This is a genomic window from Nocardia sp. NPDC049707, assembly GCF_040674855.1.
Lineage (GTDB): Bacteria > Actinomycetota > Actinomycetes > Mycobacteriales > Mycobacteriaceae > Nocardia.
On sequence record NZ_JBFANN010000027.1, the window covers coordinates 57,672 to 106,507 of the forward strand.

The following is a 48,836-nucleotide window of genomic DNA, read 5'->3' on the forward strand; positions in this document are numbered from 1 at the left end:
GGCGCGTTCGATGATCGGATTGGCCCAGGATGCCAGTGCGCCCACCGCTCCAGCCGCGGCGGCCTTCGCCAGGAACTGCCTACGGTTGAGACCGCTGAACGGACTCGCTGCGCACATGCGTACTGTTCCCTTTCATCGTGGCCTGGCTCACCGGACTCGGTCGGGCCGGGTGCCACCTATTCGCCTGCACCCTACCGCGTAGTCGATCAGGCTTCCGAGTGAAGTTGGTCAACCGTCCGACTTGTCACTATCCGACCGTCGGTAGCCGAAAGACGATGCGCGGCGCAGCCCGGCTCGTCGAGTTGTGGCTCGCCGCTACCGCGGCAGGTGTGCACAACGAAGGCATCGGGCGGCACCAAACCGCTTGCCATCGCCAGCACACTACCCGGCTGCCGCAACACAAAGGCCCCGGTCCGATCGGACCGGGGCCCTCGCTAGTTCGCTACGAGTTAGGCGTTGCCAGAGAGCTTCTCGCGCAGGGCCGCGAGCTGGGCGTCGCTGGCGAGCGAACCGCCGGCGGGCTCGGCCTGGGAGGCGGCCTGCGAACCACTCTCGGAGGAGTAGTTGCCCGACGCGCCGCCGCCATTCGCGGCCTCGGCCGCGGCGTCAGCCGCCATCTTCTCCATCTGCGCGGTGTGCATCTTGTGCCGGCGCTCCGCCTCGGCGTAACGGCCTTCCCACTCTTCGCGCTGCTTGTCGAAGCCCTCGAGCCACTCGTTGGTGTCGGGGTCGAAGCCCTCAGGGAAGATGTAGTTGCCCTGGTCGTCGTAGCTGTCGGCCATGCCGTACTTCGACGGGTCGAACTCGGCGTGGTAGTCCTCGTTCGCCTGCTTCAGCGACAGCGAGATCCGGCGACGCTCCAGGTCGATGTCGATGACCTTGACCATCGCGTCGTCGCCGACCGCGACGACCTGGTCCGGGACCTCCACGTGGCGTTCGGCCAGCTCGGAGATGTGCACCAGGCCCTCGATGCCCTCTTCGACGCGCACGAACGCACCGAACGGAACCAGCTTGGTGACCTTGCCCGGCACGATCTGGCCGATCGCGTGGGTGCGGGCGAACTGACGCCACGGGTCTTCCTGAGTCGCCTTGAGCGACAGCGAAACCCGCTCGCGGTCCAGATCGACGTCGAGGACCTCGACGGTGACCTCGTTGCCGACCTCGACAACCTCGGACGGGTGATCGATGTGCTTCCAGGACAACTCCGAGACGTGCACCAGACCGTCGACGCCGCCGAGATCGACGAACGCGCCGAAGTTGACGATCGAGGAGACCACACCCTTGCGGACCTGGCCCTTCTGCAGCTGGTGCAGGAACTCGCTGCGGACCTCGGATTGGGTCTGCTCGAGCCAGGCGCGGCGGGACAGGACCACATTGTTGCGGTTCTTGTCCAGCTCGATGATCTTGGCCTCGATCTCCTTGCCGACGTACGGCTGGAGGTCGCGGACCCGGCGCATCTCGACCAGAGAGGCCGGGAGGAAGCCGCGCAGACCGATGTCGAGGATCAGGCCGCCCTTGACGACCTCGATGACGGTGCCCTTGACGGCCTCGTCCTTCTCCTTGAGCTCCTCGATGGTGCCCCACGCCCGCTCGTACTGCGCCCGCTTCTTCGACAGGATCAGGCGGCCTTCCTTGTCCTCCTTGGTGAGAACAAGAGCCTCGACCTCATCGCCCACGGAAACGACCTCGTTGGGGTCGACATCGTGCTTGATGGAGAGTTCGCGAGAGGGGATGACGCCTTCGGTCTTGTAACCGATGTCGAGCAGGACCTCGTCACGATCGACCTTGACGATGGTTCCTTCGACGATATCGCCGTCGTTGAAGTACTTGATCGTGGCGTCGATGGCGGCGAGGAAGTCCTCGGCGGAGCCGATATCGTTGACGGCTACCTGCGGCGAGGTGACGGTGGTGGGCATATGTCGGTTTGCTCCGGACGGATTGTGGTCGGTTGCGGACATTGGAACTTTCGGTACGCTGCGATCTCACCGCGATGACGCGACGTGACGGACATGATGAACGTACCGCACGCAAACGCTTGTGAAACTCAGCACGGGCATCCTGTTACTTCAGTACAGTTGCCGTCGCAGACTGTTACTGCAACGACACCGGTACGGCAGTACCCAAGACACTCGCGCGTTCAGCGTACGCGACCTTGGTCCAGCCGGGCAAACCGGTCCCGACGCCACGCCGGGATAGTCTGACGGCGTGTCGGAAGATCGCCATGCGCAAGCAAACGCACTGCTCGGGACCACCGCGACCGCGCGCACCAGAATCGGCTCGGCCGCCAGTCAGCGGGCCAGCCAGCGCTGGTGGGACGCCGATGCCGAGGAGTATCACCAGACCCACGCCGAATTTCTCGGCGTCGACTCCCCCGAAGGGGAGTTCATCTGGTGCCCGGAGGGCTTGCACGAGGGCGATATGCATTTCCTCGGCGAGGTCGCGGGTAAGCGGATCCTGGAGATCGGATGCGGATCCGCACCGTGTTCGCGCTGGCTGGCCGGCCAGGGGGCGCAGCCGATCGGGCTCGACCTGTCCATGCGAATGCTCGGGCGCGGACTCGCGGCGATGGCGCGCGGCGGGCCGCAGGTGCCATTGGTGCAGGCGGGGGCGGAGGCATTGCCGTTCACCGATGAGTCCTTTGATCTGGCATGTTCGGCCTTCGGCGCCGTCCCGTTCGTCGCGGACTCCGAACTGGTGATGCGTGAGGTTGCGCGGGTGTTGCGGCCCGGCGGTCGCTGGGTGTTCTCGGTGAACCATCCGATGCGCTGGATATTTCCGGACGATCCTGGACCCGCCGGTCTGACCGCCTCGATCCCCTACTTCGACCGCACGCCGTATGTCGAGGTCGACAGCGAGGGCACGCCGACCTACGTCGAACATCACCGCACCATCGGCGATCGGGTGCGTGAAATCGTTGCCGCCGGGCTGCTGCTCGATGACATCGTCGAACCGGATTGGCCCGAGTGGTTGGAGCGGGAGTGGGGTCAGTGGAGTCCGCTGCGGGGTGAGTTGTTCCCCGGCACCGCCATCTTCGTCACCCACAAACCGGCATAACCTCGTCAGAATCCTGGGCCGAATACCGATGATGCCGAATACCGGTGGGTATTCGGCATCATCGCGGCAGAGCCTGTTTCACTGTCGCGCTACTCCTCGGCCGGTTTCGCCTTCGGGTTGCGCCCCGCCTGTTTCAACGCGAGGCGCAGTGCGTACTCGATCTGGGCATTGATACTGCGCAGATCGTCGGCGGCCCACTGGGCAATGGCCTCGTGTATCGCCGGGTCCAGGCGTAGCAGGATCTTCTTTCGCTCGGCCATGGGCGACTCAGGAGTAGAGGGAGCCGGTATTGACGATCGGTTGGGTGGCGCGGTCACCACAGAGGACGACCAGCAGGTTGGAAACCATGGCGGCCTTGCGTTCCTCGTCGAGTTCGACCACGCCCTGTTCGGCGAGCCGATCCAGCGCCAGGCCGACCATACCCACCGCGCCCTCCACGATGCGGGTGCGCGCGGCGACGACCTGAGCCGCCTGCTGCCGCACGAGCATGGCCTGGGCGATCTCCGGCGCGTAGGCGAGGTGGGTGATCCTGGCCTCGATGACCTCGATGCCCGCCAAATCGGTGCGGTCGCGCAGTTCGATGGTCAGTTCCTCGGCCACCTCGGCGCCGTCGCGCAGACTGGTGGCGTTCTGGTCTTGCGCGTCGTACGGGTGAGTCGTGGCCAGATGCCGCACGGCCGCCTCGGACTGGGTCGCCACGTACTCCTCGTAGTCGTCGACCGAGAATGCGGCCTTGAAGCTGTCGACCACCCGGTAGACCACGACGGCGGCGATCTCCACCGGATTGCCGTCGGCATCGTTGACCTTGAGCTTCTGGGTTTCGAAGTTGCGCACCTTCATCGAGATGCTACGGCGGTCGGTGAGCGGTACCACGGAGTAGAAGCCGGGTTCGCTCAGCGAGCCGATGTAGCGGCCGAAGAACTGAACGACCTTGGCCTCGTTCGGATTCACCACGGTGAGCCCGGTAGCCAACAGCAGGAGCACGACCGCGACGACGGTCGCGATGATCGCGCCGACCAGGGCGGGCACATTGTCGTTGTCCGCGGCAGCGGCATATCCGGCGATGGCGCCGCCACCGAACAGGAGCGTGAGGACAAACCACAACACCAGCACGAGAAAGCCGTTGATGTGGAACGCCGAACGAAGCTTCATGACATCCTCCGAGTATCAAAGTGATATCACCAAGATAGCATCAGACCGCCCCCGGCGATAGCTGCTCGGGGCAGTCGCGGCGATCAGTTCGCGGGTACGACATTGCGGTTGAAGCGGAACATGTTGCGGGGGTCGTACTTCGCCTTCAGCGCGGCCAGCCGGGCATAGGTCTCCGGTGCGTAGCCACCTCGGGTCTGCGCCTCGTCGGCGGCGGCACCCGCGCCGTAGAGGAAGTTCAGACTGTGGCCGACAGTCCACGGCGCGAGTGCCGCGCGGACTACCGCATGCGCTTCGGGCGCGGCGTCATTCGCATCGGGTCCGGGCATGGTGATGACGCGAACGATGTACTCGGCATCTCGGTTGTCCACGGCAATCCCCGCGGGACCACGCCGGCCCAGCGCACCGCCGAGGTGCCGGATATCGACCACCGCCTGGATCGGTGATTCGGGTCCGGTGGCAACGAGCAAGGCCGACAACGTCTCTCCCGTGAGCTCACCGAGCAGTGCGTTGGTGGCGGCGTAGGCATGCGGGTGCTCGGGATCGCTGTGGATGGTGTGCGATTCGGTGTATGGCATGACCCGCAGGTCGTCCGTCAAGCGATCCCCGACCGCGCGCAACGGCGCGACCAGACGCTCCCCGTCCTCGGCGGATCCGTTGTAGGCGATCCGGATCGATGCGACATAGCGTCCGCGCAGCGGTTCCGGAATCTGCGGAATGGGCGGGAAGGTCATGACGGTGACCGTCGAGGTCATCTCGTCGGGCAACGCTGCGGTCCAACCCTTCCAGGCTTCCAGGGCCCGCACGACCAGTGGCGTGTCGAACACCAACTGACCGCCGAAGACGGTGGCGACCGGCACGAGTTCCAGTTCCAGCGCGGTCACCACGCCGAAGTTGCCGCCGGTGCCGAGCACCGCACCGAAGAGTTCGTCGCCGGGGGTCAGCGTGCGGACCCGACTATCGGCCGTGACGATCTCGATGACGCGCACATGTTCGGCGGCGTAGCCGAATTGCCGTGCCAGCAGCCCTAATCCGCCGCCGAGGCTGTAGCCGACGACCGCGACCGACGGCGAGGAGCCGTTCAGCGGCGCCAGCCCGTACGGTGCGGCGGCCTCGACCAGCGCCCGCGCCCGCACTCCGGCACCGACGCGGGCGGTGCGCGTATGCGGGTCGATCCTGATGTCGGTCATCCGACGAGTGCTGATCAGCACGCCGCCGTCGGCCGCGACCGAGAGTCCGTGCCCGGTGGCCTGAACCGCAACCGGAAGCCCTCGGCGCGCCGCGTATTCCACCGCGCTACGCACATCCTCGGCGTGCGCCGCGCCGACGACCAACGCGGGGCGGTGGTGGTACGCGGCCTGGAAGCCGGCGATCTCTGCGTCATATCCGGTGTCGCCAGGTTGGAAGACCGGGCCGGTGAAAGTGTCGATGATCTCTGCGGTGTTTCCCATGCCGTAGACGATGCCGCGTGCCGAATCAGAAGTACAACAGATAGCTCTACTTGTTCCTATAATCAATAGTTATGGAATTGCGTCAGCTCCGCTACTTCGTGACCGTGGTCGAGGAGGCCAACTTCACCCGCGCCGCCGCCCGATTGCACCTGACCCAACCCGGACTCAGCGCGCAGATCCGCCAGCTCGAACGGGAACTGGGACAACAGCTGCTGGATCGCGGCGGCCGCTCGGTGACCTTGACCGAGGTGGGCGCGGCGGTGCTACCGCATGCCCGGGCCGCGCTTGCGGCGACCGAGCGGATCGCCACGACAGTGGACGAATTCACCGGACTGCTGCGCGGACACGTCCGTGTCGGATGCATATCCGGCGCCGGTGACGAGGAATTCGATATCTCCTCGGTGCTCGCGGACTTTCACGACGACCACCCACAGGTCGGCATCACCCTGACCGAGGACACCTCCGAACGGATGCTCGCGGCGGTGCAAAGCGGTGAACTGGATATCGCCCTGGTCGGGTTGACCGGCGCGGAGATCGGTGCCGATATCGGCATCGATGTTGTGCTCGATACGCCGGTGGTTGCGGCGGTAGCGCCGGGCGGTAAACGGCGTGGTGCGATCACGCTCGAGCAGTTGCGCGAGCACCAGCTGATCTGCCTACCGCGCGGCACCGGCATCCGGGGTGTCTTCGATCGCGCCTGTGCCGCAGCGGGATTCGAGCCCGATATCGCCTTCGAGGCCGCCGCTCCCCCACTGTTGCTCCGGCTCGCAGCCCGCGGCCTCGGTATCGCGGTGGTGCCCGCACTGACAGCCGAGGAGGCCGCGGCGTTCGGCGTACGGGTGTTGCCGATCACCGAACCGGAGCTGCGCGGACAGCTCGCGCTGGCGTGGCGACGCGATCGACCGGGCCGTCCGGCCGCGAAAGTTCTACTCGGACAACTCCGTATCGGCTTGGGCGGCCGCTGAATTCAGAGCAGCCGCGACAGGAACGCCTTGGTGCGTTCGTGTTTCGGGTCGGCGAGCACCTCGCGCGGATTACCCGCCTCCACGACCACACCGCCGTCCATGAATACCAGTTGGTCGGCAACCTCACGGGCGAAACCCATTTCGTGGGTGACGACCACCATTGTCATCCCGTCGGCGGCGAGTTCGCGCATGACCCCCAGCACCTCGCCGACCAATTCCGGATCCAGTGCCGAGGTCGGCTCGTCGAAGAGCATCAGCTTGGGATCCATGGCCAGCGCACGGGCGATCGCGACGCGCTGCTGCTGGCCACCGGAGAGCTGGGCGGGATAGGCATTCGCCTTGTCCCCCATGCCGACTCGGTCCAGCAACTGGTGCGCACGCGCCACCGCGTCCGCCTTGTTGATGCCCTTCACCTGGATGGGCGCCTCGACAATGTTCTCCAGCGCCGTCCGATGTGGGAACAGGTTGAAATGCTGGAACACCATGCCGATATCGCGGCGCTGCTTGGCAGCATCGCGCGGGTGCATTTCGTAGAGTTTGCCGCCTTTTTCGCGATAGCCGATGAGGTCGCCGTCGACGTAGAGCCGACCCGCGTTCACCTGCTCGAGGTGGTTGATGCAGCGCAGGAAGGTCGACTTACCCGAACCCGACGGCCCGATCAGGCACAGCACATCCCCGCGCCCGACCTCGAGCGAAATACCCTTGAGTACCTGCAGCGCACCGAAGTTCTTGCAGACCCGATCCGCGATGATCATCGGACCCGCATCGTTCTTATCCGGACTCGCGCTCATTTCGCCTTCACAATCGTCTGTGCGTCGGCCAGTTCCTGCAGCTGCTTGGCGGTCAGCTGCCGAGAGGCGCCTCGTGAGTAGTGGCGCTCCAGGTAGTACTGCCCGATCATCAACACACTGGTGACCGCGAGATACCAAGTGGCGGTGACCAAGAGCAGCGGGATCGGCTGGAAGTTCACGCCGTAGATATCGCGGGCCCGCCCGTAGAGATCGGTGCTCAACGGGATGGCGGTGACCAGCGAGGTGGTCTTCAGCATGCCGATCAGCTCATTGCCGGTCGGCGGGATGATCACCCGCATCGCCTGCGGCAGCACGGTCCTGCGCATGGTCTGTGACCACGACATGCCGAGCGCCACCGAGGCCTCGCGCTGTCCCTCACCTACGGAATTGATTCCGGCACGGACGATTTCGGCCATATACGCCGCCTCGTTGAGACCGAGGCCGATTACCGCGAAGGTGAATGCGGCCTGCAGGCCCTGCACATCGATCCGCACGAATTCGGGCCCGAACGGTACCCCGAACTGGAGCGACTTGTACAGCGACGGGAACAGACCCCAGAACACCAACTGCACGAAAACCGGTGTGCCACGGAAGATCCACAGATACACCCAAGCCACCGAGCGCAACACCGGATTCGGCGACAGGCGCATCACCGCGAGCAACGTGCCGAGCACGATGGCAATCGCCATCGCCAACACGGTCAGTTCGAGGGTGACCACCGCGCCGGAAGCGATCCGGCTGTCGAACAGGTACTTTCGATAGGTCCCCCACGCGTACGCGGGGTTGGTGGCCGCACCGTAGATGAACAACCCGAGCAGGGCGAGGATGATCGCCGCGGCGATCCAGCGGCCCGGCCTGCGTAGTGGAACGGCCTTGATCGGCTCCGGTTCTGCCGTGTCGATCGGCCGGCCGGGCCCGGTGTTGTCACCGGACGCCGGCGTGATTTCGGATGACGACATCGGTCAGCTCGCAGCGCCGTTGATGACCGACTTGGTGATCGCGCCTTCCTGCACACCCCAGTTCTTGGTGATCTCCAGGTACTTACCGTTGTCGATCAGGTGCTGGACGGCGGCCTGCAGCGCCTTGCCGAGCGCCGACCCCTTGGGGATGGCCCAACCGTAGGGCGCCGAATCGAAGACCTTGCCCGCCGCCTCGATCTTGCCGTCGCTCTTCTTGATCGCGTACGCGGTCACCGGCGAATCCGCCGACATCGCGTCGACTTGGCCGAGAATCAGGGCGTTGGTCGCCGCGCTCTGCTCGTCGAACGGCTTCTTATCGATGGCGGGCTTGCCCTCCGCCTCGCACTTCTTGCTGCGCGCCGGAATCTCGTCGGTGTCCTCAACCGTGGTGGCCTGCACCGCCACCCGCTTACCGCAGGCGTTATCCGGGTCGATCGGCTTACCCGTCTGCTGTGCCCACTGGATACCGGCGCTGAAGTAGGTGGTGAAGTCGACGCTCTGTTCGCGTTCCTTCGAGTCGGTGATGGAGGACATGCCGACGTCGTAGGTGCCCGCCTGGATCGCGGGAATGATCTTCTCGAAGGAGGATTCGAGGTATTCGGCCTTGAGGCCGAGAGTCGCCGCGACCGCATCCATGAGGTCGACATCGAAGCCGACGATCTTGCCGCTCGGATCCTTGTACTCGTTGGGCTGATAGGGAATATTGACTCCGACGACGAGCTTGCCCGACTGCTTGATCTTGTCCGGAAGCAGCGCCGCCGCCGTGTCGAACTTGTCGATACCCTGTACCTTCGCCACTGCGGGCGAGCTGTCCTCGGAGTTACTACAGCCCGTCAGCACCAGTGCACCACCGGCGAGTACACACATCGCTTGCAGGGCGCGCCTGCCAAGAACCGATCGAACAGACACAGCAGCCCTCCACAATTCGGATTCGAGAAACCCGGGTGTCACCACCCGTTTGGCAATCTAAGCGATCGCGGCGTTTCGTGCTGGACAGTAACGGAAGATTATCCGTTCTGTGCGGAACACTTCGAGCACAGCAAACACACAGGTACCGGCGGTGGACCATACCGGATGGTCCGATGTTCGCACGAGTCGGGCTGCTGGTCACCCCGGTCAGCGTGGGTGCACCCGCACACGGACTCGTCCGGTGAACTCGCTGGTCGCGGCAAGCACACCCAGGTCGGCCAGCGGCACAAGTCCCCGCGACGGAAGGTTCGATGCGCCCGCCCGCACTCGACAACGCGTGGTTGTCGTCGCGAATTCCGAGGCAGTGCGGCATCATTGCCGCCGAGAGCGGCGACGCCGCCGGGTTTGCGCGATTGTGTCCGGCCAATGTCGGCCCGGCATCGCGTACCGCCGGGCCTCCGCATCGGCGGCAGTCGGCAGATGCTGCTGGCCGGGCACCTGCAGCGACCGACAAGATCGCCACCGCCCTGCCGGTAGCGGCACGGATCACCGCGCCGGTTCCGAAGTCGCGGCGACACGCTCTCGCCGGAACGCGAGGAGTCCGGCGGCCCACAGCGCGACCGCGACGTAAATCAACTGCTCGGGGATGCGAGTCCAGAGTGAGGGTGCGGGCGCGCCATTGAACGGTATGCCCGAGACGGCCGCATAGATATTGGCGGGCAGCAGCACAACGAACAGCACCGTCAATCCCAACCCGGCCGGGCGACGAGTTCTGGTCAGGACGAGACCGAGGGCGCCGAGCAGTTCCAGTACGCCGGTCAAATACACCTGGAAGTCGGGCAGGGGAACGAAGGGCGGCACCAGCGGCACGAGGTCGGCGCGCGTCGGGGCTGGCCCGCCAGCCAGACTGTCCGGGAGGAAATGCGTTGTGCCGGTGAGTACCAGCATCGCCGCCAGCGCATACGCACCGCAGGTGGGCCCGTGCGTGAATCGACTCGCCCCCAACGCGCCGGCCAGGCGCAGCCCGAGCAGCACGACCGCCAGAAAGATCAGGGTTTCCATTTACGCCTCCGGGAACGGTGATCGGTCCGGCATCTTTCGCGGTGCCCGGATCGAAATCTTCAGTATCGATAGTTCTATTATCGATAGGGATGGTAGGGAGCCGAACTTCCAGCTGTCAATAATCGGAACCGAGTCGATCTCGAGAACCAGGAGTGCCATGCGAATCGCCGAACTCAGCCGCGCCAGCGGGGTGCCTGCCGCAACGATCAAGTACTACGTGCGCGAGGGCCTACTGCAATCCGGCATCCGCACGCACCACAACCAGGTGGAATACAGCGAAGACCATGTGCACCGGCTGCGTCTGATCCGAGCGCTGCTCGACATCGGCGGCCTGTCGGTGGACGCGGCCAGCGAACTTTTGGGCGTGCTCGACACCGGCAAACTCACCGCCCGGGAGTCGCTCGGCGAAGTGCTCTACGCACTGGGTGGACGTCGTTCGCCCGTTGGCGAGCATGAGCTGGAACGCGCCACCGCGGACGTCGAGGCACTGCTCACCCGGCGCGGTTGGCAGATCGATCCGGAAAGCTCGGCGCGGCAGACCCTGATCGACGTCTGCGCCGCGCTGCGGCTACTCGGGCACGCCGATATCGTCGCCGCGATGGACGACTACGCGACCGCCTCCGAATCGATCGCGGCCATCGATATCGGCCTGGTTCGCGACAAGCCCACTGTCGAGCGAATGACCGAAACCGCCGTTGTCGGAACACTGCTCGGCGACACCTTACTGTCCGCACTACGCCGCCTCGCCCAGGAACACGTGTCCCAGCAACTCCTCCCCGAAGACTGAACAGTGCGCCGAGCCCGTCGGCGCGGCGGGCAGGATCAGCGCCGGTGCACCCTTGCGCACACCTGCTCGGTGAATTCACTGGTTGAGGCAAGCCCGCCCAGGTCCGCGGTGGCGACCCGAGCGGCGAAACTCCCCGCGACGGCACGTTCGATACGTTCACCCGCGCTCGATAGGGCGGGGTTGTTGTCACGAATTCCGAGCCAGTGCAACAACATTGCCGCTGAGAGCTGCAACGCCGCCGGGTTCGCGCGATTGTGTCCGGCCAGTGTCGGCGCCGCGCCGTGCACCGCCTGGGCCATCGCCTTGGTCCCCGAGCAGTTGAGCGATGCGGCGATGCCGAGCGAGCCACTCAGCTGCCCCGCGAGATCGGAAAGGATGTCGCCGAAGAGATTCTCGGTCACCACCACGTCGTAGTCGCGGGCGGCGCGGACCAGATGGGCGGCGGCCGCGTCGACGTGTTCGTCGTCAACCTCGACGCTCGGATAGGCATGGGCGACGTCATAGCAGACGTCGCGGAACAGGCCCATGGTCATGGGCAGCACATTGGCCTTGTGCACGATGGTGACCCGCTTGCGACGTGCGGCCGCGAGCCGGAACGCCTCATACGCGATCCGCTCGCAGGCCTGCCGGGTGATCACGCCAACTGCCAGCGCCACGTCAGGGGTCGGCCGGAACTCGCCCGACCCGGCGAACATATTGCGGTCGGCGTAGAAACCCTCGCTGTTCTCGCGGACGATCACCAGGTCGATATCGGGAGCACTCGCCTCGATTCCGGCGAAGGCCCGCGCGGGACGGATATTCGCGTAGAGACCGAAACGTTTGCGGATGGCGCCGCCGGGCGCGATTCGATGTTCGGGCGGGTAGGCGGCGTTGTCGTGCGGGCCGAGGATCCAGGCGTCGAGTTCGTCGAGGGCCGCGAGAGTCTGCTCCGGCAGCGGATTGCCGAATTCCTCGATGGCGCGCTGCCCCATCGGCAACCGAACCCAGTCGACCGTGGCCGCGCCGGCCGCGGCGAGTGCTTCGTCGACCACCATACGGGTGGCGCGGACCACCTCGGGGCCGATGCCGTCACCTTCGATGAGGCCGAGTCGCATGGGCGGCGTATCACCATTCACCAGGCCATCCTCCCGCGACGCCGCGCGTTCGCCGACAACTGGGCTGTGTGTTCGCCGCGCATCGGGTCGAGCGGGCGGCTAACCTTTCGTGAACTATGGTGCAGTCGGTCGAATTGTTATTGGACGATGTGGCCGATGCCGAGATCCGGCGGCAGTGGCGGTTGCTCGCGGATGCGGGCATTCCTAGTTTGGCCGGGAAGAATATCGAATCCAACCGGCCGCATATCACCATCGCGGTGGCCAGGCAGATCTGGCCGCGCATCGATCACGCGCTGGACCAGCTGAGCTTCCGGCCGATTCCGATACGACTCGGCGGCGTGCTGGTCTTCGGTGCGCGCCATCCGATCCTGGTCCGGCTGGTGGTGCCCTCGGAGCAGTTACTCGCGCTGCAACGTCGTATTTCCTCGATCGTATCGCCGTGTCCAGGCATACCGTCGAATGTGCAACCCGATGAGTGGACGCCGCATATCACGCTGGCCAGGCGGGTGCCGGCGCAGCATCTGGGCGAGGCGATCCACGCCGTCGCCAGGGACCGTGATTTCGCCGCGACCGTGGTGGGTATCCGGCGTTGGGACGGCGATCAACGGCGCGAGTGGCCGGTCGCCCGAGGAAGATAACGGCACCGTCGGAAGATAAATATCGCGCCGGATGTTATAGCTGGCGACTACGACACGAGAGGACGTCATGGCCACCCAGACGCTGAACCAGCAGAATTTCGATGAGGTCGTCACCGGAAACGACGTGGTACTCGTCGATTTCTGGGCCGACTGGTGCGGTCCGTGCAAGAGCTTCGCACCCACCTTCGAGGCCTCTTCGAACAACCATCCGGATGTCGTGCACGGCAAGGTCGACACCGAGGCCGAACAGGGCCTGGCCGCCGCCGCCAACATCCGCTCGATTCCGACCATCATGGCGTTCCGCGAGGGCGTGCTGGTCTTCGCGCAGCCGGGTGCGCTGCCGCCCGCCGCGCTGGAGGATCTGGTGACCCAGGTGAAGGCGCTGGATATGGACGAGGTGCGCAAGCAACTCGCCGAACAGCAGGCCGGTCAGTAGTCTCCGGTTCGCACCACGCACCGGGCCGTTCACATGAACGTGAACGGCCCGGTGCGTTTCGCTGCGCTCAGGCGCCCAGTTTGTTGACGCCCGCGATCATGGCGTGGACCGTCGATTCGGCGCCGTCGTCGGCCAGGGCCGCGCCCCAACCGCGCCTGCCATTGCATTCGCACTGCACGAACGTCGCGGTGCCGGCAGCGGTGCGGCGCTGGTGGAATTGCAGGATTTCGACCGGGTAGCCCTCGTCGTAGAGGGCCGAGGTCATCGCGGCGACCGGGCTGCCGGTAGCGGTCACCGTGCGCAGGTGGCCGGCGAATTCGAGAGTGGCCGTGAATTCCGCGCTCCGATTACCCGCGGGCGACCAGTCACCGACCCGAATCGGGCCGGTGTGCTCGCAATAGCGGTGGTGGAACTGCGCCGGGGTCAGATCGGCGCATTCGGCGCGCAGCGCCTTGGGGGCGGCGGCGATGAACATGTTGGGATCACGAGTCAGGATGGTCATGTGCGGAGGTCTTCCCGAGGATTGTCTTCTCAATTGACAGAGGGGACCAGCAGTATGTAATCAGTAGCCCGCAGCGAGGGGGCCGGTCCGAATCAGACCCCGCTACGGCGGGTTACTACGAGAAGTCGCCGAGTTGCCACCATCGCGGTCAGCGGAATTAGCACTGCGCTGTCGCGGTCTGCGACATGAAGCGCGGCGCTGTGGTGGTCGACGGAATTCGGCACGCCGACCAGAATAGGTCCATCCTGACGCAATAGCAACCATATTTGTCGCACCGCCATGCCTACTAGCGAGTATCGTTCTCGCAGCTCAGGGCTTGCAGTACCGAGGGTGGATGGCAATCCGCCGTCGCGGCGGTACTTTCGGTCACATGGGTGCCCTTGTCGCCATGACCATTCCTGGATTGGCCATCCTGCTGATCGGACTCGCATTCATCGAGGTGCTGTGGAATCGACTCACCGGAACTCGGATACTGCCGTGGTTCAAGCACCGCAAGCACACACCGGTCGCCGCGACCGGATTCGAACAGGTCGCCGCGGCCTTTCAAGGTTCGAAGCATCACGAATTCGAGCAGCGACAGACGGCACTGATGCATAAAGAAGATAAGTCGGATGGGGCGCCGCCGCGCGATGAGATCGATCTGCGCACCGGGTCGGCGAAGCTGGTGCCGCGCGACCGGTGATCGTTCGAACGTGAACGATCCGGCGGTGTGACGTAGTTTTCGCGCAGTCGAAATGCGGCCCCGGGGGATGTTGGTGAGCGTGACGCGGCCGTTGCGACGAAGGCGTTCGCCGACGCGGGCGTCGATCTGGCCGGGCAGAACGACGGAACCGTCTATCGGACAAGGGATCTCGCCGCCGCGGTCCGCCTACAGACCGCGCTCATGCCCCTTGCTCAGTGCGCGGCGGAGTCCCAGCTGCGGCCGGTGCCGACCGAGACGTCCAACGGGACCGACAGCGTGATCGCCGAGGACATCTGTTCGCGGGCGAGTGCGTCCAGGGTGTCGCGCTCCCCTTCGGCTACCTCGAAGACCAGTTCGTCGTGGATCTGCAGCAGCATGCGCGAGCGCAGGCCCGCTTCCTTGATCGCCTTGTGCACATTGATCATCGCGACCTTGATGATGTCGGCCGCGGTGCCCTGGATGGGCGCGTTGAGGGCCATGCGTTCGGCGGCCTCGCGGCGCTGGCGGTTGCTGGAGTCCAGATCGGGCAGGTAGCGGCGGCGACCGAAGAGGGTTTCGGTATAGCCGACCTTGCGTGCCTGTTCGACGACCTCGTAGAGGTAGTCCCGAATGCCGCCGAAGCGGTCGAAGTAGACCTCCATCTGCTCCTTGGCCTCCTGCGTGCTGATCTTCAGCTGCGTCGAAAGACCGTAGGAGCTCAGACCGTACGCGAGCCCATAGGACATCGCCTTGATCCGGCGGCGCATCTCGGGTGTCACCTCCGACAGCGGGATATCGAAGGCCTTGGAGGCGACGAAGGTGTGCAGATCCTCGCCGGAGTTGAAGGCCTCGATCAGGCCCTCGTCACCGGAAAGGTGGGCCATGATGCGCATTTCGATCTGGCTGTAATCCGCGGTCATCAGTGACTGGTAGCCGGGGCCGACGACGAAGGTATCGCGGATCCGGCGGCCGGTGTCGGTGCGGATCGGGATGTTCTGCAGATTCGGTTCGGTCGAGGAGAGACGGCCGGTGGCGGCGATGGTCTGGTTGAAGGTGGTGTGGATGCGGCCATCATCGGCGACCGATTTGAGCAGTCCGTCCACGGTGACCTTGAGCCGAGTGGCGTCGCGGTGTTCGAGCAGATGCCGCAGAAACGGATGCTCGGTCTTCTCGAACAGCGATTCCAATGCGTCGGCGTCGGTCGTGTAGCCGGTCTTGGTGCGCTTGGTCTTCGGCATATCGAGTTCGTCGAAAAGCACCACCTGCAGTTGCTTGGGTGAGCCGAGGTTGATCTGCTTGCCGATCACCGCATAGGCGGCGTTGGCTGCCTCGGTAACCTTGTCGGCGAATTGGCGCTGCAGGGTCTCGAGCTGGTCGATATCGACCGCGATGCCCGCATTTTCCAGTTCGGCGAGCACACCGAGCAGCGGCAGCTCCATATCGTCGAGCAGTGCGCTGGATTCGATCTGGCGCAGTTCGCCGTCGAGTGCCTCGGCCAGGTCGAGAACGGCCCTGGCGCGCAGCATTTCGGTCCGCGCCAGCTCGGCGTCCACGGTGTCGGCATCGTCGAGCAGGGACAGCTGCGGAGTTTCGTCGGTTTCGGCGCGCAGTTCGCGGTGCAGGTAACGCAGCGAGAGATCGTCGAGATTGAAGCTGCGCTGGCCGGGGCGGACCAAGTAGGCGGACAGGGCGGTATCGCTGGTGAGACCGGCCAGGGTCCAGCCGCGACCGCGCAGAGCGTGCATCGCGGCCTTGGCCTCGTGCAGCGCCTTCGGCACGGCCGGATCGGCCAGCCAAGCACCCAGTGCGGCTTCATCTTCAGGGGTCAGCACGGCGACATCGATGTAGCCGCTCTCGCCGTCCGCGGCGGCGATGGCGAGCGCGCGCGTGTCGCCATTGCCGGGCGCACTGGTGCCGACTACCGAAATGCCATGGCGGACATCGACCTTCGCATGTTCGGCGAGCCATTCGCGGACCGCGCCGACCGCGAGCGCACCGCCGCTGATCTCGAAGCCGGCTTCGGCCTCGGGCTCCGGCGGGGCGAGGGTTTCGAAGAGCCGATCGCGCAGTACCCGGAACTCCAGGTCGTCGAAGAGCTGGTGGATCTTATTGCGATCCCATGGCTGCTGGGCCAGCTGGTCGGGGGTGTAGGGCAGCGGGACGTCGCGGACCATTTCGGTGAGCTGACGGTTGAGCACCACACTGCTGAGGTTGGCGCGCAGTGCGTCGCCGACCTTGCCCTTCACCTCGTCCACCTTGTCGACGAGGGTGACCAGATCGCCGTACTCGCGAATCCACTTGGCGGCGGTCTTCTCCCCGACGCCCGGAATGCCGGGCAGATTGTCACTCGGGTCACCGCGCAGGGCCGCGTAATCCGGATACTGTGCCGGGGTGAGCTGGTACTTGGCCATCACCTCATCCGGGGTGAACCGAGTGAGATCGGAAACGCCCTTGCGCGGGTAGAGCAGCGTGACCTCATCGCTGACCAACTGGATGGCATCGCGGTCACCAGAGACGATCAGGACGCGGAACCCCACGGCCACGGCCTGGGTCGCGATGGTGGCGATCAGGTCGTCGGCCTCGAAGCCGTCGATCGCCATCACCGGGATGCCCATGGCACCGAGCACATCCTTGGTGAGTTCGACCTGGCCGCGGAACTCATCGGGCGTGGCATTGCGCCCCGCTTTGTACTCCGGATAGGCCTCGGTACGGAAGGTCTTGCGACTGACGTCGAAAGCGGCCGCGATATGCGTCGGCTTCTCGTCACGCAACAGATTGATCAGCATCGCGGTGAATCCGTACACCGCGTTCGTGGTCTGCCCGGTGACCGTCTTGAAGTTCTCCGCGGGCAGCGCGAAGAATGCGCGATAGGCAATCGAATGCCCATCCAGCAGCAACAACGTCGGCCGCTCATCGGCTGCCGCGGCTGTGCCCGTCGCCTTTGGGGCGCTGGAACGCTGATCAGTAGTCGCTGGGGTCACGTGCAAGAGTCTAGGGAGCCCCACCGACAATCCACAGCCGCGGCACCCCCTAGTGCCGAGAGTCCAGCGAGCCGTCCGATTTCCGCCAGAAGCGATGCGACTCGGCGGCCATGATTTCCCGGTGACCACAACCCGCGCAGCACTGCAGAACTTCTTCGCCGCCGAAGCCGCCTACATCACAGATGGCGCGAACTTCGATGCGATGGCCGCTTGCTTGGCACCTGATGTCGTCATGTACCAGGCCGAGCATTTGCCCTACGGCGGCGAATGGCACGGCCCAGACGGCATCGAGAAATTCATGGCGGCAATGAGCCGGACCTGGGCATCGTTGGTGTTCATCGAGCAGCGGTTCGTGGTAGACGGCAAGACGGTGGTCATCTACAACCGCGGCCGCATGCTGGCCCGCGCCACCGGCCGGATGCTGGAGACCTCGGTAATGCAGCTGATGACCTTCCGCGCTGGCCTGATCGCCGAGATTCGGCCGTTCTATCTGGATACCGCAGCCGTGCTCGAGGTGCTGTCCGAGGATCGCCCGGCAACCCAGTAGACGGCTCGGCCACCGAGAAGCGCGGCGCTAGCGGCCCCACTCCGAACGTCGGATCTCCTCGACGCGCTCACAGACATCGGATCGACGACTATGTCCCAGTCCGGCCGCACCGAATCTGGGTGGCGCGGTTCGTGGTATGCCCAGGTGCGGATCAGATGGCGCTATTCCACGTGCGCCGGGGCGCTGTACCAGGTGTTGCACTCCCAGGTGTCGCCCTTGTCGGAACCCCATTTCCACCAGCCCCACACGTTCTCTTCGGTGCCCTGCATGCGCGGGTCACGGGTGGCGTGGCTGCTCCGGACGGTGTGGGAGGCTTCGGTCCAGGCTTGTCCGTCGATATCGGCACGTCCGAAGTTGGTGCCGAGGAACATGCCGGAGAAGCAGCGGGCCTGTAGTTCCATGCGGCGGCTTTGTTCGCGACCGGCGGTGGTGTCCTTGCCGACGGTCGAGCGTTTTTCGTTGTATGCCTGCATGACGCCGATCAGATTCTGGACGTGGTGGCCGTATTCGGTACTGAGGACGGCCAATTGGGCGCCGCGGCGCGAGCCGCTGGACAGCGGCCGCATGGCGTCGTACGGCAGGACGAGGGTTTCGTCGAGGGCGCAGTAGAACGTTGTCGGGCCGTTGCGCAGGCGCTGCACGCATTGGCTTACCACTTCACGGGATTCGGCGGGGGCGAGTAGCCGCGGCGGATGGAACGGCAGCCCGGCGCCGCGCAGTGTCGGTTCCCAGGACGCGTCCAGGCAGGCGACCGCGGCCCGATAGAAGGCCCGCGCCGCCTCCGGATCCTCGTGCCAGGCGGGAAGTTTGCAATCGACCCTGCCGAGTCCGACGTGCTGAGCGAAGAGCGGATGGTCGGCAAGCGCCTGCACCGCGCGGCTCGACGCCACCGGCATCCCGGCCTGCGATGCCCCGGCCAAGGGCGCGAAGGGGACCGGAGGTGCGGCGTCGCCGATCGGATTCGCCGAGTCGGGCAGGGCACCGGCGAATCCCGGCGTCATCGAATTGCCGGAAACCGTACGCGCGGTGTGCATTTCACTCGTGTCAGCGGAATGTCCGGTGATGAGCAGACCGGTGGTGGTGAGCACGCCGACCACACCGAGCACCGCCCAGATCAGCACGATCCGTTTGCTCCGCAACGGACCGAGCCGAGAGCTGAACGTGCTGTTCATGACCTACCTAGAGTGCTCGATCACCGCACATTCATTGCACTCCCACCCGACCCGGCCCGCAACTCGAGGAACCGCTCAGCGGGTCACAGTGTGGCCACGAGTTCGCGCAACACCGGCAGGCTGACCGAGCCGGAGCCGAGCACCACATCGTGGAACACCTTGATGTCGAAGGCAGCACCGAGCCGTTCGGCCGCCTGCCTGCGTTGCCCGCGAATCTCGAGCTGACCGACCTTATAGGCCACCGCCTGGCCCGGAATGGCGATGTAGCGGTCGATCTCGACCTCGATCTCGGTCAGCCCGACCGGCGCGTTGGCCACCATGAAGTCGATGGCCTGCTGGCGGCTCCAGCCCTTGGCATGAATTCCGGTATCGACGACGAGTCGGCACGAGCGCCAGGAATCGGCGGCCAGCATGCCGACGCGTGCCAAATCGTCTTCGTATAAGCCCATTTCGTCGGCCAGACGTTCGGTGTAGAGCGCCCACCCCTCGACGAAGGCGGTATTCGCGAAGGACTGTCGTTGGAATCGCGGCAGCTGAGCGAGTTCATTGGCGATGGTGAGCTGCAGGTGGTGCCCCGGAATCGCCTCGTGGTAGGCCAATGCCGCCGACTCGTAGCGGCTGCGCCCTGCCGGTTCGTGTTGGTTGACGAAGTAGGTGCCCGGCCGGGAACCGTCCGCGGCGGGCGGAAAGTAGTACGCCGCAGGCGAATCCGCCGCCAGGAATTCCGGCAACGGGACAATATCGCAGGATTTCTTGGGCAGGCGGCCGAACCAGTTGCCCATCTCCGCGACCGCCGCACCGAGCGCGTGCTGCGCATCGGCCATGATCTCCTCGCCGCTGACATAACGCAGTTCGGGATCGCTGCGCAGGCGGGCGAAGATTTCGGCGGTATCGGCGGTACCGAACAGCCGAGTACCGACCGTGGCGTATTCCTCGCTCAGCAGCGCCAATTCGGACAGGCCGAGTTCGTGGATCTCATCCGCGCCGAGATCGGGCAGGGTGGTGTGGCGGCGTAGTTGCCGCCGGTAGATATCCTCGCCATCGGCTCCGAGCCAGCACAGACCGCATTCATCGTCGGAACGGGCAGCGGGCCGCAATTCGTCGGCCAGGGCATCCCGATAGCGTTGGAAGGCCGGGCGGATCACGTCGCGGGCGACCTCGGCGAGTTCGGCGCGCCAGGCGGCTTCCCCATCCCAGTCCGCCGGTCCGGTGAAGGTGACGAATGGATCGGTGGCGATATCGGAGGCCAGGTAGCTGTCCAGTTGGTTGAGCGAGCGGTCGATGGTGATGCGCGCGGGCGTGCGGCCCGCGGCCAGGCCGTTGCGGAACTGCTGGACCGCCTGGTCGAACAGCGTGCCGAACTGGCGATACCGCCGGACCAGGGCGAGCGCGTGTTCGGGCTGCGGCGCCTTGGTCTGGGTGGCCGTCATGAGCATGACCGCGTGCACGCCGTCCATCTGGTCCGATGCCAGTTCGGTCGGCCGCCACGCCAAGTTGTCGATGGCCGTATCCAATTCGGTGCGCAACAGACCGTGAGTGACCCGGTCGGTTCCGTTCAGGTTGTCGGCGTCGAGACCGACGACCCGATCACGCAGCTCGCGCAAGGTCGCGAGCAGCCGCTGCTCGGCCTCGGACGAGAGATCCTCGACGCGGTCGTCAAAGCGGTGGTCACCGAGCAGGGTGGCCGTGCTCGGCGCAGCCGCCAGCACACTGTCCCAGTAGCGGTCGGCCAGATTCGTCAATTCGTCATGCCCGTCCATGGCCGCAATCATGCCTCGAGGCGGCCACGGACGGGTCCGACTTTTCAGCCCACGCCCAGATAGGCCGACTTCACGGCGGGATCGGTGAGCAGATCCCCGCCGATACCGGTCTTGGTGACCTCACCGGTCTCCAGAATGTAGGCACGATCGCTGCGGGTCAGCGCCTGCTGGGCATTCTGCTCGACCAACAGCACCGTGGTGCCCTGCTGGTTGATCTCGCTGATGATCCGGAAGATCTGCTGAATCACCATGGGCGCCAGGCCCATCGACGGTTCATCGAGCAGCAGCAGGCGCGGACGGGCCATGAGCGCGCGGCCGATGGCCAGCATCTGCTGCTCACCGCCGGAGAGCGTGCCGCCGACCTGCTTGCGTCGCTCGGACAGCCGCGGGAACAGCTCGAAGACCCACTCCAGCGTCTGCCCGTACTCCGCCTTCTGCTTGAAAGTCCTTCCGTAGCAACCCATATCGAGGTTTTCCTGGACCGTCATGCCGGGGAAGACACCCCGGCCCTCCGGTGCCTGGATCAACCCGTGGGTGACCCGCTCGTGTGCCTTCATCTGGGTGATATCGCGGCCCTCGAACTTGATCTTGCCGCGGGCCAGCGGCAGCAAGCCCGACAGCGCGCGCATAGTGGTGGTCTTACCCGCACCGTTCGCACCGAGCAGCGTGACCAGCTCACCCTCCGCCACACGCAGCGAAACCCCGTGCAGCGCTTGGATTCTGCCGTAGTTGACCACCATGTCGTCTACCTCGAGCAGCGGCGGCGCCTGGCTGAAGTCGCGGGCCTCGGGCTTACCGGGCTCTGGGGCCGGTTCGGCCGCGGGCGGTTCCGGTTCGACAACTTCGGTTGTGACGGTGACCTTTTCGGCCGCCGCGACCTCGGTATCGGGCACGCCAAGATACGCCGCGATGACATCCGGGTTGTCGCGGATCTCCGCGGGCAGTCCGTCGGCGATCTTACGGCCGAACTCCAGCACCACGATCCGGTCCGTAACACCCATGACCAGGCGCATATCGTGCTCGATCAGCAGCACGGTGAACCCGTCGTCGCGGATCTTGCGGATCAAATCCATCAGCGCCGATTTCTCGCTCGGATTGAACCCGGCGGCGGGTTCGTCCAGGCAGAGCAGTTTCGGCTCGGTGGCCAGCGCGCGAGCGATCTCCAATCGGCGCTGATCTCCGTAGGACAGATTGCGCGCCTTCTCCACCGCACGCGGTGCGACGCCGACGAATTCGAGCAGGGCCATGCCGCGCTCGATCGCATCCTTCTCCTCGCTGCGGTGCCGCGGGGTGCGGAAGATGGCGCCGGGCACCGAGGTCTTATGCCTGGCGTCGGTGCCGACCACCACATTCTCCAGCGCGGTCATCTCACCGAAGAGCCGCACATTCTGGAAGGTGCGGGCGATACCGAGCCGGGTGATCTCATTGCGCTTGGTCTTTGTCAGCGGTTTGCCGTCGAAATACACCAGCCCCGAGGCCGGTTTGTAGACGCCGGTAATGGCGTTGAAGCATGTGGTCTTGCCCGCGCCATTGGGTCCGATCAATCCGAGAATTTCGCCGCGGCGGATATCGAAGCTGACCTTGTCCAATGCGGTCAGACCGCCGAACCGCACCGTGAGCTCATCGGTGCGCAGCAGCGGCGCACCCACCGCGGTCTCGATTTCGCGGTGCGGCGCAACCACATCCGCGACGACCTCGGCATCGGCGAGCACCGGACTCACAGCGGCGACATCGACCTCGCCCGCGGTCTCGACCTCGGGCGGTGCCGCATAACCGGCCGCCATATCCTCGTTGTCGAACAGGGCGTCGCCCGCGCCTGGCCCGGTCATCGTCGCGCTCCGATCAATTCACGCTCACCCGGTTTGCGGACGGCCTGATACACCTGCCTGCCGAAGGTCAGCAGCTTCTGCCGCACCGGGAACAGACCCTGTGGCCGCAGAATCATCATGACCACCAAGGTAATTCCGAAGTACATGTACTTGAGGTCACCGAGGGACTGCGCACCGCCGACGCGGAACAGCAGCACGCTGCCGAGCAGCAGTGCGCCCATGATGCCGGTGACCACCATGCCGGTAATACAGACGCGCCGCGGCCACGCACTCAGACTGTCGCCCTTGTACTTCCAAACGACCGCCAACCCGACGAAGACCAGCACGTCGATCGCCAACAGGAGGTACCCGGTGGACTCGTTGTTCACCAATTTCACCGACTGCAGCCGTGCGGGCAGATAGGCAATGACGAACGCGCCGAAGATGACTCCGAGCTTATTGCCCTGACCGCCGATGACGACCGCACACAGGAACAGCATCGAGTTGATGATGTTGAAACCGGTCGGATTGATGAACTGCACCTGACCGGCGTAGATCGCACCGGACATGCCACCGACGGCAGCGCCGATCAGGAAGGCCCACAGCTTGAATTTGAAGGTCGGCACGCCCATGATCTCGGCGGCGTCCTCGTCTTCGCGGATGGCCACCCAGGCGCGGCCGACCCGGCTGCGTTCCAGATTGCCGACGATCAGCAGCACGATGATCACCAGCACCATCGCGAACCAATACCACCAGGTGCCGTAACTGGCCCGGTCCAGCAGATTCGCGCTGTCGGCATTGCCGCTGTTACCGCCGGAGAACACACCCTCCGGCCGGCTGTCGGATTCGCCGATGCGTGGGAAGGCGACACCGGACAACCCCAGGCTGCCATTGGTGATGTCGGAGAGATTGTCGGCAAGCAGCCGCACGATCTCACCGAAGCCGAGGGTGACGATCGCCAGATAGTCACCACGCAGCCGCAGCGTCGGGGTGCCGAGAATGATGCCGGAGATCGCCGTCACCGCGACCGCGATCGGCAGACAGGCCATCCAGGCCCAAGTCGGATTCAGCCAGCCGCCGTCGGTCTGATTCCACGGACTGTTGGGACTGGTGAGCAGACCGACCGTATACGCGCCGATGGCGTAGAAGCCGACGTAGCCGAGGTCGAGCAGACCCGCCTGTCCGACAACGACATTCAGGCCGATGGCAATCAGCGCGTACATCGCGACCTGCGCCATGACCAGACCGAAGTTGTAGCCGGGGGTATCCAGCAGCGGCGGCGGGAACAACGGAAGCAGGGCGAGCAGAATGAGGATCGGCACGCCGACACCCCATTGCGCGGGGCGGCTCAGGCCGTCCCACCAGGTCCGAATCGCGTCTCCCACACCGCGTCCGGTCGGGGCCGCGGCAGGCGTCTCGGGTGCGGTTTCCATGGTTTTGGTCGAGTCGGTCATGCGCGGGCCCTCCCGAGGCTCTCACCGAGGATGCCGGTCGGGCGCACCATCAGCACCAGCACCAGCACGGCGAACGCGACGACATCGCGCCACTCCGATCCGAGCAGCGACTGGCCGTACTGTTCCACCACGCCGAGCAGGATGCCGCCGAGCAAGGCGCCGCGCAGATTGCCGATGCCGCCGAGCACCGCGGCGCTGAATGCCTTGATGCCCAAGATGAATCCGCCGGAGTAGATGATCCCCTGCGGGATCTTGATCGCGTACAGCAGCGCGGCGGCACCGGCGAGTACACCGCCGATGAAGAAGGTCAACATGATGACCCGCTCCCGCGAAACGCCCATCAGCGTAGCGGTATCGGGATCCTGGGCGACGGCGCGAATGCCGCGACCGAATTTGGTCCGATTGATCAGCACCTCGGTCACGATCGCCAACGCGATCGCCGCCAGCACGATCAGCAGTTTGATGTTGTCGACCTCGGCGCCGAAGAAGCTGAACTGCACGCTCGGCTCGACCAGTTTGACCGGCTGCTGTGCATTGGTGCCGCCGAGTTTGGGATTGATCTTCGGCAGGATGAAGTGCACGAATTCCTGGATCACGAACGACATGCCGATCGCCGTGATGAGGAAGCTGAGTGGTTTTGCCCCGCGTTTGCGCAATGGCCGATAGGCCACCCGCTCCAATCCGACTGCGGCGCCACCGGATACCAGCATGCCGATTATCATCGCCAACGCGAGATAGGTAACGGTCAGGATGATGCCCTGGGTATACACATCGGGATTCGCCACGAATCCGAACAGCATGAGTCCGATCAATTGACCGAACATGCCGAGCATGAATATTTCCGAATGGGCGAAATTGATCAGCCGCAATACACCGTAGACCAGGGTGTAGCCCACGGCGACCAAGGCATAGATAGAGCCGTAGGTCACCCCGTCGACGGTCAGTCGCCAGAAATTATCGATCACTCCGTGGTAGTTGAAGTCGATCGAACCGCCGGCGAGTTGTGCTACACCGGCCAATGCCGTTGATGTCATTCGTCTTTTGCCCTCATCTATCGGCCCACCCGACACAGCGGCACGTGCGGGGATTCGCACGAACCCCCATATGTGCCGCCGTGCGGGTTGTCTAGGGCTACTTGACCTCGTAGATCCAGATCAGCGCGTTGGACAGTTCACCGGTCGCGTTCCACTTGTATTGACGCGCAAGACCGTTGGCGTCGTAGGACCGCACGTACTCCAGCAGGTCGGGACGGGTCAGCTTGCCGCCATCGATGCCCTTGGCCAAGATCGTGGCCAGGTCGTAGCCCTCGACCGAGTACACACCCGGCTCCGCGCCGTTGAGTGCCTTGTAGTCGACCGCGAACTTATCCGGCGCCGGACCACACGGGCAGGACAGCACCGCACCCTTGGACGAGCTACCGGCCTGGGCGACGAACTGCGGATCGTTGGTGCCGTCGGCGGAGACGAAGACCGCCTTGACGCCACCGGACTTCAGCTGCTGCGCCAGCGGGGCGCCCTCGGAGTAGTAGCCGGAGTAGAAGATGGCGTCCGGCGCTGCGCTCGCGATCTTGGTGACCGTGGCGGAGAAGTCCTTGTCGCCCTTCTTGATGCTGGCATTGCAGCCCGCGTCGTTGACGGAGCCGAGACCCTCGATGATCGTCTTGGCCAGGCCCGTGCCGTAGTCGGTATTGTCCTGGATGACGCAGACCTTCTTGTAGCCCGCGGTGTTGACCAGGTACTTACCGACCGACGGGCCCTGCACGCCATCATTGGCCAGGCCGCGGAAGAAGCTGGTCCAGCCGTTCTGGGTCAACGTCTCGTTGGTGGCCGAGGCGGTCAACGAGACCAGACCGTTCTGGCTGAGCCTCCCGCCGGTCGCCTTGGTCTCACCGGAGAACGCCGGACCGACCAGGCCGAGGATCGACTTGTCATCGGTGATCTGCGGGATGACCTGGGTAGCCTTCTGCGGGTCGCCCTCGGTATCGAACTGCTTGAGCTCGATCTTGCAGCCCGGGTTGGCCTTGTTGTGCTTGTCCAGCGCCAGCTTCACGCCGTCGACGATATTGATGCCGAGGGCCGCGTCCGGACCGGTGAGCGCGCCCGCCATGGCGATCGCGGTGCCCGCCGGGCAGGTCGCCTTACCGTCGCCCGCCGGGTCGGCCGCCGAGGCGCTGTCCGACTTCGGCACCTGCTTGCCATTGGCGTCGATCTGCATGACCGGCTGGATCTTCAGACCGCCCGCGCCACTGCTGCCGGAGGTGCCCGCGCCACCGTCGGTCGATTTATCGCTACACCCCGTCAGCGCGAGCGCGGCAGCGGCACCGATGGCCAATGCCCCCCGCATCGAACGACTGCGCCATGTCGAACTAAGCACGTTTCACCTCTACGTCCTGTGCTCCCCCGGGCTCTCCTCCGAGGAGGCCGACCACGTCAGCCCGGTCAGAACATAGCGTTGGTACGTTAGACGCGCATCACATTCGGATCATCCGATCGACTTCGTTTCGAATTTTTCATCACGATCAGGTTTCCGAGAAGTAAAATTTCCGGCGTTCAACGGCCGGGGCGCAAGACAGTCCTACTTCGGGGCCAGATTTTCCAACACCACCTCGGCTACCGCCTTCATGGTAGTGCGCCGGTCCATCGCCGTCCGTTGAATCCACTTGAACGCCTCCGGCTCCGACAATCCCTGGGTCTGCATGAGCACGCCCTTGGCCCGCTCGACCAGCTTGCGCGTCTCCAGACGCTCGGCCAGATTGGCAACCTCGCTCTCCAGCGCGGTGATTTCGTGGAAGCGGCTGGCCGCCAGTTCGATGGCGGGCACCAGATCCGATTTCGTGAACGGCTTTACCAGATACGCCATCGCACCGGCGTCGCGCGCCCGCTCGACCAGATCGCGCTGACTGAATGCGGTCAAAATCACAACTGGTGCAACACGTTTCGACGCGATCTCGGCCGCGGCATCGATACCGTCGCGGCGTGGCATCTTCACATCCATGATGACCAGATCCGGCCGATGCTCCACCGCCAGATCCACTGCCTGCTGGCCGTCGCCCGCCTCGCCGACAACCTGATAGCCCTCTTCGGTCAGCATCTCCACCAGATCCATGCGGATGAGCGCCTCGTCTTCCGCGACGACGACTCGCTTCGCCCCGGCGTCCCGCTTCGTGCCGGCGCCCCCTGCTGTGTTGCTCATAGGTAGACCCCTCTGGTTCCGATGCCGTGTCCCGACACGCGAACGGGTGGCCGCGGTCCGGGCATCGGCCCATCGCCCCACTGTCGCCATCGAGTGATGTAGAGAGTACCTTTCAGTTCCACACACAACCCATTTACCCTGCGCAAACCGGGCGACCGATCACTCCCGACCCAGCCCATTCGCGATTTTCGACAGTGACCCGCTATGCTTTCCCACCGGTGCGCCGATTTGGCGGAACTGGCAGACGCGACGGTCTCAAAAACCGTTGTCCGAAAGGACGTGTGGGTTCGAGTCCCACAATCGGCACCAGCTCGTAGTCGGCCCATGCCCATGGAGGGCTTGGGCCGATCTCGCTTCTTGGGGATGCAACTCCCAAACCCCGCCCAGCGAGGCTTCACCCCGCGGACCGCTGCCGCAGTCGTGTTAACGGCGGACGTCGCGCTACCGGCGCACGCCGAGGGGCGATCGAACTCGGACGCGGGCTACATCGTGTTTCCGACGTAGGGGGTTGCAATTGGGCAACCCGATGCGGAGGTGCCTCGATACGGGCGAACAGGACCACTGTCGATCTGTCCGGGTATCCAGATCTGGTCGTCATCCATCTCGGGATGCGGGTGCGTAAGCCGCCCGGGGGATCCTGCGGTTGCTCGGTATGGGCCCGAAACTGTGTCGGTCGCACAAGGATCGGCCGGATGGGCTGTTGGTCGCACGAGGACGTGATCTGGTGGCTGTTTCCGCCACATTGGGGCGCACGGCAGTATTGGCGGGATCTGGATTCACTGGAACGGTGGACACGCTCGGTGCCGCACCGGGATTGGTGGCAGAAGTTCCTGCGCGACTCCGGGGGACCGGGCTCTGGCATGAGGCCTACTTCATGCGTGGCGGTATCGATGCGATGTACGACGATATGGGAGCGGGTTCCGGACTGCCGCGGTTCGCACCCGTCGTGGACTCGCGCGGGCCGATGTTCTCGACGCGGGGGCGGGTGTACGGCGAGGCGGCCAAGGCGGCACCCGTGGTCGCCGAATCCGCTTACTACCGTGGCGAGTCCGAGTAAATCCGATCCCCAACGGTGGCAATACCGTGATGGTTGAAACCACTCGCGCCAGGTACCTTCGGCAGGACGCCCAGACCTCGATTACCGATCGGCCACCTAGCGACAACGCGTATCGAGCGTCTCTCTGAATACCGGGGCGTACTTCGTGTACGGCACTCGACCAACAGATGAATATGTGTTCCGTGGGCAGTGATTCGATGTCCACGGCCTTCTGATAGGCCCGTACGCGGCCTACCGTATCCGCATGCACGTCCTGTTCGTCTGCAACGGCAATGTCTGCCGTTCGGTAATCGCCGAGCGGCTCACCCGCGCCGTAGCGGTCGAATACAACCTGTTCCGACTAACCGCGGAGAGCGCGGGAACCCGTGCGCTGGTTGGCTTTCCGATCGAGCCGCTGGCCGCGCGTACCATCGAGGGGCTCGGCGCCAACGCCGACCATTTCCGGGCCCGCAAGCTCGTGCCCGAACTGATCGACCGCGCGGACCTGGTGCTCGCCATGACCGAGCAGATCCGGGACCAGGCGGCGCAGATGGGGTTCGGGGCTGGATCGCGCACCTTCACTTTGCTGGAAGCGCATCGCATCGCCAAGGTCACCGGCGCCGTGACCATCGCCGACCTGCACCGCGCCCGCCACGATCTCGCCCTCGTCGGCCGGGAGAATATCGCCGATCCGGTCGGACTCTCGGAGGCTGCATTCTGCGAAGTGGGTGACCGGATCGCCGAGGCATTGATGCCGCTACTGCTGGCGTTGGCGCCGAACGAGCAGCAGCAGCCCGTCGACGACGAGCGCCCCGGCTTGGTGGTCGCCCCCGGAGCGCGGGGGCCGGCGCCGCTGGCCACCTTCCTCGCCGCCCAGCGGATCCGGTGATATGCCGGGCCCGGTGTCCAATTAGTGGGTAAAGGGATTACACTCGCGCCGGGAATAACTTCCGCCGTTGATGGTTCGACACACGACAGGAATCAGACATGCCGAAACGAATTTCGGATGTTTCGCTCCATGTTTATGTGACACCGGATACCCTCGATCTCGTCGTCGATTCGGTACGCGAGGTGGTGGACGACCACCTCCAGGACCGTGATGTCTTCGCGTGGCGCTTCACATTGCCCGTCGAGTCCGACGCACCGGAGCATCTGCTACTCGAAACCCAGTGGCGGGTAGGCCATCCCGGCCAGGAGCACGGCGCCCGGCGCACCTATGAGATCGCACTCAGTCTGGTCGGGGCGCCGCGTGATCTGACAGCACCGAGCCTGAGCGCGCTGGAGAAGCGCCTGATGTTGGAAACCGCAAGCTGCCCAATGGATCTGGAGATCCCGCGGACCATCCGAATGCAGCGCCGGGACAGCTTCGACTTCGAAACCGAGCGCGAACGATTCCGCCTCCCCGGACCTTAGGTTCCCCCGCCTCCCCGCGCCTTTGCCGGTCGTAGATGGTTGGCTGAGTCGCATCGCGGGCCGACGGTTTGTTACCGAATCCAGTTCTGGGTGTACCCGATGAGTTACCCATGTGCTTGCGAAATCAGTTGTTACTGTCAGCAATGCACATGGGTACGGAGCTCATCCGCGGGACGGAAAGTGGCGGATGATGCCCTCTTGGACGGTGGTGGCAAGCAATTCGCCACTGCGGGAGAAGAATCGGCCGGTGGCAAGACCACGCGAACCGGCGGCCACCGGGGATTCGGTGGCGTAGAGCGCCCAATCGTCGAAGCGGAACGGGCGGTGGAACCAGATCGAATGATTGATCGTCGCGGCCACGATGCGGTCCAGGCCCCAGGACAGACCGTGCGTGGTGATGATCGAATCGAGCACCGTGGTGTCGGACGAATAACCAAGCGTCGCAACGTGAATCAGCGGATCGTCGGGCAGTCGGCCATCGGCCCGCATCCACACGCGGTTGTGATTGAGCCGCTCCCCCGTGCCCTTCAGGATCCAGGCCGGGTCATTGGTGTAGCGCATATCGATCGGATGCGGCGCGTTGACGAACATCTCCAGCTTGTCCTCCAAGCCTTCGAAGCTCTCCTCGACGCGCGGCAGCGTCTCCGGATCCGGTACCTCCGGCTGGGCGTGCGCATGCTCGAGCCCCTTGCCCCAATCCTGGAACGCGGCGAGCATGACGAACAGCTCCTGACCGTCCTGGGTCGCGGTGACCGTACGGTTGGCCAGTGAGCGTCCGTCGCGGTGGCGGTCGACCCGGTACTCGATCGGCTTCTTCACATCGCCACCACGCACGAAGTGCGCATTGACAGCGTGCAGCGGACGGTCACCGTCGACCGTCCGTCCCGCCGCCATGATCGCCTGCGAAACGAGCTGACCACCGAATGTGCGGCTCCAGACCTTCTCCGGATGCTGGCCGACGAAGATATCCTCGTCGACCTGTTCCAGATCGAGCAGTCCGAGCAGCACATCGAGGTCGGTACCCTCCGCTGCGGCCCCGAGGCCGACAGCGCCACCTAGCGAAGCGCTCACAACTGCGCCTCGCTGACGCTCGGCTCCATTGCGGCCGCTGGCGCTGCTGTGTTGTCGGTTCGTTCGCTGCGATCACTCACGGCTAATGGTCCTCCTCACCGATGCGGTGCACGTGGATCAAATTGGTGGAGCCGACAGTACCGGGCGGGGAGCCTGCCACGATTACCACCAGATCACCTTTTTGGTATCGCTCCATCGACAGAAGTGCTACATCCACCTGGTGGATCATCGCATCGGTGCTGTCCACCGTCGGGACAATGAAGGTTTCCGTGCCCCAGGTGAGCGACAGCTGGCTGCGCACTTCGGGAAGGGGGGTGAACGCCAGCAACGGCAGCGGGGTATGCAGACGGGCCAGACGGCGAACCGTATCGCCGGACTGGGTGAAGGCGACCAGCGCCTTGGCATTGAGCCGCTCGCCGATATCGCGAGCCGCATAGGAGATGACACCGCGCTTGGTGCGCGGCACATGGGTCAGCGGTGGCACCCGGGTGGATTCGGTCTCGACCGCGTGCACGATCCGCGCCATGGTGCGAACTGTCTCGATCGGGTACGCGCCGACCGAGGTCTCACCCGACAGCATCACCGCATCGGCGCCGTCGAGCACCGCATTGGCCACATCGGAGGCCTCGGCGCGGGTCGGGCGCGAGTTCTCGATCATCGACTCCAACATCTGGGTCGCGACGATGACCGGTTTGGCATTCTCGCGGGCCATCTGGATGGCCCGCTTCTGCACGATCGGCACCTGCTCGAGCGGCAGTTCGACGCCGAGGTCACCGCGGGCGACCATAACCGCGTCGAAGGCCAGCACGACGGCCTCGAGATTGTCGATGGCCTCGGGCTTCTCCAATTTGCCGATCACCGGAACGCGCCGGCCGACCCGGTCCATCACATCGTGCACCAGCTCGACATCCGCGGGTGAACGCACGAAGGACAGCGCGATGAAGTCGACGCCGAGCTTGAGCGCGAATTCCAGGTCCTCGATGTCCTTCGCCGACAGCGCGGGCACGGACACGTCCATACCCGGCAGCGAGACGCCCTTGTTATTGCTGACCGGTCCGCCCTCGGTCACCCGGCAGACGACATCGTTGCCGTCGACCCGAATGACCGTGACACCGACCTTGCCGTCGTCGATGAGCAGTCGGTCACCCGGTTTGGCGTCCTTGGCCAGCTCTTTGTAGGTAGTGGAGACGCGATCGTGGGTGCCCTCGATCTCGTCGACAGTTATGCGGACCTCTTCACCATTGGCCCAAACGGTCTTGCCCTCGGCGAAGCGCCCCAGCCGGATCTTCGGTCCCTGCAGGTCGGCGAGAATGCCGACCGCCCGGCCGATCAGGTCCGAGGCCTGTCGCACCTTCTTGTAGTTTTCGGCATGGTCGGAGTGTTCGCCATGGCTGAAATTCAGCCGCGCCACATCCATGCCACTCTCGACGAGTTCCCGAATACGTTCCTCGGTAGCGGTCGCTGGGCCGAGAGTGCACACAATCTTCGTCCGTCGCATCACGAGTAGAGCCTAGTCCCGCGCGGTATCCCCGGCCTGCTGTGGCCTCGGTGAAAGCTAGGTGAAATATATGTACGAAGGCTTAGCGGAAAGTACAAATGGGCCCCGTCAGCGTGCGACATGGCGGGACAGCCGAGTTTCCAGCCGGGTCTGGCCGAAGCCGAGGACCAGACAGATCACCCAGTAGTACAGCGCGGCGACGCCGTACAGGGCGAAGAAGTCGAATGTCGGGGCGGCGGCCAGCTGCGCGGTGCGCAGGAGTTCGGTCACCAAGATGGTCGAGGCCAGCGAGGTGTCCTTCACCAGGGAGATGAGAGTGTTGGACAACGGCGGCACCGCGATGCGGGCGGCCTGCGGCAAGATGATCAGCCGTAACTCCTGGGCATACGACATGCCGAGCGCCTTGGCCGCCTCCCACTGCCCCTCCGCGACGCTCAGGATCGCCGCGCGCACGACCTCGGCGGCGTAACCGCCGACATTGAGGCTGAAGGCGATCACCGCCGCCGGGAACGGATCGATGACGATATCGAACTGTGGCAGCGCGTAGAACACGATGAACAGCTGCACCAGCAGCGGTGTGCCCCGGATGATCGAGATGTAGAAGCGCGCGGGCGCCGAGACGAACCATAGCGGTGACATCCGAGCCAGCGCCACGAACAACGCGATGACCAGACCGATGACGAAGCTGATGGCGGTCAGCGGGAGGGTCTTGTCGATCGTGGCCTGCAGCATCGGCCACAGGTTGTGCCAGATCAGTTCCCTGGTTGCGGGATCCACGGACGGTTACTTGCTGACGTCGGTGCCGAAGTACTTTTCCGAGATCTTTGCCAACGTACCATCCGCGCTCAATGCTTCGAGGGCGGTATTGATCTGGCCGATCACGGCGTCGTCTTTGCGGGCGGCGAACGCCTGGTGGCTGACCTGCCCGGTCTTGACCGCGACCTTGACGCCGGCATCGCCGTTCTTCTTGGTGTACTCGAGAACCGCGAGGCTGTCGTTGACCGTGGCATCGATGCGGCCGGTCTTCAGCAACTGAATTGCCTGCACGAAGCCCTCCACCGCTTCGACCTTCGCACCCGCGCCCTGGGCGACCTTGGCCCAGTTGCTCGTCGCGGATTGCGCGGTGGTCTTGCCGTTGAGGTCGGCGAGCGAAGTGATGCCGGTGCTGTCCGCGCGGGTGACGATCACACCCTCGGAGGTGGTGTACGGCTGCGACAGCGAATACTTGGCCTTGCGCTCGTCGTTGACCGTCACCTGGTTGGCGACCAGGTCGAAACGCTTGGATTCCAGCCCCGCGAAGATCGCATCCCACGGCGTCTGCACGAACTCGACCTTCTTGCCGATCTTGTCCCCGACCGCCTGGATCACCTCGACGTCGTAGCCGGTGAGTTTGCCGTCCGAGCCCTGGTAGCTGAAGGGCGCGTAGGTACCTTCGGTGCCCACCTTCAGCACGTTCGGATCGCTGCTGCTGCCGCAAGCGGTGAGCCCGGTGGCGGCGACAATGGCGAGCATGGCGGCGGCGAACAACTTACGGCGCACGGAAGTCCCTCTCTTCGGTGTCTGGACGGTGAACTACATCCACACACGACACAAAACCCGGCTCACGCTACGCCAGGATGCTGCCGACCGACAGTATTGCGATCACCGTGCGCCGAATCCTCGCACAGCCCGCCGAAAATGGCGACGGCCCCGTCGCATCGTCATCCGATGCGACGGGGCCGTTGCCGGTAGTTCGCGGCGGTCAGTCGCGCAATGGCCGCCCGAGGCTGTCGGGCACCTTGCCGGTCAGCATCATGATGCCGTCGATCAGCGGCCAGATGCCGCCCAAGCCGCAGGTCAGCCAGGTGACCGCGATCTGCGCCACGGCAATGCCGGTGTGGCCGGTGTAGAAACGACCGATACCGAAGACGCCGAGGAAGATCTGCAGCAGACCCGCAGTCAGCTTCTGCTTATCCGAGAACGGCACGCCGAACGGGTCGCGACCGTAGGGCGCTTCCGGATCGTTCGGGTTGTAGCCGCCGCCCGGGTACGGCGGGGGCGGGTAACCGCCCGGTTGCTGACCGTAGGGATCGGGCTGGCCGTACTGCGGCTGCTGCTGGTTGTACGGATTCGACGGGTACTGCTGCCCGGGTGCTTCGGGCTGCTTGTTCAGGTCCGGCCCCGTCCCGGGCGGACCGTACTGGGGGCCGCCGAAGCCTGGCTGGTGCTGGTAGGGGTCGGTCACTAAATGTCCTCCATCATTTGTGCATTTCGACGGGCGCTCACCCGCCTCCCCGCGTATTTGCCGGGCAATTGGGCACCCGAAGGTACTGTGGCTGACACGCCGTCGCGTGTCTACTCGGTGCCCCAACGAGTTACCCGAGTCGTTACGGGATCAGTCGTCCTTTTTCGAGATTTCGACCTTGCCCTGCTCTGCGTCCGAGGTCTCGGACTCTGTTGAGTTATCGCCGGCGGTATCCGGTTCGTTGCCGGAGTTCTCGGATTTCGTCGAATCCGGCTTCTCCGTAGTGCTTTCGCCGACGGACGAGCCTGCCTTTTCGGACTCGTCCGTGATCTGCTTCGCCCCCTGCTGGTCCGGCAAGTCGTCCTCGTCGTCGGTTTCCGCGTCTTTGTCCGCGACGGCCTCCGCTTCATTCTGCTCGGCACTGCGCTTCGGCGGCACTGCTTCCGCCGCGGCGGCGGCCTTCGACGCGGCCTCGGATTCGGCGCCCGCCGCACGCAGTGCCCCGATCTGCCACGGCCATGGCCGCGCAACCGTCGACGGTTGCAGTTGATCGGCGGTCTCCCTGCCCTTGGTCGCGAAGACGAAATAGGCGACGGCGGCGAGGAATACGATTGCCGAGGTGAACGAGTTGATGCGGATGCCCGCGATCTTGGTCGCCTCGTCGTCGCGCAGCAGTTCGACAAAGAAGCGGCCGAGGCAGTACCCGGCGACATAAAGCGCGAACAGCCGGCCGTGCCCGATGCGGTAGCGCTTGTCGATCTGTACCAACAGCAGCACGATCAGCAGGTTCCAGATCATCTCGTACAGGAAGGTCGGCTGCACGACCTTGTCGACGACGCCGGTGGAGACGCCGTTCATCATGTCGAGCCTGCCCTGCTCGTCGAAACGCAGGTAGATCTCCAGACCCCACGGCAGATCGGTCTTGCGGCCGTAGAGCTCCTGGTTGAAGTAGTTGCCGAGCCGACCGATCGCCTGGGCCAGTAGAATCGGCGGCGCGATCGCATCGCCCAACGCGGGCAACGGAATTCGGTACACCCGGCAGCCGATCCAGGCGCCGACGCCGCCGAGGAAGACTGCGCCCCAGATGCCGAGGCCGCCCTGGTAGATTTTCAGCGCATCGATCGGATGGCCGTCGGCGCCGAAGTATTTCTGCCAGTCGGTGGCCACGTGATAGAGCCGCCCGCCGACCAGACCGAAGGGCACCGCGAACATCGCGATGTCGAGAATCGCCCCCTTCTGGCCGCCGCGCTCCTGCCAGCGCCGCTCACCCCACCAGATGGCGACGACAATGCCGGTGATGATGCACAGGGCATAGGCCCGTAACGGGAACGCACCGATATGCCATACGCCCTGGGACGGGCTGGGAATGTAGGCCAGCACATCAGCGGTGACGGCTCCGTTGCTCAGGACGCTGTCTGCGAGGACTCGTAAGGTCACGGCCCCAACCGTAGCGGAGCACGGCCACAGCGCGGGATTCGCGGTCGGCGTGGCCCGCTCGACGACTAGGAGGTGACGGTCGCGGAACGAACACCCTCGGCCAGTTCGGCCGTGAGGGTCCGTACCGCGTCGAGTCCCTGGGCTGCGGCGGTCACCAGTGCCGAACCGACAATGACTCCGTCTGCGTAGGAGGCGATTTCGGCCGCCTGCGCACCGTTGCGCACGCCGAGGCCGACACCGATCGGGATATCGGAGTGGGCGCGGATGCGCGCGCACAGCGCCGGAGCCGCGGAGGAAACCGCGTCACGGGCGCCGGTGACACCCATGGTCGAGGCCGCGTAGACGAACCCGCGGCTGGCCTCCAGCGTTTTGACCAGGCGCTCCTCGGTGGACGATGGTGCAACCAGGAAAATGCGGTCCAGATCGTGTGCGGCCGAGGCGATGAACCAGCTGTCGGCCTCTTCTGGGATGAGATTGGGGGTGATGATGCCGGACCCGCCCGCGGCAGCCAGATCGCGCGCGAAACGGTCGACGCCATACTGCAGCACCGGATTCCAGTAGCTCATCACGACGGCCTTACCGCCCGCCGCGGTGATCGCCTCGACCACCGAGAACACGTCACGCACCCGGACACCGCCGCGCAGCGCCTGATCGGCGGCGGCTTGGATGGTCGGTCCGTCCATCACCGGATCGGAGTAGGCGACGCCGACTTCGATGATGTCGCAACCGGATTCGACCATGGTGCGGCACACCTCGATCGAACCGGCCAGGTCCGGATAGCCCGCGGGCAGGTAGCCGATCAGTGCGGCCCGACCCTCCGCGCGGCAGGCGGCGAAGGTATTCGCAAGGCGAGACTGCTGGCTCACGACTGCGCCTCGCCGGCGCTCGGCTCCGTCGTCGTTGTGGACGCTGTGTTCATGGGTCGCTCGCTACGCTCACTCACTGGTGGCTCTCCTTGTCGGCAGCGTGGTCATCGAACAGCCCGAACCAACGTGCCGCCGTGTCCATATCCTTGTCGCCGCGCCCGGACAGGTTCACCAGGATGATCGCGCCCTTGCCCAGCTCCTTGCCGAGCTTCAGCGCACCGGCCACCGCATGTGCGGATTCGATCGCCGGGATGATGCCCTCGGCACGGCTGAGCAGCAGCAGCGCGTCCATCGCCTCGGCATCGGTGATCGGGTGATATTCGGCGCGACCGATGTCCTTGAGGTAGGCGTGTTCCGGACCGACACCCGGATAGTCCAAACCGGCCGAGATCGAATGCGATTCGATGGTCTGGCCGTCCTCGTCCTGCAGCAGGTACGAGTACGCGCCCTGAAACGCGCCGGGTGTGCCACCGGTGAAAGTCGCGGCGTGTCTCCCGGTTTCGACGCCGTCACCGGCCGCCTCGTAGCCGATCAGCCGCACGCCCGGATCGTCGATGAAGGGATGGAAGATGCCGATGGCGTTGGAGCCACCGCCGACGCAGGCGGTGACGGCATCGGGCAGTCGACCGGTGAGCGCCTGCACCTGCGCGCGAGCCTCCAGACCGACGATGCGCTGGAGGTCGCGCACCATCATCGGGAACGGATGCGGGCCCGCGGCGGTGCCGAAGCAGTAGTAGGTGGCGTCGGCATTGGTAACCCAATCGCGCAGCGCCTCGTTGATCGCGTCCTTGAGGGTCTGCGAACCGGTCCGCACCGAGATCACCTCGGCGCCCAGCAGCCGCATGCGGGCCACATTCAGCGCCTGGCGGGCGGTGTCGACCGCACCCATGTAGATGACGCAGTCCAGGCCGAGCAGTGCGCATGCCGTCGCGGTGGCGACGCCGTGCTGACCTGCGCCGGTCTCCGCGATCACCCGGGTCTTGCCCATGCGCTTGGCCAGCAACGCCTGGCCGAGCACGTTATTGATCTTGTGTGAACCGGTGTGGTTCAGGTCCTCGCGCTTGAGGATGATGCGCGCGCCATCGGCGTGCTCGGCGAGCCGCCGGCATTCGAAGATCGGCGACGGGCGTCCGGTGTAGTCGCGCTGCAGCCGGTCCAGTTCGTCGAGGAAGGCGGGATCGAGGCGACACTTCTCGTATTCGGCGGTAACCTCCTCGATCACCGCCATCAGCGCCTCCGGCACATGCCTACCGCCGTAAACGCCGAAGTGGCCACCCGGATCGGGCTCGTGGTCGCTGCGCTCGTGGATGCCGTCGGAGGCCTTGGGCAGTGCCGTCACCTTGGTCACCGGCCCCGCCGCGCGGGCTTCGGGCACGACGGGTGGGTGCCCGCGGTTACCAGTTCGGAAACGGCCGCGCGCGGGTCACCGCTGGTGACCAGCCCCTCGCCGACGAGCACGGCGTCCGCACCCGCACCGGCGTAGGCCAACAGGTCGGCGGTGCCGCGGATACCGGATTCGGCAATGCGGATGACTTCGGTGGGCAGACCGGGCGCAATCCGGGCGAAAACATCGCGGTCGACCTCGAGGGTCTTGAGGTTGCGGGCGTTCACGCCGATCACGGAGGCGCCGGCCTCGAGCGCGCGGTCGGCCTCTTCCTCGGTGTGCACCTCGACCAGGGCGGTCATGCCGAGCGATTCGGTGCGGTCGATCAGCGAACTCAGCACATCCTGCTCCATGGCGGCCACGATGAGCAGGATGACGTCGGCGCCGTGCGCACGGGCCTCGTGGATCTGATAGGGCCCGACGACGAAATCCTTGCGCAGGATCGGGATGTTCACGGAGGCGCGGACCGCGTCCAGATCGTCGAGCGACCCGTGGAAGCGGCGGCTCTCGGTGAGCACGCTGATAATGCGCGCTCCGCCGTCCTCATAGGACTTGGCCAGACTCGCCGGGTCCGGGATGTCCGCGAGGTCCCCCTTGGACGGGCTGGCCCGCTTGACCTCGGCAATGACGCCGATGCCGTCTTCGAGGAGCGCGGCGCGGGCGTCCAGCGGCGCGGGCGCGGCGCCCGCGGCCGCTTTGATCGCCGGGAAGTCCAGAAGGGCTTCCCGAGCGGCCACATCCGCGCGGACCCCGTCGAGAATCGAGTCGAGTACCGTCATCTGGCTCGAATCCTTTCTGGGGAGACGGACTTGCTGCCTGAGAATGCCCCCAGGCGCTGTCTCACCGATGCTGTCAAAGAATAAATGGCTGCTTGTGGCGCAACTCCGCCGGGGTTTGTAGTCACCTGCTCAGACACCTCGATGCCCTTGTTTCCCCTGATCATGATCGGCGGAATCGTCGGTGGCCGAAGTGGGCCGATCCGCTTCCTCGGTTGGATCGGTGCCCGCGTCCAACGCATCCCAGAGCACGCGCTCGGACAGCCGCCCCATATCACCCGCCGGCTGGTCGGTCCGCTGACGCGTCACCTGTTCGGTGGCGGCGGCCTTGCGGAAGACCGGATTGTCGTACTTGCCGGACAGGCGGGCGGCATCCTCTGACATGCGGGCCAGCAGGACACCGGCAGCGAAGGCCGCCAGCGCTCCCAGCAGCGAAAGTACGGCAGGAAATTGGGAGGTGACCACCTCGGTGACCGTCGCGCGACCGGGCAGCTCCGCCAGGGCGGCGGCGCGGGCCGCGGTCGCGCCGGATCTCGTCAGCAGCGCGAAGCCGGGAACGGCCGTCACCGCGGCGACCAAACCGATCAGGACGCCGAACATGCGCCGCAGCCAACCGCGAGTCGCCAGCACCGCGGCGATGGCGGCCAGCAGTACCAGGGCCAGTGGCGTGAGGGCGCCGAACCAGACACCGCCGTCGAGTTTGTCGGTGCGCGGTTCGGTCAGACCGTCAGTGGATGAGACAGTTACCCACGTCATCCGGGAAGAGCCCCACAGTGCCGCCGCCGCGATGGCGAGCAGCACGATCGCGCCAACCGGATACTTACGCTTCGTGGTCTGCGCGTCCGGGGTGGACGGATCGGTATCGAGGGGTTCCGAATCGGTCATTCCGCACTGCCGTCCGCAGATGTCGGCCCGCGGTATGCCCGAACAGTTTTCGCGGCCGCCACCGCCCGTAAGACCGCCATGGCCTTATTGCGGGATTCGACGTCCTCGTAATCCGGATCCGAATCCGCGACGATCCCCGCACCCGCCTGCACGTAGGCGGTGCCGTCCTTCAGCAGTGCGGTACGGATGGCGATCGCGGTATCCGCATCACCCGCGAAGTCGAGATAGCCGACGACGCCGCCGTAGACGCCGCGGCGGGTCGGCTCGAGTTCCTCGATGAGCTCCATCGCGCGCACCTTCGGCGCACCGGACAGCGTGCCTGCAGGGAAGCAAGCACTGACCGCGTCCAGTGCGATCTTGCCGGGCGCGAGACGGCCCGAGACCGTCGAGACCAGATGCATGACGTGGCTGTAGCGCTCGATGTGCCGATACTCGGTGACGCGCACCGTGCCCGGCTGGCAGACCCGGCCTAGATCGTTGCGGCCGAGGTCGACGAGCATCAGATGCTCGGCATTCTCCTTCTCGTCGGCCAGCAACCCCTTCTCCAGCAGCAAATCGTCCTCCTCGGTGGCGCCACGCCACCGGGTGCCCGCGATCGGATGTGTCGTCGCGACCCCCTCTTTCACGGTCACCAACGATTCCGGGCTGGAGCCAACGATGGAGAATGCCGTGCCGCCGTCGCCGTCGGGGATATGGATCAGATACATGTATGGACTCGGATTGGCGGCGCGCAGCATCCGGTAGAGGTCCAAAGGCGCACCGTCGTAGTCCATTTCGAAGCGCTGCGAGAGCACCACCTGGAAGGCCTCGCCCGCCTCGATCTCCTTGACCAGGCGGCGCACGCCCGCGCCGAATTCTTCGGTGGTGCGACGGCGGATGTAGTCCGGCTCGGGCTGATCGAAGACCGACACCGTGGACTCCGAGGGTGCGGCCAGCGCGGCGGTCATCCGGTCCAGCCGGGCGACGGCATCGTCATAGGCCTCGTCGACCCGTTCGGAGGTGCCGTTCCAGTTGACCGCATTGGCAATGAGCGTGATCGCACCCTCATGGTGATCGAAGGCCGCGAGATCGGTGGCGAGCATCAGCACCATCTCGGGCAGTTGCAGATCGTCGACGGCGAGGGTGGGCAGCCGCTCGATCCGGCGCACCGCGTCATAGCCCAGGTAGCCGACCATGCCGCCGGTCAGCGGGGGCAGACCGGGCAGCCGCTCGGTCTGCAGTAGTTGCAGGGTTTCGCGCAGGGCCACCAGCGGATCGCCGCCGGAGGGCGCGTCCGCGGGGGTGTGGCCGAGCCAGGCCGCCGTACCGTCGACGACCGTCAGCGCCGAGGGACTGCCCGCACCGATGAACGACCAGCGCGACCAGGACCGCCCGTTCTCCGCGGACTCGAACAGGAAGGTACCGGCCCGATCCGCGGCCAACTTGCGGTAGGCCGACAGCGGGGTTTCGGAGTCCGCCAGCACCTTTCGGGTCACGGGGACCACCCGATGCTCCGCGGCCAGTGAGTGGAACTGTTCGCGGGTCGTGGTGGTGGGAGTGGACACGCCAGGCATGAGTCCATCATCCCAGGCGGCACCGACAGCCTTGTCGGCGCGTCCCACCCTTCTGAACCAACTGTCCGGTTCCCACATGCTGGGGAGACTGGTGACAGCCGTCACTACACTCGCCCCGTTCGATCTCATACGCGGTACCCATTTCTGATGTACCCCTCGCAACCAGGTGCACCGGACGGGCGGCACGCCGCCGGCTCCGGTCTGCACGGTCAGCCCCCGCGGATGGTCGGCCGGCATTCGCTGGGCGGACCACCGAGCTCAAACCAAGTGAACGCGCTAGCTTCCTTCGTCACCTATGCGAAGGCATTGGAAGCCCTGGACAAGCACCACTTTCCGGATGAATATGCCACCCACAGCGACCGGATCAGGGAACTCAGGCCGCTCCTGCGCGCACACGGAATTCTCGATGTCATGGAAATCAAAAATCCAGAGGTCGCCGCGCTCATCGGCGCTTAGTCGTGATAAGAACCCGTCATTCCGGTCCCCGGTATGACGAGACCGAGCGCGGGGCGGCAAACCGACCTCGCGCCCGGTACTGTCCACACTATGCAGGCAGGCCAGCTCGCTCCGGAGTTCGAGCTTCCCGATCAATCCGGCACACCGCGTTCGCTCGAAGCGCTGCTCGCGAACGGTCCGCTGGTGCTGTTCTTCTACCCGGCCGCGAATTCGCCGGTCTGCACAGCGGAGGCGTGCCACTTCCGTGATGTGTCGGCCGAATTCGCGGCACTGGGCGCGTCGTGCGTCGGCATCAGCACCGACGGCGTCGACACCCAGGCCGGATTCGCGTCCGAACAGAACCTCGGTTATCCGTTGCTATCGGATGCCGACGGCACGGTCGCCTCGGCATTCGGGGTGAAGCGCGGACTGCTCGGCAAGCTCGCACCGGTCAAGCGCCAGACGTTCGTGATCGACCGGGATCGCAAAGTCGCCAAGGTGGTCACCGGCGAGTTGCGGGCCAATGTGCACGCGGACGAGGCGCTGAAGTTCCTACGCGAGCGCGCTCTGCAATAGCCCTATTGCCGATACCGCGCCACCCCGCACGAAAAACGCCAGGTCCATCGCCGTTGAACTTCTGATTGCCGGGCATACGCTGGATTCATGACTTCGAGCGAGGTTCGGCCGGACGGGCAGAAATCCACGCTGGCCACGTGGCGCACGCGGATCATCGGCGCACTGGCGGTCATCGCCCTACTGATCGTCGCCTACTTCATTCTGGCGGCGTTTATTCCACGCTGGTGGGCGCAGCGCATCGCCGAGCTGGTCAGTGGGAGTTTCAGCAAAGGCATCGGCTGGGGTCTGGCATTCGGCTTACTCGGCACCGCGATCCCGTTGTTCCTCCTTCTGCTCGGCACCCTGATCTGGAAGCGGCGAGCCGGCAAATTCATCGCGGGTGCCGCCGTATTGCTCGCGGTGATCGTCGCGATTCCGAATCTGATGACACTATCGATCGTGCTCGGCAACAATGATGCCGCACATGCCGGCGAACGGATTCTGGACGTCGACGCGCCCGCCTTCCGTGGCGCGTCACTGGCCGGCGCCATCGTGGCGCTCGCGACATTCCTCACCGCGGTGGGCCTGATCGGGCGAGGACGATGGCGGCGCAAGCATCCAGGTAAGCCCGCAGCGCCGACACCGCCCGCCGCCACTTCGCAAACGCCGACGGCTACCTAGGGACACGTCATCGACAAGCCATTCGGCTCTGTGAGTGACCTCACGTCGCGAACCAAGTTCATGACGGTCGAGCGAAGTCGTGGCAAACTCATTTACGCGAGTGACCGTGAACACGCCTTTCATTAATCGCTAGGTTCGCTAACAAGAAGACGTCACTTGGCTCGAAAGAAGGCACCAGTGACGAAGTGGCTCGACCCGGACGAACAACGAGCTTGGCGCGCAATCGTAGCGCTGATGACACGTCTACCAGGCGCTCTGGATACCCAGCTGCAGCGCGAGTCCGGGCTGACGCATTTCGAATACTGGGTACTCACGCTGTTATCCGAGGAGCCAGGCCACCGGCTGCAGATGAGTGACCTTGCCCACAAAGCAAATGCATCGCTATCACGACTGTCCCATGTGGTGTCGAAGCTGGAGCGAATGGGCTGGGCACAACGGTCAGCAACCACCGGCCGCCGCGGCGTGCATGCCGTGCTCACCGACGACGGTTACTCGAAGGTCGTCCAGGCGGCGCCCGGCTATCTGGATGCGGTGCGGCAGTTGGTATTCGACGGTCTCGATGCCGCACAGACGGTGCAGCTCGCCGACCTCAGCGAGCTGCTCGTCAGGCAGCTCGGCGACACGCTGAGCCAGTCCAACAGCAGGTCACCGGCGATCGAGGAGCGCGACGAGTAGCCGAATCCGTCGCGGGCGCGCGAGTTTCCGCTCAGGTATCGGCGAGCAGTAGATCGGAATCGAAGCAGGTGTGCGTGCCGGTGTGGCAGGCCGCGCCCGCCTGGTCGACGACAAGCAGGATTGTGTCGCCATCGCAGTCGAGGCGCACCTCGTGCACGTACTGAGTGTGGCCGGAGGTTTCGCCCTTGACCCAGTACTGCTGACGGGAACGCGAATAGTAGGTCGCCTTGCGGGTTTCCAGCGTGCGGGCCAGCGCCTCGTCGTCCATCCAGGCAACCATCAGCACATCGCCGGTGCCGCGCTCCTGCGCGACCACGGCGACGAGTCCGGCGTCATTGCGCTTGAGCCGGGCGGCGATGGCGGGGTCGAGAGTCATATCACCGTTATACAGGGGGCTCCGCGCCGGAACACATCGTGTACTGCCGAAACACCGCCCGACGCGATAGGTCCTACTCCTCCGGCAGCGGAATCAGTTCGAGATGTTCGGCCACCGACTTTTTGGCGCAGGCGGCCCGGCCGGTGACCAAGTTCACCCCGCCGCTGTGGGCAACCAGCCATTTGCCACAGACGCAACGTAGATAGCGAATCGAACCATGTGTCGACACCAGTATCGGCGATGGCCAGGAACATGCGGGACACGTGGCGGACATGGTCGCTAAGCCTGGGTAACTGTCGGACAGATAGCAATCACCGCTACGGCGTGGCGGCCGAACTATCCGAAAGAATCTCCAGCTGTGCGAGTGCGATTCAGCTCGCCGAGGACCTGTCAGGTGCGTCACGATCGGCTGCGGAGGCCGGATCTGTTTGGGCGACAACGACATCGGTCGCACCCGCTTCGAGACCGAACCACAGCGAACACAGCCCGACCCCGGCAGCCTCCCGCCCCAACACACAACACTGTCCACCACATTGTCGGCAACATCAAGGGCGAACGGAGACAACTCAATCCCGACACTCACGCCCCTTGCAACCCACCCCACGCCACCCATTCTCCAGTCTGACTGGGCTGTCACATATCTGCTGACAACCTTGCGGAGGCTATACCTTGCGAGGCAGTCACTGGTTATGAGCCAGCGTGGGGCGGCTAGCGGACGACGATTTGTTCGGCGCGCATGGCGGCTTTTACTTGGGGGATGGTGAGGTCGCCGAAGTGGAAGACGCTGGCGGCCAAGACCGCGTCCGCGCCGGCCTGGACGGCGGGGGCGAAGTGCTCGACGGCACCGGCACCGCCGCTAGCGATCACCGGCACCGAGACCGCTTCGCGGACGGCCTTGATCATGGGCAGGTCGAAGCCCGTCTTGGTGCCGTCGGCATCCATCGAGTTGAGCAGGATCTCGCCGACGCCGAGTTCGGCTCCGCGCACAGCCCATTCGATGGCGTCGATACCGGTGCCGCGCTTACCACCATGCGTCGTGACCTCCCAGCCGGAGGGTGTGTCGGGCTGACCGTCCGGAACGGTGCGGGCATCCACCGACAGGACGATGCACTGGGAGCCGAAGCGCTCCGACATTTCCCGCAAGACCTCGGGGCGCGCGATGGCGGCGGTGTTCACCGACACCTTGTCCGCACCCGCACGCAGCAGCCGATCGACATCCTCGACCGTGCGTACACCGCCGCCGACAGTGAGCGGGATGAAGATCTGCTCGGCCGTGCGGGTCACCACATCGATCATGGTGCCGCGGTCGCCGGTGGAGGCGGTGACGTCGAGGAAGGTCAGCTCGTCCGCGCCTTGCAGGTCGTAGGCTGCGGCCAGTTCGACAGGATCGCCCGCGTCCCGGAGGTTTTCGAAGTTGACGCCCTTGACCACCCTGCCCGCGTCGACATCCAGGCACGGAATCACGCGTACCGCCAATGTCATCAGCTCACCTTCCTTCGAATCATGCTGTGTTTACCCACCCCGCCGGCTCCGCCGGCTGCCATCCCCCGGTGTTCACCCGCCCCGCCGGCTCCGCCGGCTGCCATCCCCCAGGGTCCTTCGTGCGCAGCCTCACGCATCGTCGGCGACCGTGCAAATCATTTCGAGCAGCTCCTCGTGCACCCCCGGCGCGGCGGCAAGCACCGAACCCGAGGTGATGGTCCACGGTTCCCCCGCCAGGTCGGTGACCACCCCGCCCGCCGCGCGTACCAGTGCAACGCCTGCGGCGTTGTCCCACGGATGGTGCCCGAAGACGATCGCGCCGCCGAGCACACCCGCTGCGGTGAACGCGAGGTCGATGCCGGTGGAACCATGCATGCGCACCCGCGAGGACAGTCGGCTCAGCGGACCGAGCAGGTCGAAGCGGAATCGGCCGGGAATGCGTCCGGCCGAGTCCACATTGAACGCACCGAAGCCGATCATCGCCTCACCCAGCTTCCCGTGCGGCAGGCGCGGCAGCGGTTGGCCGTTGAGCAGCACCGGACCGTCGATGGCCGCCACATAACGCTGGCCGAGCAATGGCAGCCAGGTCAGTCCGAGCAACGGCTCCCCGTTGTGCACCAGCGCGAGCAGCATGCCCGAAAGGGGGTGTCCCGATGAGTAATTGAAGGTGCCATCGATTGGATCGAGCACCCACGCCGTTCCCGAAGTGAGCTGCGGACCGCCGAATTCCTCACCGTGCACCTCGATTCCGGTGCGCTGCTCGAGCTGGGCGGAGATGGTGCGCTCCAACTCCAGATCGAGTTCGGTCGCGAAGTCGTTGCGGCCCTTGGCCACCACGCTCGGCGCGCCGACCCCCTCGACGAAACGCGGGCTTGCCGCATCGAGGATTTCGCCGGCGACGTCGATCAGGGCCGGTAATTCGGTGTCGAGGCGGTTGGCGGTCATCGAATCGTCAGCGGACCGCGGCCAACGCCTCGGGCAGCGTGAAGCGGCCCGCGTAGAGCGCCTTGCCGACAATCGAACCCTCGACACCCTCGGGCACCAGTTCGGCGATGGCGATCAGATCCTCGATGGTGGAGACGCCACCGGAGGCGATGACCGGCGCGTCGGTGGCAGAACAGACATCGCGCAGCAGCTCCAGGTTGGGGCCGGTGAGGGTGCCGTCCTTGGTCACGTCGGTGACCACGTAGCGCGAGCAACCGTCGCGCTCGAGGCGTTCGAGCACCTCCCACAGATCGCCGCCGTCACTGACCCAACCACGGCCACGCAGCCGATGTTCGCCGTCGACGATCCGCACGTCCAGACCGACGGCAATGCGCTCACCGTGCTTGGCGATGGCGCGGGCACACCACTGCGGATCCTCCAGAGCGGCGGTGCCGAGATTCACCCGGGCACAGCCGGTACCCAGCGCGGCTTCCAGGGATTCGTCGTCGCGGATGCCGCCGGACAGCTCTACCTGGACATCGAGTTCGCCGACGACCTTGGCCAGCAGTTCCCGATTGGAACCACGGCCGAATGCCGCATCGAGATCGACCAGATGCACCCACTCCGCCCCAGCCTCCTGCCAGGCGAGTGCCGCGTCGCGCGGGGAGCCGTAGTTGGTTTCGCTGCCCGCCTCCCCCTGAACCAGGCGCACGGCCTCTCCATTGGCGACATCGACAGCAGGTAGCAGCACAAGACTCACGGATGCAGCTTAGTTGCTCGCTCCGCGCGCCCTACCCCCGGCCTGCGGAAATAATGGCCCGATCACCCCTGCACCCGATCATCGAGGATCCGGGTGAGCAGCCGGACGAGTTCACGGCGCTCGGCGGCCGAAAGGGCGGCGAGCAGTTCGTCCTGGGCACCCTCGATTCGTTGGTCCAGTTCGTCCAGGTGACGGGTGCCCACCTTGGTGATGGTGACGATATTGCGGCGACGGTCGCTCGGATCCGGGGTGCGTTCGATCAAGCCACGTTCGGCCAGATCGTTCAGCGCGGCGACGATATCGCTGCGATCGATGCGGGTGCGACGGCCGAGATCGGCCTGGCTGGCGGGGCCGAATTCGCCCAGCGTGCTGAGCAGGGCGTAGTGGTAGTGGCGGGATCCGGTTGCTTCGAAGGCGCGTTCGGTCGCCCGGTTGGCGAGGATGGCCACCTGGTTGACCAGTCGGGTGGGCAGGGCGCGCAGCCTGCCCGGTGTGTCCTCGTGCGCGATCTCCATGAGAGCAATGTAGCAAGACTTGTTGGTCGCACCCACAATCAGTTATCGTTGGCCTCACCAACGTTGGAGTGACCAACGTGTAGTTCGAAAGGTTTTTCCGATGAGCAAGATCCGTCGCTTCCTCCCCCTCGCCGCACTGCCGCTGGCGCTGCTCGCCGCCTGCACCACCGCCACCAGAGACGACACCCACCGGCTCCGTGAACTGGTGGACCGCGACGAGATCACCGGGCTGGTCAACCAATTGGGCCGTGCCCTGGACGAAGGACGCTTCGACGACTTCCACACGATCTACACCGCCGACGCGACCGCGAAAACTCCCGGCGGCCAAGCCGAGGGTCGTGCCGCGCTCATCGCGCAGGCGAGCCGGAATCACTCCGATGACGAGCGCATTCAGCACTTCATCACCAATGTGATGATCGATCTGCACGGCGATACCGCAGAGGTGCGGGCGAATCTCATCGCCACCTTCACGCCTGCCACGACAGCCGTGCCGGAGCCGCAGTACACCCTCGGCGAGATCTACCGCTTCGACGCGGTTCGCTTGGCGGAGGGCTGGCGGCTGTCACGGGTAGAAACGACGCCACTGTGGGCCACGGATACTCGCCCCTAGCCCGGTTGCGCGAACCGCGTGTCGCGCCATGGCGAAAACCCATGTGCGATAACAACTCGGCATGGCGGCGACTGCGGTATTCGCGGTCACGAGGGCGGCCGCAATCCGAATCCACTCGCCTACCTGGAATTCGGTTGCCACACTGTCGATTTCGGTAAGCCGATACGAAGCACCAGATATGCGGAAGGCCCCCAACAACAGTTGGGGGCCTTCCGCATAGATATAGGTGTGTAAACGACGATAGGGGACCCAAATTGTGGGTCCCCTATCGTGAAGGATGTTCCGGCGGTGTCCTACTCTCCCACACC

The 48,836-nt window shown here is 65.2% G+C and carries 50 protein-coding genes, 1 tRNA gene and 2 pseudogenes (1 of these 53 only partly in view); 17 read left to right on the top strand and 36 right to left on the bottom strand.

Annotation, left to right across the window (positions count from 1 at the left end):
* Positions 1-117, bottom strand: the 5' end (the start) of a protein-coding gene (locus tag AB0J29_RS23130) for an alkaline phosphatase family protein (RefSeq protein WP_364789740.1). The gene continues 1,428 nt to the left of window position 1, outside the view; the window shows 117 of its 1,545 coding nt (coding positions 1-117); the start codon lies at positions 115-117; its stop codon lies off the left edge, out of view.
* 332 nt (positions 118-449) lie between these two features.
* Positions 450-1,916 carry a 30S ribosomal protein S1 gene (gene rpsA / locus AB0J29_RS23135; protein ID WP_364504302.1) on the bottom strand — a complete coding sequence of 489 codons (1,467 nt, stop codon included), beginning with the start codon at positions 1,914-1,916 and terminating at the stop codon, positions 450-452.
* Positions 1,917-2,205: 289 nt separating this feature from the next.
* Between rpsA and AB0J29_RS23140 the strand changes: the two genes are divergently transcribed.
* Positions 2,206-3,054: a class I SAM-dependent methyltransferase gene (locus AB0J29_RS23140; protein WP_364789743.1), complete on the top strand. Its 849-nt coding sequence runs from the start codon at positions 2,206-2,208 to the stop codon at positions 3,052-3,054.
* Between the two features lie 89 nt (positions 3,055-3,143).
* On the opposite strand, the gene AB0J29_RS23145 is transcribed toward AB0J29_RS23140, so the two are convergent.
* The 3 genes from AB0J29_RS23145 to AB0J29_RS23155 all read right to left on the bottom strand — a co-directional run bounded on the left by AB0J29_RS23145 (position 3,144) and on the right by AB0J29_RS23155 (position 5,654).
* Positions 3,144-3,314: a toxin-antitoxin system HicB family antitoxin gene (locus tag AB0J29_RS23145; protein WP_364391810.1), complete on the bottom strand. Its 171-nt coding sequence runs from the start codon at positions 3,312-3,314 to the stop codon at positions 3,144-3,146.
* Positions 3,315-3,321: 7 nt separating this feature from the next.
* Positions 3,322-4,206: an SPFH domain-containing protein gene (locus AB0J29_RS23150; RefSeq protein WP_364789747.1), complete on the bottom strand. Its 885-nt coding sequence runs from the start codon at positions 4,204-4,206 to the stop codon at positions 3,322-3,324.
* 83 nt (positions 4,207-4,289) lie between these two features.
* Positions 4,290-5,654: an FAD-binding oxidoreductase gene (locus AB0J29_RS23155; RefSeq protein ID WP_364789750.1), complete on the bottom strand. Its 1,365-nt coding sequence runs from the start codon at positions 5,652-5,654 to the stop codon at positions 4,290-4,292.
* Between the two features lie 71 nt (positions 5,655-5,725).
* Between AB0J29_RS23155 and AB0J29_RS23160 the strand changes: the two genes are divergently transcribed.
* Entirely contained in the window at positions 5,726-6,619 is an 894-nt protein-coding gene (locus AB0J29_RS23160) for a LysR family transcriptional regulator (protein ID WP_364789753.1), read from the top strand.
* A 2-nt stretch (positions 6,620-6,621) separates the two neighbouring features.
* On the opposite strand, the gene AB0J29_RS23165 is transcribed toward AB0J29_RS23160, so the two are convergent.
* The 4 genes from AB0J29_RS23165 to AB0J29_RS23180 form a co-directional block, all read right to left on the bottom strand.
* Positions 6,622-7,410: an amino acid ABC transporter ATP-binding protein gene (locus AB0J29_RS23165; RefSeq protein ID WP_364789756.1), complete on the bottom strand. Its 789-nt coding sequence runs from the start codon at positions 7,408-7,410 to the stop codon at positions 6,622-6,624.
* Positions 7,407-8,369, bottom strand: a complete 963-nt coding sequence (locus tag AB0J29_RS23170; protein ID WP_364789759.1) for an amino acid ABC transporter permease — start codon at positions 8,367-8,369, stop codon at positions 7,407-7,409. Before AB0J29_RS23170 ends, AB0J29_RS23165 begins: the two co-directional genes overlap by 4 nt.
* 3 nt (positions 8,370-8,372) lie before the next feature.
* Positions 8,373-9,236: an ABC transporter substrate-binding protein gene (locus AB0J29_RS23175; RefSeq protein ID WP_364789861.1), complete on the bottom strand. Its 864-nt coding sequence runs from the start codon at positions 9,234-9,236 to the stop codon at positions 8,373-8,375.
* Positions 9,237-9,824: 588 nt separating this feature from the next.
* The gene (locus AB0J29_RS23180; RefSeq protein WP_364789762.1) at positions 9,825-10,340 is read right to left on the bottom strand and encodes a hypothetical protein; all 516 of its coding nucleotides are present in this window, start codon (positions 10,338-10,340) and stop codon (positions 9,825-9,827) included.
* 157 nt (positions 10,341-10,497) lie between these two features.
* On the opposite strand from AB0J29_RS23180, the gene AB0J29_RS23185 reads away from it, so the two are divergent.
* Complete coding sequence (locus tag AB0J29_RS23185; RefSeq protein ID WP_364789765.1) at positions 10,498-11,127, top strand: MerR family transcriptional regulator; 630 nt, start codon at positions 10,498-10,500, stop codon at positions 11,125-11,127.
* Between the two features lie 35 nt (positions 11,128-11,162).
* On the opposite strand, the gene AB0J29_RS23190 is transcribed toward AB0J29_RS23185, so the two are convergent.
* Complete coding sequence (locus AB0J29_RS23190) at positions 11,163-12,221, bottom strand: isocitrate/isopropylmalate family dehydrogenase (protein ID WP_364789864.1); 1,059 nt, start codon at positions 12,219-12,221, stop codon at positions 11,163-11,165.
* 116 nt (positions 12,222-12,337) lie between these two features.
* On the opposite strand from AB0J29_RS23190, the gene AB0J29_RS23195 reads away from it, so the two are divergent.
* Both AB0J29_RS23195 and trxA read left to right on the top strand, forming a co-directional pair.
* Positions 12,338-12,859, top strand: a complete 522-nt coding sequence (locus tag AB0J29_RS23195; RefSeq protein WP_364789768.1) for a 2'-5' RNA ligase family protein — start codon at positions 12,338-12,340, stop codon at positions 12,857-12,859.
* A 67-nt stretch (positions 12,860-12,926) separates the two neighbouring features.
* Positions 12,927-13,295: a thioredoxin gene (gene trxA, locus AB0J29_RS23200; RefSeq protein ID WP_364789771.1), complete on the top strand. Its 369-nt coding sequence runs from the start codon at positions 12,927-12,929 to the stop codon at positions 13,293-13,295.
* Between the two features lie 67 nt (positions 13,296-13,362).
* Here the strand turns inward: trxA and AB0J29_RS23205 are convergent, their stop codons facing one another.
* Entirely contained in the window at positions 13,363-13,797 is a 435-nt protein-coding gene (locus AB0J29_RS23205) for a 2-keto-3-deoxygluconate kinase (protein WP_364789774.1), read from the bottom strand.
* Between the two features lie 370 nt (positions 13,798-14,167).
* Here AB0J29_RS23205 and AB0J29_RS23210 point away from each other — a divergent pair, with 370 nt between their 5' ends.
* Positions 14,168-14,479 carry a DUF6191 domain-containing protein gene (locus tag AB0J29_RS23210; RefSeq protein WP_364789777.1) on the top strand — a complete coding sequence of 104 codons (312 nt, stop codon included), beginning with the start codon at positions 14,168-14,170 and terminating at the stop codon, positions 14,477-14,479.
* 212 nt (positions 14,480-14,691) lie between these two features.
* Here AB0J29_RS23210 and polA read toward each other — a convergent pair whose 3' ends face one another.
* Entirely contained in the window at positions 14,692-17,439 is a 2,748-nt protein-coding gene (gene polA / locus AB0J29_RS23215) for a DNA polymerase I (protein ID WP_364789780.1), read from the bottom strand.
* Positions 17,440-17,560: 121 nt separating this feature from the next.
* Between polA and AB0J29_RS23220 the strand changes: the two genes are divergently transcribed.
* Positions 17,561-17,986, top strand: a complete 426-nt coding sequence (locus AB0J29_RS23220; RefSeq protein WP_364789783.1) for a nuclear transport factor 2 family protein — start codon at positions 17,561-17,563, stop codon at positions 17,984-17,986.
* A 161-nt stretch (positions 17,987-18,147) separates the two neighbouring features.
* Here the strand turns inward: AB0J29_RS23220 and AB0J29_RS23225 are convergent, their stop codons facing one another.
* From AB0J29_RS23225 to AB0J29_RS23260, 8 genes and pseudogenes are all read right to left on the bottom strand, one after another.
* A complete protein-coding gene (locus tag AB0J29_RS23225; RefSeq protein ID WP_364789786.1) occupies positions 18,148-19,158 on the bottom strand; it encodes a neutral zinc metallopeptidase in 1,011 nt (336 codons plus the stop codon).
* An 83-nt stretch (positions 19,159-19,241) separates the two neighbouring features.
* Positions 19,242-20,918 (bottom strand): DUF885 domain-containing protein, encoded by a 1,677-nt coding sequence (locus AB0J29_RS23230; protein WP_364789789.1) that lies wholly within the window; start codon positions 20,916-20,918, stop codon positions 19,242-19,244.
* Between the two features lie 44 nt (positions 20,919-20,962).
* On the bottom strand, positions 20,963-21,658 hold the full coding sequence (locus AB0J29_RS23235) for an ABC transporter ATP-binding protein (protein ID WP_364789867.1): 696 nt from the start codon (positions 21,656-21,658) through the stop codon (positions 20,963-20,965).
* A 132-nt stretch (positions 21,659-21,790) separates the two neighbouring features.
* A pseudogene (locus AB0J29_RS23240) lies at positions 21,791-22,702 on the bottom strand (ABC transporter ATP-binding protein); the annotation flags it as partial.
* 41 nt (positions 22,703-22,743) lie between these two features.
* Entirely contained in the window at positions 22,744-24,159 is a 1,416-nt protein-coding gene (locus tag AB0J29_RS23245) for a branched-chain amino acid ABC transporter permease (protein WP_364789870.1), read from the bottom strand.
* A gap of 17 nt (positions 24,160-24,176) precedes the next feature.
* The gene (locus tag AB0J29_RS23250; RefSeq protein WP_364789792.1) at positions 24,177-25,214 is read right to left on the bottom strand and encodes a branched-chain amino acid ABC transporter permease; all 1,038 of its coding nucleotides are present in this window, start codon (positions 25,212-25,214) and stop codon (positions 24,177-24,179) included.
* A 97-nt stretch (positions 25,215-25,311) separates the two neighbouring features.
* Entirely contained in the window at positions 25,312-26,523 is a 1,212-nt protein-coding gene (locus AB0J29_RS23255; RefSeq protein ID WP_364789795.1) for a branched-chain amino acid ABC transporter substrate-binding protein, read from the bottom strand.
* Positions 26,524-26,754: 231 nt separating this feature from the next.
* Positions 26,755-27,372 (bottom strand): ANTAR domain-containing response regulator, encoded by a 618-nt coding sequence (locus AB0J29_RS23260; protein ID WP_364504353.1) that lies wholly within the window; start codon positions 27,370-27,372, stop codon positions 26,755-26,757.
* A gap of 222 nt (positions 27,373-27,594) precedes the next feature.
* Between AB0J29_RS23260 and AB0J29_RS23265 the strand changes: the two genes are divergently transcribed.
* From AB0J29_RS23265 to AB0J29_RS23285, 5 genes and pseudogenes are all read left to right on the top strand, one after another.
* Positions 27,595-27,681, top strand: a tRNA-Leu gene (locus AB0J29_RS23265).
* Positions 27,682-27,980: 299 nt separating this feature from the next.
* Positions 27,981-28,151, top strand: a pseudogene (locus tag AB0J29_RS23270) (hypothetical protein); the annotation flags it as partial.
* A gap of 8 nt (positions 28,152-28,159) precedes the next feature.
* Positions 28,160-28,429, top strand: a complete 270-nt coding sequence (locus AB0J29_RS23275; protein WP_364789885.1) for a hypothetical protein — start codon at positions 28,160-28,162, stop codon at positions 28,427-28,429.
* A gap of 244 nt (positions 28,430-28,673) precedes the next feature.
* Positions 28,674-29,297 (top strand): low molecular weight phosphatase family protein, encoded by a 624-nt coding sequence (locus AB0J29_RS23280; RefSeq protein ID WP_364789798.1) that lies wholly within the window; start codon positions 28,674-28,676, stop codon positions 29,295-29,297.
* Between the two features lie 98 nt (positions 29,298-29,395).
* Entirely contained in the window at positions 29,396-29,821 is a 426-nt protein-coding gene (locus tag AB0J29_RS23285) for a hypothetical protein (RefSeq protein ID WP_364789801.1), read from the top strand.
* A 162-nt stretch (positions 29,822-29,983) separates the two neighbouring features.
* Here the strand turns inward: AB0J29_RS23285 and AB0J29_RS23290 are convergent, their stop codons facing one another.
* The 11 genes from AB0J29_RS23290 to AB0J29_RS23340 all read right to left on the bottom strand — a co-directional run bounded on the left by AB0J29_RS23290 (position 29,984) and on the right by AB0J29_RS23340 (position 41,515).
* Positions 29,984-30,892 (bottom strand): acyl-CoA thioesterase II, encoded by a 909-nt coding sequence (locus AB0J29_RS23290; protein ID WP_364789804.1) that lies wholly within the window; start codon positions 30,890-30,892, stop codon positions 29,984-29,986.
* A gap of 82 nt (positions 30,893-30,974) precedes the next feature.
* Positions 30,975-32,393: a pyruvate kinase gene (gene pyk / locus AB0J29_RS23295; protein WP_364789807.1), complete on the bottom strand. Its 1,419-nt coding sequence runs from the start codon at positions 32,391-32,393 to the stop codon at positions 30,975-30,977.
* Positions 32,394-32,498: 105 nt separating this feature from the next.
* Positions 32,499-33,167, bottom strand: coding sequence for an amino acid ABC transporter permease (locus AB0J29_RS23300; RefSeq protein WP_364504371.1), 669 nt, complete (start codon positions 33,165-33,167; stop codon positions 32,499-32,501).
* A gap of 6 nt (positions 33,168-33,173) precedes the next feature.
* On the bottom strand, positions 33,174-33,902 hold the full coding sequence (locus tag AB0J29_RS23305) for an amino acid ABC transporter substrate-binding protein (protein WP_364789873.1): 729 nt from the start codon (positions 33,900-33,902) through the stop codon (positions 33,174-33,176).
* Between the two features lie 229 nt (positions 33,903-34,131).
* Positions 34,132-34,614 (bottom strand): TM2 domain-containing protein, encoded by a 483-nt coding sequence (locus AB0J29_RS23310; protein WP_364789810.1) that lies wholly within the window; start codon positions 34,612-34,614, stop codon positions 34,132-34,134.
* A 150-nt stretch (positions 34,615-34,764) separates the two neighbouring features.
* Complete coding sequence (gene lgt, locus AB0J29_RS23315; protein ID WP_364789876.1) at positions 34,765-36,021, bottom strand: prolipoprotein diacylglyceryl transferase; 1,257 nt, start codon at positions 36,019-36,021, stop codon at positions 34,765-34,767.
* Between the two features lie 95 nt (positions 36,022-36,116).
* The gene (gene trpA, locus AB0J29_RS23320) at positions 36,117-36,917 is read right to left on the bottom strand and encodes a tryptophan synthase subunit alpha (RefSeq protein WP_364789813.1); all 801 of its coding nucleotides are present in this window, start codon (positions 36,915-36,917) and stop codon (positions 36,117-36,119) included.
* A gap of 73 nt (positions 36,918-36,990) precedes the next feature.
* Entirely contained in the window at positions 36,991-38,265 is a 1,275-nt protein-coding gene (gene trpB / locus AB0J29_RS23325) for a tryptophan synthase subunit beta (protein WP_364789879.1), read from the bottom strand.
* Positions 38,262-39,080, bottom strand: a complete 819-nt coding sequence (gene trpC / locus AB0J29_RS23330; protein WP_364789816.1) for an indole-3-glycerol phosphate synthase TrpC — start codon at positions 39,078-39,080, stop codon at positions 38,262-38,264. The genes trpB and trpC overlap by 4 nt, the downstream gene beginning before the upstream one ends.
* 129 nt (positions 39,081-39,209) lie before the next feature.
* Positions 39,210-39,962: a TIGR02234 family membrane protein gene (locus AB0J29_RS23335; RefSeq protein WP_364789819.1), complete on the bottom strand. Its 753-nt coding sequence runs from the start codon at positions 39,960-39,962 to the stop codon at positions 39,210-39,212.
* On the bottom strand, positions 39,959-41,515 hold the full coding sequence (locus AB0J29_RS23340) for an anthranilate synthase component I (protein WP_364789822.1): 1,557 nt from the start codon (positions 41,513-41,515) through the stop codon (positions 39,959-39,961). Before AB0J29_RS23340 ends, AB0J29_RS23335 begins: the two co-directional genes overlap by 4 nt.
* 267 nt (positions 41,516-41,782) lie before the next feature.
* Between AB0J29_RS23340 and AB0J29_RS23345 the strand changes: the two genes are divergently transcribed.
* From AB0J29_RS23345 to AB0J29_RS23360, 4 genes are all read left to right on the top strand, one after another.
* Positions 41,783-41,971, top strand: coding sequence for a hypothetical protein (locus AB0J29_RS23345; protein WP_364789825.1), 189 nt, complete (start codon positions 41,783-41,785; stop codon positions 41,969-41,971).
* A 90-nt stretch (positions 41,972-42,061) separates the two neighbouring features.
* Positions 42,062-42,526, top strand: a complete 465-nt coding sequence (locus AB0J29_RS23350) for a peroxiredoxin (protein WP_364789828.1) — start codon at positions 42,062-42,064, stop codon at positions 42,524-42,526.
* An 87-nt stretch (positions 42,527-42,613) separates the two neighbouring features.
* Positions 42,614-43,186, top strand: coding sequence for a permease (locus tag AB0J29_RS23355; RefSeq protein WP_364789831.1), 573 nt, complete (start codon positions 42,614-42,616; stop codon positions 43,184-43,186).
* Between the two features lie 234 nt (positions 43,187-43,420).
* On the top strand, positions 43,421-43,861 hold the full coding sequence (locus AB0J29_RS23360) for a MarR family transcriptional regulator (RefSeq protein ID WP_364789834.1): 441 nt from the start codon (positions 43,421-43,423) through the stop codon (positions 43,859-43,861).
* Positions 43,862-43,892: 31 nt separating this feature from the next.
* Here AB0J29_RS23360 and hisI read toward each other — a convergent pair whose 3' ends face one another.
* The 5 genes from hisI to AB0J29_RS23385 form a co-directional block, all read right to left on the bottom strand.
* On the bottom strand, positions 43,893-44,237 hold the full coding sequence (hisI, locus tag AB0J29_RS23365) for a phosphoribosyl-AMP cyclohydrolase (RefSeq protein WP_364789837.1): 345 nt from the start codon (positions 44,235-44,237) through the stop codon (positions 43,893-43,895).
* A 708-nt stretch (positions 44,238-44,945) separates the two neighbouring features.
* Positions 44,946-45,719 (bottom strand): imidazole glycerol phosphate synthase subunit HisF, encoded by a 774-nt coding sequence (hisF, locus tag AB0J29_RS23370; protein ID WP_364789840.1) that lies wholly within the window; start codon positions 45,717-45,719, stop codon positions 44,946-44,948.
* Positions 45,720-45,848: 129 nt separating this feature from the next.
* Positions 45,849-46,664, bottom strand: a complete 816-nt coding sequence (locus AB0J29_RS23375) for an inositol monophosphatase (protein ID WP_364789843.1) — start codon at positions 46,662-46,664, stop codon at positions 45,849-45,851.
* A 7-nt stretch (positions 46,665-46,671) separates the two neighbouring features.
* Positions 46,672-47,403, bottom strand: coding sequence for a bifunctional 1-(5-phosphoribosyl)-5-((5-phosphoribosylamino)methylideneamino)imidazole-4-carboxamide isomerase/phosphoribosylanthranilate isomerase PriA (gene priA, locus AB0J29_RS23380; RefSeq protein WP_364789846.1), 732 nt, complete (start codon positions 47,401-47,403; stop codon positions 46,672-46,674).
* Between the two features lie 62 nt (positions 47,404-47,465).
* Entirely contained in the window at positions 47,466-47,918 is a 453-nt protein-coding gene (locus AB0J29_RS23385; protein WP_364789849.1) for a MarR family transcriptional regulator, read from the bottom strand.
* Positions 47,919-48,018: 100 nt separating this feature from the next.
* Between AB0J29_RS23385 and AB0J29_RS23390 the strand changes: the two genes are divergently transcribed.
* A complete protein-coding gene (locus tag AB0J29_RS23390; protein ID WP_364789852.1) occupies positions 48,019-48,528 on the top strand; it encodes a nuclear transport factor 2 family protein in 510 nt (169 codons plus the stop codon).
* The last annotated feature ends 308 nt before the right edge of the window (positions 48,529-48,836 follow it).

What these genes read in the sequence shown, in the direction of transcription:
- rpsA (WP_364504302.1), bottom strand. Translation starts at nt 1,916, where the DNA reads ATGCCCACCACCGTCACCTCGCCGCAGGTAGCCGTCAACGATATCGGC.
- AB0J29_RS23145 (WP_364391810.1), bottom strand. Translation starts at nt 3,314, where the DNA reads ATGGCCGAGCGAAAGAAGATCCTGCTACGCCTGGACCCGGCGATACAC.
- AB0J29_RS23150 (WP_364789747.1), bottom strand. Translation starts at nt 4,206, where the DNA reads ATGAAGCTTCGTTCGGCGTTCCACATCAACGGCTTTCTCGTGCTGGTG.
- AB0J29_RS23155 (WP_364789750.1), bottom strand. Translation starts at nt 5,654, where the DNA reads ATGGGAAACACCGCAGAGATCATCGACACTTTCACCGGCCCGGTCTTC.
- AB0J29_RS23160 (WP_364789753.1), top strand. Translation starts at nt 5,726, where the DNA reads ATGGAATTGCGTCAGCTCCGCTACTTCGTGACCGTGGTCGAGGAGGCC.
- AB0J29_RS23165 (WP_364789756.1), bottom strand. Translation starts at nt 7,410, where the DNA reads ATGAGCGCGAGTCCGGATAAGAACGATGCGGGTCCGATGATCATCGCG.
- AB0J29_RS23170 (WP_364789759.1), bottom strand. Translation starts at nt 8,369, where the DNA reads ATGTCGTCATCCGAAATCACGCCGGCGTCCGGTGACAACACCGGGCCC.
- AB0J29_RS23175 (WP_364789861.1), bottom strand. Translation starts at nt 9,236, where the DNA reads ATGTGTGTACTCGCCGGTGGTGCACTGGTGCTGACGGGCTGTAGTAAC.
- AB0J29_RS23180 (WP_364789762.1), bottom strand. Translation starts at nt 10,340, where the DNA reads ATGGAAACCCTGATCTTTCTGGCGGTCGTGCTGCTCGGGCTGCGCCTG.
- AB0J29_RS23185 (WP_364789765.1), top strand. Translation starts at nt 10,498, where the DNA reads ATGCGAATCGCCGAACTCAGCCGCGCCAGCGGGGTGCCTGCCGCAACG.
- AB0J29_RS23190 (WP_364789864.1), bottom strand. Translation starts at nt 12,221, where the DNA reads ATGCGACTCGGCCTCATCGAAGGTGACGGCATCGGCCCCGAGGTGGTC.
- AB0J29_RS23195 (WP_364789768.1), top strand. Translation starts at nt 12,338, where the DNA reads ATGGTGCAGTCGGTCGAATTGTTATTGGACGATGTGGCCGATGCCGAG.
- trxA (WP_364789771.1), top strand. Translation starts at nt 12,927, where the DNA reads ATGGCCACCCAGACGCTGAACCAGCAGAATTTCGATGAGGTCGTCACC.
- AB0J29_RS23205 (WP_364789774.1), bottom strand. Translation starts at nt 13,797, where the DNA reads ATGACCATCCTGACTCGTGATCCCAACATGTTCATCGCCGCCGCCCCC.
- AB0J29_RS23210 (WP_364789777.1), top strand. Translation starts at nt 14,168, where the DNA reads ATGGGTGCCCTTGTCGCCATGACCATTCCTGGATTGGCCATCCTGCTG.
- AB0J29_RS23225 (WP_364789786.1), bottom strand. Translation starts at nt 19,158, where the DNA reads ATGAACAGCACGTTCAGCTCTCGGCTCGGTCCGTTGCGGAGCAAACGG.
- AB0J29_RS23230 (WP_364789789.1), bottom strand. Translation starts at nt 20,918, where the DNA reads ATGGACGGGCATGACGAATTGACGAATCTGGCCGACCGCTACTGGGAC.
- AB0J29_RS23235 (WP_364789867.1), bottom strand. Translation starts at nt 21,658, where the DNA reads ATGGTGGTCAACTACGGCAGAATCCAAGCGCTGCACGGGGTTTCGCTG.
- AB0J29_RS23245 (WP_364789870.1), bottom strand. Translation starts at nt 24,159, where the DNA reads ATGGAAACCGCACCCGAGACGCCTGCCGCGGCCCCGACCGGACGCGGT.
- AB0J29_RS23250 (WP_364789792.1), bottom strand. Translation starts at nt 25,214, where the DNA reads ATGACATCAACGGCATTGGCCGGTGTAGCACAACTCGCCGGCGGTTCG.
- AB0J29_RS23255 (WP_364789795.1), bottom strand. Translation starts at nt 26,523, where the DNA reads ATGCGGGGGGCATTGGCCATCGGTGCCGCTGCCGCGCTCGCGCTGACG.
- AB0J29_RS23260 (WP_364504353.1), bottom strand. Translation starts at nt 27,372, where the DNA reads ATGAGCAACACAGCAGGGGGCGCCGGCACGAAGCGGGACGCCGGGGCG.
- AB0J29_RS23280 (WP_364789798.1), top strand. Translation starts at nt 28,674, where the DNA reads ATGCACGTCCTGTTCGTCTGCAACGGCAATGTCTGCCGTTCGGTAATC.
- AB0J29_RS23285 (WP_364789801.1), top strand. Translation starts at nt 29,396, where the DNA reads ATGCCGAAACGAATTTCGGATGTTTCGCTCCATGTTTATGTGACACCG.
- AB0J29_RS23305 (WP_364789873.1), bottom strand. Translation starts at nt 33,902, where the DNA reads ATGCTCGCCATTGTCGCCGCCACCGGGCTCACCGCTTGCGGCAGCAGC.
- trpC (WP_364789816.1), bottom strand. Translation starts at nt 39,080, where the DNA reads ATGACGGTACTCGACTCGATTCTCGACGGGGTCCGCGCGGATGTGGCC.
- AB0J29_RS23335 (WP_364789819.1), bottom strand. Translation starts at nt 39,962, where the DNA reads ATGACCGATTCGGAACCCCTCGATACCGATCCGTCCACCCCGGACGCG.
- AB0J29_RS23340 (WP_364789822.1), bottom strand. Translation starts at nt 41,515, where the DNA reads ATGCCTGGCGTGTCCACTCCCACCACCACGACCCGCGAACAGTTCCAC.
- AB0J29_RS23350 (WP_364789828.1), top strand. Translation starts at nt 42,062, where the DNA reads ATGCAGGCAGGCCAGCTCGCTCCGGAGTTCGAGCTTCCCGATCAATCC.
- AB0J29_RS23355 (WP_364789831.1), top strand. Translation starts at nt 42,614, where the DNA reads ATGACTTCGAGCGAGGTTCGGCCGGACGGGCAGAAATCCACGCTGGCC.
- AB0J29_RS23360 (WP_364789834.1), top strand. Translation starts at nt 43,421, where the DNA reads ATGACACGTCTACCAGGCGCTCTGGATACCCAGCTGCAGCGCGAGTCC.
- hisI (WP_364789837.1), bottom strand. Translation starts at nt 44,237, where the DNA reads ATGACTCTCGACCCCGCCATCGCCGCCCGGCTCAAGCGCAATGACGCC.
- hisF (WP_364789840.1), bottom strand. Translation starts at nt 45,719, where the DNA reads ATGACATTGGCGGTACGCGTGATTCCGTGCCTGGATGTCGACGCGGGC.
- AB0J29_RS23375 (WP_364789843.1), bottom strand. Translation starts at nt 46,664, where the DNA reads ATGACCGCCAACCGCCTCGACACCGAATTACCGGCCCTGATCGACGTC.
- AB0J29_RS23385 (WP_364789849.1), bottom strand. Translation starts at nt 47,918, where the DNA reads ATGGAGATCGCGCACGAGGACACACCGGGCAGGCTGCGCGCCCTGCCC.
- AB0J29_RS23390 (WP_364789852.1), top strand. Translation starts at nt 48,019, where the DNA reads ATGAGCAAGATCCGTCGCTTCCTCCCCCTCGCCGCACTGCCGCTGGCG.